This is a genomic window from Glaciibacter kafniensis (assembly GCF_039538945.1).
Taxonomy (GTDB): domain Bacteria; phylum Actinomycetota; class Actinomycetes; order Actinomycetales; family Microbacteriaceae; genus Cryobacterium; species Cryobacterium kafniensis.
In genome coordinates this window covers 113,768-171,070 of record NZ_BAABCN010000007.1, presented here as the reverse complement: position 1 = coordinate 171,070, position 57,303 = coordinate 113,768, and the positions used below count along the sequence as shown (strand labels likewise).

The window sequence follows — 57,303 nt, the reverse complement described above, 5'->3', positions numbered from 1 at the left end:
TCGTGGGAGCGACAAACTGGTGATCTTCAGCCACATGAATTCGTGGCCGGAGGAAGACCTGCGCACGTTCGCCGGCTACCTCAAGCGGCTGACGACGTAGTAGCGCACACGTAGCGCGGGCTCGCTCTGCTCGCGGCGGGTGCGGGCCTCTGCTCGCGAAAGGTCGCAGACCGCCCCTTCAGTTCAATCGAAGGGGCGGTCTGCGACCTTTCGCGTTCACTGAGCGAATGTTCGCTGTTGCCGTGTCGCGAGTTGTCAGAGATGGCCCCTTCAACTCGAGTGAAGGGGCCATCTCTGACAATTCGCGTGCGCCGAGCGGATGTCCGTGCCCGGGAGCGCGGGTCGAGCGCCGCCGCGCGGGTCGGATGCACGAGCGACGTCGTGCAGAATCACGCTGCGCGGGTCCGCCGCCGCTACGCTAGCCGGCGCCAACCCGCGGCCCGGCGTTCGACCCGCGCAGCAGCATCCGCCTCGGCCAAGAGCCCGAACAACGTCGCACCGAGCCATCGCGTCGGATGGCGCGACACGCGGGGCAGGCGCCGCCACGCGGGTCAAATGCACGAGCGACGTCGTGCAGAATCACGCTGCGCGGGTCCGCCGCCGCTACGCTAGCCGGCGCCAACCCGCGGCCCGGCGTTCGACCCGCGCAGCAGCATCCGCCTCGGCCAAGAGCCCGAACAACGTCGAACCGAGCCATCCCGATGGCGCGCCAGCGGGTCGAGCGCCGCCGCGCGGGTCAGGCGCCGCCACGCGGGTCGGATGCGCGAGCGACGTCGTGCAGAATCACGCTGCGCGGGTCCGCCGCCGCTACGCTAGCCGGCGCCAACCCGCGGCCCGGCGTTCGACCCGCGCAGCAGCATCCGCCTCGGCCAAGAGCCCGGCAACGTCGCACCGAGCCATCCCGATGGCGCGCCACGCGGGTCGAGCGCCGCCACGCGGGTCGGATGCGCGAGCGACGTCGTGCAGAATCACGCTGCGCGGGTCCGGTGCCGCTACGCCGGCCGGCGCCAACCCGCGGCCCGGCGTTCGACCCGCGCAGCGCAAGCTGCGGCATCGCGTCCGCACAGCGCAAGCTGCGGCATCGCGTCCGCGCAGGCCGCTACGGCGTCGCGGCCACAGCACTCTCGAGCGGCAACGTCACGGTGAAGCACGTGAAGCCAGGGCGGCTGTCCACGGCGATCTCACCGTGGTGAGCCGTGACCACCGCGCGAGCGATCGCCAAGCCGAGGCCGGTGCTACCGCCGGTCCCCCGAAACCGAGAACTGTCGCCACGAGCGAAACGCTCGAACAGTGTGGGTTGCAGGCTCTCCGGGATGCCGGGGCCGTCATCCGTTACCGTCACGACGGCCGTGCCGTCAACGGAGGTGAGCGCCGCAGTGACGGTGGTTCCGGCCGGGGTGTGCACGCGCGCGTTCGTGAGCAGGTTGGCGATGACCTGGTGCAGCCGGTGGGCATCGCCGACAGTCTCGACCGGCTCGTCGGGGAGGTCGAGCTCCCAGTCGTGGTCGTCGCCTGCTGCATGAGCGTCGCTGACCGCATCGACGAGCAGCATGGTCAGGTCGACCGGCGCCCGATCGAGCTCACGCCCCTCATCGAGACGGGCGAGCAGCAGCAAATCCTCGACGAGTGCGGTCATTCGCACCGATTCTGATTCGATGCGGCTGAGCGCGTGCACGGTGTCGGGCGGCAGGGTCTGCCCGCTGCGACGGGTGAGTTCGGAGTACCCGCGAATCGACGCGAGGGGTGTGCGCAACTCGTGGCTGGCATCCGCGACGAATTGACGCACCTTGGCCTCACTGGCCTGGCGGGTCTCCAACGCGAGATCGACGTGATCGAGCATGCGGTTGAGTGCCGAGCCGACGCGACCGACTTCGGTGCGCGGGTCGGTGTCGCTCTGAGGAACTCGCTCGACAAGCTGGACCTCACCGCGATCGAGCGGAAGCTCCGATACCCGCATGGCGGTTTCGGTGACTCTCTTCAGCGGGCGCAATGCGAGCTGCACGATCCAGGCGGCGAGCGCGGCAACGCCGAGCACCCCGGCGAGGGAGACGAGCGCGATCGTCAGCCCGAGGGTGGCCGCGGTGCCGTTGACATTCGCGAGAGGCAAGCCGATCAGAAAGGCGATTCCGGTGCGGGTTGTCGCGGTGACGACCCGGTAGCTGCCGACGTCACCGCCGAGGTCGATCGTGACCGGCTCAGCCTGACTGGCCCCATCGACAAGCTGCTGTACCTGCGGGGTGGTCAGTTCATGGATAGTGCCGGTTTCGTCGGTGTAACCCGCCGTGATGGTTGCTCCGTCGAAGACAAGCGCGAGGGTTCCGGGCGGCTGTGCCCGCCCGTTCAGGATGTCGGTGACCGAGGGCGTGTTGAGGGCGAGGATGCCGGGGCGGCCCGGCCCTCCCTCGAGAACCGAACGCGAGCGCTCGACGGCCGAATTCAATTGCCCGTCCAGCTGGTCTTCCAGGGAGGCGCGCAAAATCGTGACGCTGACCAGCCCGATGATGACACTGACGAGTGCCAGGAGGCCGACGACGGAGAGCACGAGTCGACGGCGCAGAGTCCACGGGGCACGGATGCGTGGGGCGTGGTCGCGGGGGGCGTCGCCGGCGCTCGGCGACGGAGCCGGTGGGGGCGGAGGAGGTCCAGCGGTCAGAGGAGGAACAGACGCCGACGGATGCGTATGGTCGGCGTCGTCAGGCAGGTCATCCGCCAGACCATCCGTCACGTCCTCGGTCAGGTCGGGCGTCACGCCATCTGTCACGTCATCCGTCACGTCATCCGTCACGTCATCCGTCACGTCATCCGTCACGTCATCCTCGGTCACGTCGAGGACATCGCTCGCGACGACGACGTCGACGTCGTCGTCGGACGGACCGACGTTTCGGAGGAGATTCTGCGACTCGCCGAGGTCAGCTGCCCCTTCGTCGCGGCGTGTCGCCGAATCTCCTCCTTTGCGTGATTGGCCGAGCGCCGAAACGCTGGGCCTCGACTCAGCGGGCCCCGGCGGATGGTCGTGGCTGGCGGCATCCGTCACCTCACTCACACCAAGATCGGGCTCACTCACACCAAGATCGGGCTCGGGTGAATCGGCAGAGCGTTTGGTCATTGCGCGGTCTTCAGCATGTACCCGGCCCCGCGCACGGTGTGGATCATCGGCGTACGACCGGCATCGATCTTCTTGCGGAGGTAGGAGATGTAGATCTCCACGACGGAGGAGCGCCCGCCGAAGTCATAGCTCCAGACCCGATCAAGAATTTGAGCCTTGCTGAGCACCCGACGCGGGTTGCGCATCAAGAAGCGCAGCAACTCGAACTCGGTCGCGGTGAGCTCGATCTGATCTCCGCTGCGAAACACCTCGTAGCTGTCTTCGTCGAGGGTGAGATCGCCGATCTGAATCAGCGGGTCGTTGGCCTCGGCGACCGACAAGGTCGACCGACGGATGAGCCCGCGCAGGCGTGCGACCACTTCTTCGAGACTGAACGGTTTGGTGACGTAGTCGTCGCCGCCAGCGGTCAGCCCGGCGATCCGGTCGTCGAGGGAGTCCTTGGCGGTCAGAAACAGAACCGGGGTCTCCGATCCGCTCGCACGCACCCGCTGCAGCACCTGCAGACCGTCGATGTCGGGCAGCATGATGTCGAGCACGATGGCATCCGGGCGAAACTCCCGAGCGATGGTGAGTGCCTTCTGCCCGTCGCCCGCGGTGCGCACGTCCCAACCCTCGTAACGGAGTGCCATCGCCAGCAGGTCGGCGAGGGTGGGTTCGTCGTCGACGACGAGCACGCGGATGGCGCTGCCGTCGGCCTTGCTCAGCCGTGGACCCTGGGCCGGTCGGTCAGTCGCTCGTGTGCTCATTGTGCAAGTATCAGCGTCTTGCCTATGAGAAAGCTATGAGTTGCCATGGTGCCGGCTGAGGTGTTTCTCGGTCGTGCAACGTCGACAAGAAATTCGGATGCCGGCATCCGGCACGTCCGACACGTCCGACACGTCCGACACGTCCGACACATCCGACACATCCGACACTTCCGACACATCCGACACGTCCGACACGTCCGACACATCCGGGCATCCTGCCCTCGCCCACTCACCCGCCAGCAATTTACATCGCCCATTCATAGGAACACCACAGTGCCGCCATAACTGCCATCCGTACTTTCGGCATCAGTGTCGAGCCCCCGCTCACACCGGAATCGGAGAACCATGTTCATCACCTACCTGCGGCGCGAACTTGCGGGCCGCCGCAAACAGACGGCGATCGTCGCCATCGGCATGGCCCTCGCCATTGCCCTCGTCATCATCGTCAATTCGGTCTCCGGCGGAGTCAAAGCCGCCCAAGCGACCGTTCTCGAATCGGTCTACGGCGTCGGAACCGACATCACCGTCAGCCAAACCCCGACCGCCCCGAGCGCCGACGGGTCGGGCAGCGGTGGACCGCAGCGCTTCGACTTCGGGGCTGCGGATGGCGCCACCACCGACGGCACGACGGCCGTCAGCCAATCCCGACTCGAAGTCGGTCGAGGCACAGCCACTCTCGACGCCACTGCGCTCGACACGGTGACCGGCATCGACAATGTGTCTGCCGCCGCGGCAACGTTGTCGCTGACCAACATCACCTTCAACGGGCAGCTGCCCGACCGCTCGACGCTCCAGGGCGCGGCTCCCGGAGCAGAAGGCGGCGTTCCCCCGACCGGCGGCCCCGATGGCGCCGGCGGCAGTTCCTTCAACGTCGACTCCTTCAGCGTGCTCGGATTGAACCCGGCCGCCGAAGCGGTCGGGCCGCTCTCCGCCGTGACACTCACCGACGGCCGGTCTCTGACGAGCTCAGACGTGGGAACCGACGTTGCGGTGCTCGATGCCAGCTACGCGACAACGGCATCCGTTGCCGTCGGCGACACCATCCAGATCGCCGGCACCGACTTCGCGGTCGTTGGGCTCGTGACCGCTGCCTCCTCCGACGCCGCGACGGCGGCAAATGTCTACATTCCGCTCGATGTCGCCCAGACTCTGGCTGCTCTCGACGGAAAGATCTCCGACATCTATGTGCAGGCTGCTTCATCGACTGACATCAACCAGATTCAGGCCGACATCGAGACCGCGCTGCCCGACACCACGGTGAAGACCCAGGCCGACCTCGCCTCGAGCGTCTCCGGCTCCCTGTCGAGCGCATCTGACCTGGTGTCGAACCTGGGCCTCTGGCTCTCACTGATCGTGCTCGCCGCTGCGTTCTTGATCGCCATTCTGTTCACCATCTCCGGCGTCACCCGTCGCACCCGTGAGTTCGGCACCCTCAAGGCGATCGGCTGGTCGAACGGCCGCATCGTGCGCCAGGTCGCCGGCGAATCGCTCGTGCAAGGTGTGATCGGCGGGGTACTCGGAATCGCGATCGGACTGATCGGTGTGCTCGTGATCAACCTCATCGCTCCGACTCTGACAGCCGGAACGGCGAGCGCCGCGGCGCAAGGCGGCCCGGGCGGTGCGCCGGGAGCTGCAGCAGCCGGTGGCGGCGGCGGTTTCGGCCAGGCCGCTCAGGCGGCGGCAACGTCTGACATTGTGCTCAGCGCCCCCATCACCCTCACCGTTGTGCTCGTGGCCGTTGGCCTGGCCGTGGTCGGCGGGCTTCTCGCTGGAGTGATCGGCGGATGGCGTGCGGCCCGCCTGCGCCCGGCCGAGGCGCTCCGCAGCGTGGCGTGAGCTGCCCACACGCACTGTCGACTGGCTCAATCGCCGCACGCGACTCACTCGACCACCGACTTACCTCTCTCTAGGAGAACACCATGTATGAACTGACGAACGTCACCAAAACCTACGACCAGGGCAAGCGCACCGTCACCGCACTCTCGAAGGTCACCCTGTCGATTCCTGCTGGCCAGATGGTCGCCATTCAGGGGCCGACCGGCGGCGGAAAATCCACCCTGTTGCAGATGCTCGGCGCACTCGACCGACCCAGCGAAGGAACGATCGAACTGGGCACCGCGAATCTGTCCAAGCTGGGCGATCACAAGCTGGGCCAGATCAGGGCCACTGAAATCGGGTTCATCTTTCAGGGATTCAATCTGATCCCGACGCTCAGCGCGCAAGAGAACGTTGAGACGGCCTTGGCGCCGCTGAACCTGCCGGGAGCCGAACGCACGCAGCGGGCGGCCGAGGCACTGGCATCCGTCGGTTTGGCCGAACGGGGCAGCCACCGACCGGCCGAACTCTCGGGTGGCCAGCAACAGCGTGTGGCGATCGCTCGCGCTCTGGTCAAGTCGCCGTCAGTTCTACTGGCCGACGAGCCGACCGGCGCTCTCGACGAAGAAACCCGCGATGACATCATGGATTTGCTCGAGGAGATGTGGCGGGAGCGCGGCCTGACGTTGGTGATCGTGACGCACGATACGGCGGTCGCCCGGCGGGCTGAACGACGCCTGCACCTCAAGCACGGCAAGGTCACCGAGGCGAAGTAGCAACTCCGTTGACAGCGGCCCCAGCCGGGTCAAGGCTGGGGCTGTCTGAGCTTCGAGGAGGACGTTATGCCTGTCATTGAAGAAAGCGTGTTCATCGCCTGCCCGCCACAAGAGGTCTTCGATTTTGTCGTCAAGCCCGAAAACCTTCCCATCTGGGACTCGTCGATCATCACCGCGGCGCAGGTCGGAGAAGAACCGATCGGGGTCGGCACCCGGGCCGACGGCACCAGCAAAATCATGGGCCGGCATTTTGATTGGACGGTCATCGTCAAGGACTACGACCCGCCCCTGCGCTACAGCAGCCACTCGGTCGGCGGAAGCATGGAGTTCACCGTGACGAATGTGCTCGAACCCGCGGAGGGCGGCACGACTTTGACGTACCGGATCGACGCGGCGACGGGTCTCGGTGGCGTGTTCGGTCGCCTGGCCGACCCATTCGTCGCCCGGGCTCAGGGGCGCACCGTACGCGCGAATCTGGAGACGCTGGCCGAGCTGCTGGCCGATCACCCCGACAGCTGAGCGGCTGCCGATCCGCCGCGAACCGGCCACTGATCCACCGCAACACCCCGGTCGATCCGTCGCGAACGCGCCGCATTCGTCGCGCCGCCCGCCTCAAGAGGGAGAGAATAGAGGGGTGACTGACATTTTGCTCCCCCTCTTCGATGAGGCGGAGCATCCGTCGAAACCGCTGCCTGGTGTTCCGCGACCCGCCGCTGTGCAGCCCGTAGCCGCACGGCCGACCTCCCACCTGCAACGCATCGTCGCCGATTCGACCGATCGCGTTGCTTGGCTGCGTGCGCGCAACCAGGGCATCACCGCGACGGATGTCGCCAAGCTGGCGACTCCGAAATCGGTGCAGAACGCGGCATACGACAAAATGCACGGCACCAGTTTTAGCGGCAACAGCTACACCGATCACGGTCGGGCGCGCGAGCCGGAGATTGCTGCCTGGGTGCGCAGTAACTACGGAATCGAACCGAGCACCGCGCTGTTTCGTGCCGCCGATCACCCGCGGCACCTGGCCACGCCCGATGGCGTCGTGCTCGCCCCGAATGGCGATCTTGAGCTGGCCGAGATCAAGACGACCAGCAAGCCGTGGCGCAGCATCCCGCGCTCGTACCTGCGGCAGGTGTGGTGGCAGCAGTACGTGTTGGGCGCCGAGCGCACCCTGCTCGTCTGGGAGCAGCACGACAACTTTGTTCCGATCAGTGCCGTGCCCGAGTGCCAGTGGATCGACCGCGACGAAGACCAGATCGCCATCCTCGTCGGCTTTGCCAATCAGCTGATCGATATCCTCGACCATCAGGCGAGGCAGAACCAGCAACGCTAGCTCCAAGGAGTCTGATGCGCGCACGTCTCGCGGCCCACCCCGATCAGTTGCACCTCTTGCTGATGATGGCGCTCACGTTCTCCACCGGAATCATCGACGCGGTCGGCTATCTCGGACTCGACCGGGTCTTCACCGGAAATATGACGGGCAACGTCGTGATCCTCGGTATGGCATTGCTCGGCGCCGATGGTCTCCCGATCGTCGGACCGGTTGTCGCTCTCGCCGGCTTCGTCGTCGGGGCGATCGTGGCCGGCCGCGTGCTGCGTGGGGTGCCGACGGGCTGGGCGAGCCGGTCGACGGCCCTCTTCATCGCTGTCGGAGTACTGGTGCTGGCAATCGCCGTCTGGCTCACCAGTGCCGGCGACGCCCTTCCGCAGTGGATGCAACTCACCGTGACCGGCGGGCTCGGATTCGCCATGGGCATCCAGGCGGCCACGGCACGACATATCGCGGTGAAGGATGTCACGACCGTCGTCGTCACCTCCACCCTTACCGGCCTCGCGGCGGATTCGCGACTCGGCAGCAACACCGGGCAGCCCTGGAGGCGCCGGCTCGGCGCGGTCGTTCTCATCTGTTCCGGCGCTGCCCTCGGCGCCGCATCCCTCAACGCCCACCTGTCGCTCGGCCTGTATCTCTCAGGCGGAATCACGCTGATCGCCGCGATTCTGGGGCACCTCGGCCACCAGGGCCGATCGACCGTCGACCCCGACGACGCCGACGACGCCCCCTACGCATCCTGAGCCTGCCCGAAAAGCTGACGTGACCGCACGTCAGACCACGACCGCCCGCGGTACTACCTCGGTGGCTGCAGCTTGCGTACCCGGCTGAGCGCGAAGAAGCCGGCCGCAACGGCGAGAATCACCACGGCGATCAGAATCACGTAGAAGATCACGCCCCGGTAGCCGCCCGGCTGGTCGGGGTTGAGAAACGGGTACGGGTACCAGTCAATGATGGCGCCGCGGATCATGGTGTAGATCGCCCAGACGATGGGAAAAACGACAACGACCCAGAGCCTTTTCCAGGGCAGGGCCGTGCGGCCGGCCGCGAACAGCCAATCGAGCAGCAGGTAGAGCGGCGCCCAGACGTGCAGGATCTCATTCGACCAGCCGAGGGTCGTGCCCTGATCGAGTGAGATGTCGCGCAGCAGCAGGTTGTAGACGATTCCGGTGGTCACCATATAGGTGGCGACCGAGGTGTGCGCCAGGTTGAACCAGGGCGGGTCGATGTCGACTCTGAAGCAATACACGGCGCCGAATAGCAGCACGATGACGGCGAGACAGTTGGAGAGGATCGTGAAGAAGCTGAAGAAGTTCCAGAGAAAGTCCGACGTGTCTGGCGGGTTGAAGCTCAGGCTGAAGGCCAGTTGGCCGACCACCGCCACGAGGATTCCCGCCGCCGCCACAACCCGAATCACACCATAGGTTCTTCTCATGGCGGTTCTCCCCTCTTCTGTGTGACACCGCGGATGCTGGGCACTGCCGGTGCTATCTGCAGCCTAGCGATGCCGGAGAATGGTGCGCATGGGAAATGCAAACGACCTGCCACCGACCATGCGAGCTCTCGTGATCGACCGCACCGGCGCGGCCGACGAATTGCATCTGGCGCAGGTGCCGGTTCCGATCGCCGTCGTCGACGAGGTGTTGGTGCGCGTTGTCGCAGCGGGCATCAACCCGATCGATGCGAAGACGCGGGCCGGTGGCGGAACATCCGCTGCGCTCTGCGGTTTTCCGGCTGTGCTCGGCCTCGACTTCAGCGGCATCGTCGTCAGCTCTCCCTACGAAGCATTCGGGTTGCGGCCCGGCGATGCGGTCTACGGCATGGCCCGGGTGCCGCGCACCGCCGGCAGCTACGCCGAACTGGTTGCGGTGACGAGCATGAGTGTCACCCGCAAGCCGGCCACGCTCAGCCACGAGGAGGCGGCCGCGATTCCGGTCGCCGCGATGACCGCCTGGGGAATGATCGAACTGGCCGAGATCGGGCCGGGCACGCGGGTTCTCATCCACGCGGGCAGCGGCGGCGTCGGCCACTTCGCTGTGCAATTCGCGCGGCACCTCGGCGCCCATGTCATTGCCACCGGGTCCGCGCGCAACCTCGACTTTCTGCGTCAGCTGGGTGCCGACGAGGTCATCGACTACGCCGCAACCCGGTTCGACGACGTATTGTCGGGGCTCGACGCCGTGATCGACCTGATCGGCAACGTTCACGAGAACACCGGAAGCCGGTCGCTCGGCGTGCTGCGACCCGGCGGCATCCTGGTCAATGCCCCGACCGGCAGCTGGCCGACGATGATGGCCGAAGCGGATGCGGCCGGCATGCGTGCCACCGGCTACAAAGTTGCCGCCGACGCGCGCGTGCTCGACCAGATCACCGCGCTGATCGACTCCGGAGTCGTGCGCCCGCACGTCGATCGGGTCTTCGACCTCGCCGATGGCGCCGAGGCCCACCGGGTGCTCGAGCAGGGGCATACCCGCGGCAAGATCGTGCTGCGCGTCACTGCTCGTTGATCGAGGAGCAGCCGACGCAGGAGGCCGCGTCTCTGAGGTATATGGGCCATTTCGTTGGTCGAGGAGCACGCGATGAAGGAGCGGCGCATCTATTAGGCATATGACCGTTTCGTTGATCGAGGAGCAGCCGACGAAGGAGGCCGCATCTCGAGATCTCGCGAGCCAATCCTTGAACTCGGGTTGAGTTCGAACATCGGCTCACGAGGTCTCGACCCGATCGCGGGCGGCCTCCTCGACCACCGAAATGGTCAAATTCGTTCACCACAATGCCGCGCAGCGGCCCAGAAGCTCGAGACCCCGCAAGCCGATCTCTTGACGTGGGTTGCGTTAGAACGTCGGCTCACGAGGTCTCGAGACGGCCGTGGGTGCCCCTCCTCGACCAACGAAGTGGTAGATCTCGCCAGCAGGTAGGGGCCAAAACTGTCAGGATCAGTTCGACCCACCCGGTCGGCGGCGGGTTTGGGTGTCGAACTGCCCGGATGACGGCGACTCGGTGAACAGTGTGGCGTTGGTGGGGGCCGCTGGGGTGCCGGTCACGTAGCCACGCACCGTGTAGCTGTAGGTCGTCGCTGGGAGGAGGCCGGTGTCCGTGAACGTGCGGGTGCCTGCGGCAACAGTTCTGATGGCGGTTGCGTTTCCATCGCGGTAGATCTTGTACCCGGCCAGGCCCGCGGCATCCGCTGGCGCCGTCCATTTGATTGCGATCTGGGTGTTCCCCGGGGAGGCGTTCGCCGTCGGGGTGCCCGGGATGATCGTGTTCGCAACTGTTTGCTTCAGCGAACGGGTTGCCGTTTTCGTCCAATTGCCGCGGGTCAGCGTGGCGGTGGCAGTCAGGTCGGCCGTCTGCCCAACGAGTGCGTAGCGCTGCGGCAACGAGAGCGTGCTCTGAACGCAATAGGTGGCTGAGGCGCCGGGCGCCAGCTGCGCACTTGTCGCCGTCGCTGATGTCCAGTTCGTTGTGGCGCCTGACGGGGTCGGGCAGGTGGAGCCGGCACTCGTCCAGGTTGTCACGCTCGCCGCTGCGGTACCAACCGCCCCCGTCGCCAACGTTTGCGCCGCATCCGCTGAGAAGGCGAGGCTGGGAGTCACGGAGATTGCCGAACTGTTCGTCACGGTAATGGGGTAGGTGACGGTGCGCGCAGTCGCGGCCGAGGTGTAGAGGTGCTCCGCGATTGCGGTGGGCACGATCGCAATGCTCAGCGCCCCGGACGTGACGATGCCAGCCGTGGTTTTCGGCGCAGTCGTCCAGTTCGCCTGCGCGGCACCGGTGCCGGCCAGTATGAGAAACACGGCGAGCCCGACGCCGACATTCAGACGGTGGCGGATGCCGCGGGGGCGGGGAGTCGAGGTGGTCATCAGTTGGTCTGCGTTCCGTTGATGGCGAAGGAGAGGCTTGTGCTCAGGCCCTGGCTCGTGGACGGCGCATTCGTCGGCAGCGTGACTGCAACGCAGAGCACCTGCGTTTTGGTCGGGCCAACGATGCCGAAGGTCCCGAGCGGCACGGCGCCGGCCTGTGCGAGCGTGCCCGTCCAGCCCGTGAAGCCTGCAACGCATCCGCCCGTCGCCGACACCACACCGATCGTGAGCGTGACTCCCGAGTCGAGGGTGGGTGCGCTTGAGCCACCCGCGCCGGCAGCCGTCACAATGAGCGGAACAACGCCGGTGTTGGTGATCGTCGCGGTGCCGTAGCTGGTCGTGCCGGGGTACAGCGTCGTCGTCGACAGTCCGGCGAGTGTCGCGTCTACCGTGAGCGAGGCGGTTCCCGCGGTGAGCGTCACCGGACCCGAAAGCTGTGCTGTGCTGTTGAGGTAGGCGTAGCTGCCGCCGGCTGCGACAGTGGCGAGGCAGACGGCCGCGAAAAGGGCGAGAGCCGTCGTGATCAGGGAGCGCGTCACTGAGCGCTTGGCCGGTTTGGCCGGCTTGGTGAACGTGGCCGGTTCGGCCGACGTGGCTGCTTCGCCGGGTGCGAGGCCGGCGTCTTCTGGGGAGTTCATTCGAGACATCACGCTTTCGTGTGTGGAGCGTCGGTGAGTGCTGCCATGCGGATGGTGCGGGTCACTACCCGGTGGTCGAGCCTGTCGAGATCTCGCGCCGCTCGATCTCGTCGAGCCACTCGGCAATGGAGAGTTGGTCACGGTGGCCGGGCGACTCAGCGTCGATGGTCTGCCCAGGGCGGTCGAGCTGCACCGCATCGTCGACCTGCACCGCAGCATCCGCCTGCTCAGCATCGTCGGCCACAGATACCTCGGTGCCACGCGACTTCTTCTGAACATTGCGGCGCACGCGACGCGCACGGTTTGCCGCGGCCAGGCCGCTCACGAACATGTAGCCGGCGTAGGCGAAGAGCAGCCCGGCGAGCACCGGAACGATCCAGACCTTGTTCGCCCCGTTGACGAGGTTATTGACCCAGCCGATCAGCGGAATTGAGTACCAGAGCTTGCCCTGAATCTGAACTTCTTGCACCGCGTCAGCATCGGCGACGCCGTTGTTGTCGCCCATGAAGACGAAGGTGCGCTCGCCCGAGGCGATCAGATTGATCCCGATGATGCGGTGGGTGATCACTCCGGGTTTGCCCGACTCGATCTGATAGGTCGCGATGTCACCGATGGCCAGGTCGTCGGGGTTGATCGGCTTCACAATGATGAGGGTGCCCGGCGGCAATCCGGGCTCCATCGAGCTGGTCAGCACGGTCATCGGCAACGCTCCCGCGAGCTTCGGGATGACGACGGTGGCGGCAGCAAGGGCCACGACGAGAAGGAGCAGAGCAGCGCTCAATGCGAGCCCGAGGTAACTCCACAGACCCTTTTCGGGTGCAGGCTTGGTCTCCGCCACAATCTCGGCCGTCTCGCCCACGGCCGAAGCCGAGGGGTGGTTGCCCTCGGCTTCATCCGTGAGCGCGACCGAGAACTCGTCGCTCGTTTTATCCATTACCGCTGCACCGCTCATGACACCTCGGTCACGACACGTCAGTCTTGCGACGACGTCGACCGATTAAGAAGAACAGAATGCCACCGCCGACGAGGCCGACGACAACGAGCGCGGGACTCGCAGCATCCGCACCCGTCTGGGCCAAAGGCTTGGCCGTTCCGGTTCCGCTGCCGGTGACCGTGCCACTGGGCGTGGTCGGAGTCGCGGTCGGAGTCGCGGTCGCGGTCGGCATCGTGGTCGGCGTCGGCGTCGGCTTCGGCTTCGGGTCGGGATCCGGCCCCACGATGACTCCGCTGTCGTCACAGGCCGACTCGGGGAACGGCCCGGCTGCCTTGTCGCGCATGGCAACCATTACGTTCAAGCTCACGCCGGCATCCTGCGCAATTCGATCGCTGACGTCGGCCATCGTCAACGTGACGACAGCCTTCAGAATGCCGCCGGCTGCCAACGGCTGCGAGTCAACCAAGACCTCGCACTTCGAGACCTTGTCCCCCGGCGTACTCAGAGTCGTGTCGTCAACCGAGTTCCAAGCCCCGATCGTCACGTTCGTCGCGAAGTCCGATGAGGAGAACAGGACGTCGCGTGCGCTGAGCCGCACCTCGGCCGACTTCGCCGTGGGGTTCTTGACCCACAGCGTTGCGCTCTGGGAGCCCTTCGGAATCAGCAGCCCGGCATCGGCGAACAAGTCAGTGCCCAGTGACTTCGACCAGTGCACTCCGTCGGCGCTGACCAAAATCTGATCGGATGCAGCCGAGGCGGGTGCCACGGCGCCGCCGAGGGCGAGCGCCGCGGCCGCGCCCAGGGCGAGAAACGTCGAGAGTGTGCGTGTCGTGACAGAACCTGACATCGGTCAGCCCACCAATCCGATTGTGAAGCTCTGAGTAGATGACGCGTTCGGGTTGTTGGTGCAGTTCTGCACCGTCATTTGTGTGATGCTGGTGCCGGTCGCGCTCGTGGGCTGGCTCAGGCACAGCCCGGGGTTGCCGGTGCCGACACTCTTGAACTGGTATCTGCTATTTGAGAGCGAGATGCGCGTCCACAATTGGCTATTTCCAGTGAGATTCGAGAGGGTGACACCGGGCGCGCTCGCCGTGCCGGCTGACCAGGCGAAGGTCTGTGCGTATCGGGCGATGACTCGGAAGTTGGTTCCCGAGGGCACGAACTGCCACTGCTGATTTGCAGCGCCCGTGATCTTACAGCCGTAGGCGATGACCTTGGTGCTATTCGACACGTTGATGCCTTGGTCACCGTCAACACACAGACTGCTGTTGTTCACCGTGTACCAAGTGACGGGCGCGGTCGTCGTGACGCTCGTAGCAGTGGATGCCGCTGAGACGTTGCCCGCAGCATCCCGAGCTTTCACCGTGTAGGTGTACGTCGTCGATGCGGTCAGCCCGGTGTCGGTGTAGGTAGTCGCCGGTGCCTCTATCGTCGTGACAAGCGCACCGTTCCGATAGATCTCATAGCCGGTTACCGCGACGTTGTCGGTTGACAGGACCCAGGTGAGTGTCGTTCCTGCGCTTGTCGTAGCCGAAGCCGCGAGCGCGGTCGGCACGCTCGGAGCCGTGGTGTCGAGGGCTCTCTGGGTCACCGTCACCGTGGTGCCCGACGATGTCCAACTTCCGACGCTCGATGACACAGCCAACGAGGCTGTCATCGAACCAACCGTGGTCGCCGAGATCTGACTCGGGTTCAGCGAGGTGCGAACACAGAAGGTTGCCGACGCCCCTGCGGCGAGATTGCCGGTCTGCGATGCCGCGGTCGTCCACGTCTTGGCTTCGACCCCCGGGTTCGACGCTGTACACGACGCGAACGTCGTGGGCCAGGAGATCACCGTGATCGTGGAGGCAAGATCGTTTGCGGATACCCCAGCGAGTGCAAGAGAAAACGGCGCGGGAATCGTGCCTCCGTTTGTCACGGTGACGGTCGAGGTCGTCGACTGCGTCGCTGTTCCTGTGGAGTTGAAGTCTTTGTTCAGTGAAGGCGCCACTGCCTGCGATACGGCGAGAGCACCTGTCGTCACCGACGCGGTGGTGCTCACCGACGGCGTGGTCCACGATGCACTGGCAGCGCTGGTTCCGGCGAGAGTCAGAAAGACGACCGTTGCGACCGAGACATTGAATCTCGTGAAACGGATGCGCGGCTTGGTTTTCAATGTCTGTGTCATTGTCTAGGCCTGTGTCCCGTCAAGCTTCACGTTGAATGGGGTCGACTGCCCTTGTCCGGCGGCAGTCGTCAGCGGCAAAGCAGCCGACACGCAGAGGAATACAGAGCTGCCAGCGGCGATCGTTCCGAGGCCGGTTGAACCGGGTGCCGCGATGGTTCCAACCGACCAGGCGGGAGCGGTCGGGGTCGTGGCACAATCCTGCGCAGATGTCACCACGCGCAGTGCGATCGTGAGCTGCTGGGCGAGGGGGGTGGTGCCGGTCACGGTTGCGGTGAGCGCGAGTGCCACGTTGCCCGTGTTGGCAACGACCACGGAGCCGTACACCGATTGCCCTGGGTATAGCTGGTTCGTCGACATCTGCACCACCGAGCCGAGCGTAAGCGTTGCGGTTCCGGCCGTGACGGTTCCTCCGGAGAGCGAGGCGTTCGCGTTCAAGTAGGCGTAGCTGCCGCCCGCGGCGGCCGTAGCCAGGCCGACGGCGGCGAGAAGTGAAAGGGCCGTGATGCTCATCGAGCGAATGGAGAACGCGGCGGTGAATCTCGAAGCAGTAGTGCGTGCACTGCCGGCCTTCTCAGGAGTTTCAACTGAACCGAGCATGAGGGGACACCGCCTTTCGCGACGTGAGGAGGAACGAATGGGAAAGAGAGAACAGAGCTGCGGCGTGCCCGCCGGGAGACGACGGGCACGCCGACGAGCTGGCTAGTTCTGGGTGACGGTGAAGCCCAGCCCGGAAAGGTCGACGACGCCGGCCTTGGCACCGTTCTCAACACCGGCTGCACCGTTCGGGAAGGTCAGAACTACGGTGACCGTCGCGGTCGAGGTGCCCTGCGCCACAGCAGTCGGGAACGCCGTGGTCGTGCCCTTGGTGACTGCGGTGACCACTGCACCTGTGGAGTTCAGGAAACCGGCGAGAGCCGAGTTCGCGGCCGACTGCGCCACGTTCGGGATTACGGGTGTGGCAGCCGTGATGGATGCGGGAGTAAGCGACACTGCGGCGGTCAGGTTCGCGCCGGTTGCGGTGACAACAACGTCCTGCGTGTAGGTCACGATGTCGCCGGGAACGACTGTGAACAAGGTGCTGCTGGCGAACGTCGCCGGGGTACCCCCGATCCCGTGCTTCACCGACCACGAGCCGGTCGCTGCCGGGACAGCAGTCAAGGTGCCGGCCGAGACGGTGCCGCCGGAGACAGTAGCCGTCTGGTTCCAGAGGGCGAAGGTACCGGCGCCACCCATGAGGAGTGCGATGCCGGCCGCGCCAGCGATTGAACCTTTGAGGAGCTTGTTCATGAGAATCCTTTCGAAGCATCGCGACGGATGCCGTTTGTGGCCTGCTGTTCGGGCAGAGGAAAAGTGCGTGAAGGTCGAACGGAGGCAAAAGTGAGCATGCTTCCAATCCGGCCTTCAGCACTCTATTGGCGGACAGACCGATTTGTCTGTCCCACTAATACCCCCAATCCGGGGTTCAGCTTTTCTGCGGCACGGAGAGCCATATCTGACGATTTCGCGCGTTTATGCGGATTTTCGCAACGAAAAGCGAAGTTTTCGTCCCCCCTTGTGCATGGGCAAGTTTTCATGGACAGACCGTTCTACCCTCTAACTGAGGTAAGCGGAGAACGTCAAAACGTGGCGCGGTCGGCTCCCCGGCGCCGGTGTCGAGCCCATCGAAGGGATGCCGGCGGGCACGACGAGGAGCCGTCCGAGCACGCGACGGAGCGACGACGAACTGCCGACGGAGGGACGACGGAGGGACGACGGAGCCTCATCGAAGCAACGCCGAAAAATAGTCTGAGCGCCGGCCAGAAGGACGTGCCGGGAGATGCAGGCGTCGCTAGAGCGGGCGCTCCATCACGTGATCGTTGTAGATCTGATCGCCGACCTGAAAGGTCTTGGCGCCGACGATGGCGAACCCGCTCTTCTCATAAAAACGGATGGCCCGAGAGTTCTGATTGTTGACCCCGAGCCAGGCACCCGACGCGCCTCGCGCTCGCGCGGCATCCAGAGTCGCCGTCATCAGGGTGGCCGCCAGGCCGACGCCGTGATGTTCGCCCAGCAGGTAGACCTTGCTCAGTTCCACCGTCGGCCGCAGGGTGAGAGCGGCCGTCACATCGGGGTCGGTCGGCTCGCCGAAGACGAGCATGGTGTAGCCCACGATATTGCCGTCACGCACCGCCACTCGGATGTCGCGAGCCGGGTCGGCGAGGTAGGTCGCGAAGCTTTTCGGCGAGAGGTGGGCGGCAATGAAGGCGGAGATCGACGCGGGCTTCGTGCCCGGCGGACAGGCCAGCACGAAAGTTGCCGCAGCAACCTCGGCGAGCTCGGCCACATCGGCCGGCTCTGCTCTACGGATGATCGCCACCATCGCGCCAGCATAGCGAGCGATTCCGGTGCCGAGGAAGCACCCGAACGCGTTCGCCCTGCGGGAGGGCCGACCCGATCGGGAACCGAAACGTGCAGCAGGGGGTACCGAAATTAGGAGTGGAGTGCGTGTCGGCGGGTGCCCGAGCGGTAAAGCCGGGGGCTACACGGTGCGACACACCTCCACTCCTAATTTCGGCACCAGGGGGAAAGCGGATGGAACGGGTGAAGCGGATGGAACGGGTGAAGCGGGTGAAGCGGATGGAACGGGCGAAGCGGGCGACTACAAGAACCGGGCGTACGCCCTCACCGTGAAGAACGCCGGAAACTCAGGCTCGAGAGCGGATGTCCGGAACACCGCGAGAGCGTCGTCGAACCGGTCGCCCGGTGTGCGCGGGAGGCCAGCGAAGACTTCGGCGACCACGGCCTCGACCCAGGCTGTGTCGATCCGACTCCCCTCGGCGGTGACCGAATTGTCGTGGATCCACTGCCAAATCTGCGAGCGGGAGATCTCCGCGGTGGCGGCATCCTCCATCAGGTTGTCGATCGCTGCCGCGCCGACTCCGCGCAGCCACGATTCGATATAGCGCAGCGCGATCACAACATTGTCGCGAACGCCCGCCTCGGTGATCTCGCCGCCGATGCTCGCGACGTCGAGAAGCTGTGCCGCGGTGACACGCACCCAATCGCGGGTGCGGCCCAGCTGGTGGGGATGTTCGCCGAGCACCCGGTCGAACTCGGCCTGCGCGGTCGGAATCAGGTCGGGGTGGGCAACCCAAGTACCGTCGTAGCCGTCGATTGCCTCGCGACGCTTGTCGGCGGCGACCTGCTCGAGTGCACGCTCGGTGACCGCGGGGTCACGCCGATTCGGGATGAAAGCGCTCATGCCTCCAATGGCATATGCTCCGCGCTGGTGGCAGGTGGCGACGAGCAGCTCTGCGTAGTCCCGCATGAATGGCACGGCCATGGTGATCTGCTTGCGGTCGGGAAAAACGAACCGTCGACCGCGCGCACGAAATGTCTTGATGATGCTGAAGATGTAATCCCAGCGTCCCGCGTTCAAGCCGGCGCAGTGCTCACGCAGTTCGTAGAGAATCTCCTGCATCTCAAAGGCGGCCTGGATTGTCTCGATCAACACCGTCGCTCGAATCGTGCCATGCGCAATCCCGACACGCTCTTGGGCGAACGTGAAGATCTCGTTCCAGAGTCGGGCTTCACGATGGCTCTCGAGCTTCGGCAGGTAGAAATATGGTCCAGTGCCGGAGTCGATCAACGCCTGCGCGTTGTGAAAGAAATACAACCCGAAGTCAATCAAGCTGCCGGATGCGGCCATCCGTCGGCCCGCCCGATCGACAAACTCGATGTTCTTCTCAACCAGATGCCAGCCGCGCGGGCGCATCACAATGGTCGGAGTCACACCGGTTTCGCCTCCGGTGACCCGGTAGCTCTTGCCGTCCGAGCTGTCGAAGCTCAGCTGCCCGCGCACGGCATCGAAAAGTGTGATTTGCCCCTCGATCACGTTCGCCCAGGTCGGGCTTGTCGCGTCTTCCTGGTCGGCCAGCCACACCTTCGCACCGGAGTTCAGCGCATTGATCGCCATCTTGCGATCGGTCGGTCCGGTGATCTCGACGCGGCGGTCTTCGAGACCTGGCCCGGCACCGGCCACGCGCCAGGCGCGGTCGCTGCGGATGTGCTCGGTTTCGCCGAGGAAATGGGGGTCGCGACCGTTCGCGGCGTCCACTCCCGTCTGAAGCCGGGCGGCCAACAGATCGTGCCGGGTGCCGGCGAACCGGTCGTGCAGCTCGGCCAGAAAATCGAGCGCCGCTGGAGTGAGAATATCGGCGTAGCGCTCCCCCAGCTCTCCGATGATCTCGAGGTACGGGCTTCCGCTGGTCGAGCGTGCCGAGGCGTTGCGGGCCGATCCCGTCGAACCAGTCGAGCCCGAAACAGTGTCGGTGGTCGAGCCGGGCGAGACCCGGCCCCTGGTCGTTGTCAGTGTGGTGTTCATGTCGTCATTCCTTCGAAAGTGGGCTAAAACTGCTCGGACTCGGTCGAACCGACGAGGGCGAGAGTGGCGCTGTTCGGGTTCAGCGCGGTGGCGATCCGGTCGAAGTAGCCGGTGCCGACCTCCCGCTGGTGGCGGGTCGCGGTGTAGCCAGAGCTCTCTGATGCGAACTCGGCCTCCTGCAGATCGACATATGCACTCATCTGGCGCTCCGCGTAGTCGGCGGCAAGCGTGAACATCGAGTGGTTGAGCGCGTGGAAACCGGCCAGGGTGATGAACTGGAACGTGTAGCCACAGGCCGCGAGTTCCCGTTGGAACGCGGCGATCTGCTCGTCGTTGAGGTGGGATTTCCAGTTGAACGACGGCGAGCAGTTGTAGGCGAGTTTCTTGCCTGGGAAGTCTTGGTGGATGCGGGCGGCGAAGCGCTGCGCCAACTCGAGGTCTGGCTCGGAACTCTCCACCCAGATCAGGTCGGCATAGGGGGCGTAGGCGAGTCCGCGGGCGATGACGGTGTCGATCCCGTTCGTCACCTCGTAGAAGCCCTCTGCCGTGCGGTCGCCGGTCAAGAATTCGGCGTCGCGCGGGTCGATGTCACTGGTGATGAGGGTCGCTGCGAGCGCATCGGTGCGGGCGATGACGAGGGTGGAAACCCCGGCGACATCCGCGGCGAGGCGTGCGGCGTTCAGGGTGCGAATGTGCTGGCCGGTCGGCACGAGCACCTTGCCGCCCATGTGACCGCACTTCTTCTCGCTGGCGAGCTGGTCTTCCCAGTGCACGCCGGCCGCACCCGCCTCGATCATCGAGTGCATCAGCTCGTAGGCGTTGAGCGCCCCGCCGAAGCCTGCCTCGGCATCCGCCACGATCGGGGCGAGCCAGTCGCGGGACGTGTCACCCTCCGACGACTCGATTTGGTCGGCGCGCAGCAACGCGTTATTGATGCGGCGCACGACGGCCGGAACCGAGTTGGCGGGGTAGAGCGACTGATCCGGATAGGTCTGCCCAGACAGGTTCGCGTCGGCGGCGACCTGCCAGCCAGAGAGGTAGATGGCTTTCAGCCCGGCGCGCACCTGCTGTACGGCCTGGTTGCCGGTGAGCGCGCCGAGCGCCGAGACCCACTCGGGGCTCTCGGGAGTGCCGTTCTCGTTGACGAGTTGCCACAGCTTCTCGGCGCCCCGGCGAGCCAGCGTGCGGTCCTCACGAACCGTGCCACGCAGCGCAATCACATCCTCAGCCGTGTAGTCGCGACGGATGCCCTCCCAACGCGGGTCTGCGGCCCACTCGAGCGCGAGCTCTTGCGCGGTCTGGGTCTGGTCGCCCGGTCGAGTTGACGCGGAGCGGTTCGTGTTCGGGGTGGTGCTCATCAGTGCCTCCAGGATGTGTGAGGCGGGGTCGCGGCGACCCGGCCTTCTTCGTCTGTGAGGCAACTCTGCGCCGCTCCGGCGACCCGGCGACCAGATTGGTCGACAGAAATAGCCGGGTTCTTCTCTCTGGCAGAAATGAGCACGGTCGCGCGCCGCCCGCAGGCGTCCCGAGGGGCGAACGCTCATCTCGCCGACAACGGCGCCGCCGCTGGGCCCGTCCATACCGCCAGCGCACCGATCCGTCAGAGCAGGGCAGAAACTTCGCACAATTTCTGTTTGCGAGACCCCGGCCACCGTGTGACCATGAAACATGGTCACCGCTGATCCAGCCACTCCCCCGACGCTCGCCGTCTCGCGTAACGCAGACACTGAAGCCGATACGACCGAGCTCGACGCGCTCACCCTCGGGCGGCGCATCCGACAGCTCCGCACCCAGCTCGGGATGACCCTCGAGCAACTCGCGACCGCCGTCGACCGGGCGCCCTCCCAGGTGTCGATGATCGAGAACGGCAACCGGGAGCCGCGGCTGTCGATGCTGCGCGTGATCGCGCTGGCGCTCGGCACCACGGTCGACGATCTGCTGAAAACGGATGCCCCGAGCGAGCGGGCCGCCCTCGAGATTGCTGTGGAGAAGGCGCAACGTGGGCCGGTCTTCACCGCGCTCGGTCTGCCGCGCATCCGCGTCGGCAAGAGCCAAAACGATGATGTGCTGCAGACAATCCTCACGCTGCACAACGAGATCGATCGGCTGAACCGGGAGCGGGCCGCCACGCCTGAAGAAGCCAGACGCGCCAACTCGGCGCTGCGCACCGAGATGCGTGACCATGACAACTACTTTCCCGAGCTGGAGCTGCTCGCCGCCGAGCTGCTCGGCGCGGTCGGTCACACCGGCGGCCCTGTCTCGCATCAGGTTGTCGCCGACATGGCCACCCACCTCGGTTACTCGCTGCACTACGTCAGCGACCTGCCGCACTCCACTCGCTCGGTCACCGATAAACGCAACAACCGCATCTACCTGCCGACAGAGCAGTCGGCGTCGCGAGACTCCCGCTCGCCGATTCTGCAAGCGTTCGCCAGCCACCTTCTCGGCCATGAAGAACCGCGAAACTATGCCGAATTTCTGCGCCAGCGGGTCGAGACCAACTATCTGACCGCCGCCATCCTGCTGCCGGAGAAGCCGGCGGTGAAACTGCTCTCCGAGGCCAAGAACCTGCGGCGCATCTCGATGGAAGACCTGCGCGACGCGTTCGCCGTCTCCTATGAGACGGCCGCTCACCGGTTCACGAACCTGGCGACGGCCCGGCTCGGCATTCCCGTGCACTTCATGAAGGTGCACGAATCTGGCACCATCATCAAGGCCTACGAGAACGACGCGGTCAGGTTTCCGAGTGATGCTCTCGGCGCCGTCGAGGGAACGACGGTCTGCCGCAGTTGGACGGCCCGCACGGTGTTCGACGTAGCCGACCGGTTCAGCCCCTGGTACCAGTACACCGACACCCCGGCCGGAACCTTCTGGTGCACGTCGCGCATTGAGAAGGCCAAGGAAGGCGACTATTCGGTGAGCGTCGGGGTGCCATTCGCGCATGTGAAATGGTTTCGCGGCCGGGAAACCACGAACCGCGCCGTGTCGCGCTGCCCCGATGATTCCTGTTGCCGGCGCGCCCCCGTCGACCTGGCCGAGCGCTGGGCCGGCGAATCCTGGCCGGCCGCCCGCACCCCGACCAGCCTGCTGGCCGCGCTGCCCACCGGAACCTTTCCGGGCGTCGATCCGACCGAGGTCTACCAGTTTCTGGAGGCGCACGCTCCGCACCTGTGACGCGTGCGTGCACCTCGTTGGTCGAGGGCGAGCGAGCGCAGCGAGCCCGTGTCTCGAGACCCCGCGAGCCGACCTTCAAACGCAACCCGAGTTCAAGGATTGGCTCGCGAGATCTCGAGACGCGTGCTCGCAAGCTCGCGCGCTCCTCGATCAACGAAACGGTCATATACCTCATAGACGCGGCCTCCTGCGTCGGCTGCTCCTCGATCAACGAGAAAGCCGCGCCCAGCGCGAGGTTGCGAGGTTCGACCGCCGAGGAGCCCCGGCCGCGAATATGTCGACGGAGTTACGATTTCGATACCTTTTCTGGCCAATCACCACGGTTTCACACGATTTGCGCTGTTTGAACGACGTTTCCCGACGTTTTGTCGCGACACGACTGCTCATCTGTTGGCACAATGGGCTGAAGCCCAACGAGCGGGCGCCGCCAACGGTCTCAACGCTGAGACAGAGAGACAGAGATTCCCCCGTGGAAAGCACAGTTTTCGAGAGGTCTCGCCCGAAGTCCTCCATCGTCGATCACGCCCTGAACGGCTCGAAGCTTGCCGCATTCTGGCTGGACGACATCGTCCCGGCCCAGCGCTACCCCACGCTCACTGCCGATCTCGACTGCGACCTCGCCGTCGTCGGCGGCGGCTACTGCGGCCTCTGGACGGCCATCATCGCCAAGCAGCGCAACCCCGCTTCTCGCGTGGTGCTGCTCGAAGCGAAGACCGTCGGCTGGGCGGCATCCGGTCGGAACGGCGGATTCGTCGAAGCCAGCCTCACCCACGGCGAGGAGAACGGACAGACTCGCTGGCCGAAGGAGATCGACCGGCTGAACGAGCTGGGCATGGAGAACCTCGACGCGATCGAGCAGGCCGTGGCCGACCTCGGCCTCGACTGCGACTTCGAACGCAATGGCGCGCTCTCCTTGGCCGTCGAGGAACACCAGGTCGACTGGTTGAAAGAGATGGCTGCCGCGGCTGCCAAAGCCGGCAACACCGACGAGGAGTTTCTCGACACCGATGCCGTGCGCAAGCAGGTCAACTCCCCCACCTATCTCGCCGCCGTGTGGAGCAAGCGCTCGTCGGCGCTGGTTCACCCCGCCAAGCTCGCCGCGGAACTCGCGCGCGCTGCCACCGAGCTCGGTGTCGAAATCTTCGAGCACTCCCCGGTCACCGACCTCGACACTTCAGGGTTGAGCCCCGCCCAGGGCACCGCGGTGCGCACGAGCAAGGCCCGCGTGCTGGCGAAGAAGACCGCCCTGGCGACCAACGTTTTTCCGTCGTTGCTCAAACGCAATCGCCTCTCGACGGTTCCCGTCTACGACTACGCACTGATGACCGAGCCGCTGGATGCCGCTCAGCTCGCGGACATCGGCTGGGAGAACCGCCAGGGGCTCGGCGATATGGCCAACCAGTTCCACTACTACCGGATGAGCAAGGACAACCGCATTCTGTTCGGTGGCTATGACGCGATCTACCACTACGGCCGCCGCGTGCGCGAGCAATATGAGGATCGCCCCGCCACCTACAACACCCTCGGCCACCACTTCTTCACCACTTTTCCGCAGCTGGAAGGTCTGAAGTTCAGCCACCGCTGGGCCGGCGCCATCGACACGTCCACCCGGTTCTGCGCCTTCTTCGGCACGGCACGCGGCGGACGCATCGCCTACGCCACGGGTTTCACCGGTCTCGGAGTTGCGGCAACGCACTTCGCCGCCGAGGTCATGCTCGACAAGCTCGAAGGAAAAGACACCGAACGCACCCGCCTGGCGATGGTGCGCGAAACCCCGCTTCCCTTTCCGCCAGAGCCCATCGCATCCGTCGGTGTGCAGGTCACCCGCTGGTCGCTCAACCGGGCCGACCACAACAAGGGCAAGCGCAACCTTATTTTGAAAACCCTGGATTCCGTCGGCCTCGGTTTCGATTCCTGACTCAAGGAGTGATATCTCAGTGAACTCAATCGTGGGCGTTGTGAACGATGAAAGCGGATCGGTGCGATTGCGCTCGGTCTCGAAGAGCTACGGGGATGCCCCCGCCGTCGTGGGGGTCGATCTCGACGTGCACTCCGGCGAGTTCATCTCCTTGCTCGGCCCCTCCGGCTGCGGCAAGACCACCTTGCTGCGCATGATCGCGGGCTTCGAGCACCCCGACTCCGGCGACATCATCGTTGCCGGCAACTCGATGCTCGATGTGCCGCCGCACAAGCGCCCGGTCAACACCGTGTTCCAGTCGTATGCGCTGTTTCCGCACATGACGGTGGCCGAGAACGTGGCATACGGGCTGCGTCAGAAGCGGGTGCCGAAGGCGGAGATCGCCGAACGCGTTTACGCTTCGCTCGCGCTCTCCCGCATGGAGACGTTCGCCGACCGCACTCCGCAGAAGCTCTCCGGTGGCCAGCAGCAGCGCGTGGCCCTGGCCCGCGCGCTGGTGAATCGCCCCAAGGTGCTGCTGCTCGACGAGCCGATGAGCGCTCTCGACCGCAAGCTGCGCGAGGAGATGCAGATCGAGTTGAAGCTGCTGCAGCGTCAGCTCGGCATCACCTTCATCTTCGTCACTCACGACCAGCAAGAAGCGCTCTCGATGAGCGACCGCATCGTGGTGATGCAGGGCGGAGCGATCCAGCAGCTCGGCAGCACCGAACACATCTACTCCGAGCCGGCCAACGCGTTCGTCGCCGGCTTCATCGGCAAGCAGAACTTTATCGACGCCATCGTCGTCGGCCCCGGCGTGCTGCGCAGCTCTGACGGCGAACTGATCACCAGCCGGATGCCCGCCGGCGTCGCCCCCGGCACCTCGGTGCGCGCCGCGGTGCGCGCCGAGTCGGTGCGCGTGACGAGTGAGCCGCCAGCCGCCGGCGTCCCTGCCGTTGCGGGCACGCTCGCCGGGATCTCGTTCCTCGGCGACGTCATGCAGTATGTCGTGATCACCCCGTCTGGCCAGGAGTTCATCGCTCGGGCGGCCCCGGGCCAGACCGAGCCACTCGCCACCGGCGCACCCGTCTGGTGTGCCTGGGATCTCGCCGACCTGCGGGTCTTCGAGCTGGAACCGGTGGCCTGAGTTGGTCGGCCCCGCACACGTGCACCCAGGCGTGCCCGCAAACATGCCCACCGTGCCCGCCGTTCGCGCCCTCGTTCCGCGCGCGAGCGTCGCCCGGATCAGCCGCCGTGCCGTGCTGTCTGGTTTCGTGGTGCTCACCGCGACCGGCGCCCTGACCGCGTGCAGCAGCAGCACCGGCTTCGCTCCCTCCGTGCTGCCCGACGGAAAGGTGGAGAATCACCTCAACGTCTACAGCTGGGGCGACTACAGCGACCCCGACAACATCGCGAAGTTCCAAAAAACCGGCACCACCGTGCAGCTCGACAGCTTCGGCTCCAACGAAGAGTTGATCGCCAAGCTCGGCGCGACCCGTGGCACCAGCGGCTACGACGTCGTCGTGCCCACCGGCAACTACATTCCGATGATGTCGGCCAACGGTCTGCTGCAAGAACTCGATCACTCGTTCTTGAAGAACTTCGAGAACATCGACCCGCTGTATCGCGACCAGTCCTGGGACCGCGGCAACAAGTACTCGGTCTGCAAGAACTGGGGAACCACCGGGTACGCCTACGACACCCGCGTGATCACCCGGCCCATGACATCCTGGGCTGACTTCTTGGATGCCGCGCAGAACGAGGCCAGCAAGAACGTAGCGGTGCTCGAAGACCCCTGGGAGGTGACGAGCATGTATTTTGCCGCGAACGGCATCGATCCGAACACCACGAAGAAGGCGGACCTCGACGCCGCCGAGGACTTTCTCGTGAACTCACTCGCCCCGCACATCAAGGCCTTCAACTCGACAGCGGTGACCAGCGGCATTCCCGAAGAGACCTTCGCGCTGATGCAGGCCTTCAACGGCGACGTGCGCCAAGGTCTGCTCGTCACCGACACCCCAGAGGCGTGGAAGTTCGTGTACCCCACCCCGACCGCGAACATCTGGATGGACACCTGGGCGATCGCGACCGGTGCCCAGAACATGGATGCCGCGTATGCGTTCATCGACTTCATGCTTGAGCCAGAGGTCTCATTTCGCGAGGTCGACTACATCGGCTACAACACGGGTGTGACCGGTGTCGAGAAGATGGCGGCGGAACGCGAGTTCGAACTTCCCGAACTCGTGTTCCCTCCGGCGGAGGTCGTCGAACGGCTCACTCCCGCCGTGGTCAACGAGGCCGCAGAACGCCTCGTCGCGATCGTGAACCGCATGATGGCAAAGGCAGGTTCCTGATGAAACAGCGCAAGAAATTCGACCGCGCGGCGGCCCTCGGATTCCCCACGTGGGCCTTCGTACTGTTCTTCTTCGTCATGCCGCTGCTGCTCGTGCTCTGGTACAGCTTCGGCTACAAACCCGACCTGTTCACCGCGCATTCGAACGACATCCTCTCCTTCGATCGCTACGCCGAAGCGCTCGACGCAACCTTCATCGGCACCTTCTGGAACACCCTCAAGATCGGCCTGATCGGCACGGCACTCTGCCTGATCATCGCCGTTCCGTTCGCATACTGGCTCGCCGTCAAGCTCAACCCGCGCTGGCGGCCGCTCGCGCTGGCCCTCGTGCTCGTGCCGTTCTGGACGAACTTTCTGGTGCGCACCCTCGGCTGGCAGATCGTGCTCTCCCCGCGCGGTTTTCTCTCGACCTTCTTGCAGGATGTCGGCCTCATCGACGGTCGCCTCGACATCCTGTACACGCAGACCGCCGTGCAACTCGGTGTCGTCTACAACTATCTGCCGCTGATGATCCTGCCGCTTTATGTGGCGATCGACCGGGCCGGCCGACCGCTGCGGGAGGCGAGCGCCGACCTCGGGGCGAACCGCATCCGCACGCTCTTTCAAGTCACCCTGCCGTTGGCCGCACCCGGCATCGCCGCCGGCAGCTTGCTCGTCTTCATCCCGCTGATGGGTGACTACATCACCGCGTCGGTGCTCGGTGGGGCCCAGGGCAACATGATCGGCCAGCTCGTCGCCAGCCAGTTCAACACGGCGCAAAACTGGGCACTCGGTTCGGCCATGGCCGTGCTGCTGATGCTCTTCATCGCGGCGGCCGTTGGCGTGTGCGCCCTCGTCGCCTTCGCCATCCGCTATTTCGTGCGACGATCACGTCGCGTCGTGTTCTCAGGAGGGGCGGCATGAGCCAGGCAACCGTTCGACGTCAACGCCGCGGCACACGCCGCGATCCAGTGCACATCGCACTCACCGTCTGGGGTGTGCTCGTCTTCGGCTTCCTGTTTCTGCCGATCATCGTGATGATCGTCTACTCCTTCAACACCGGCCGGCTGCTGGCTTCGTGGGAAGGCTTCGGCTTCGACGCCTACCTGTCGGCGATCGACAACCCGATCATCCGCGGCTCGGTGATGACCTCGATCGGTGCTGCGGTCGGGGCGGCGATCGTATCGACGATTCTCGGAACCCTCGGCGGCATCGCCCTGGCCCGCTCACGCGTCGGCTCGCTCAGCGTTCTGCTGGCGACGGGTCTGCTCGGCATCACCTTGTTCACACCCGAAATCGTCGACGCGGTGTCGATGTTGCCCTGGTTCGTGAGTCTCGGCACCGATGCCGGCATTGCTCCACTCAACAACGGTATGGTGCGCCTGGTGATTGCTCACGCGGTGCTCTCGATCGCCGTCGTCACGTTCATCGTGCGGGCGCGCATGCATGGTTTGGATGCCTCGCTCGAGGAGGCAGCGGCCGACCTGTATGCGACGCCGTTCCGTCGGTTCACGCAGATCACGCTGCCCGTCGCTGCGCCAGCGATCTGGGCCGGTGCGCTCATGTCGTTCACGCTCAGCCTCGACAACACCATCGTGTCGAGCTTCATCCAGGTGCCCGGCTCCACCCCGTGGCCGGTCTACATCTTCAGCGCGTTGCGGGTCGGGCTCCGGCCAGAGATCGCGGCAGTGTCGACAGCGATGTTCCTGCTGACGCTCTTCGCGCTCTTCGTGGTCGCCATGGTGCTGCGCCGCAGCGACCAGTCGCCAGAAGAGATCGCGAAGACGCTGGCTGCGGCCTAGGCTGTGGCGTCGGGACTGCGGCGTCGTGGCTGCGGCGTCGGGGCTGTGGCGTCGGGGCTGCGGCGTCGTGGCTGTCCCGCACCGCCGTGAGCGGCCCGCCGTCGTGAGCGGCCCTCGTGAGTGGCCCGCCGCATCCGTCTCGATGTCACCCCGACGTGTTCTCCTGCACCCCTCTCTAGAAATGGATGCCCATGCCTGACACCACGCTGCTCAACTCCTCGGTGAAAATCGCCGCGCTCGAGCTCCGCATCGAGCTCGAGGCGGTTGCCGCCGAGCAGCGGCTGGCTGGCCAGCCGCACACCGGTTCGGCCACGCTCGGAGAGTTCGGCGGCAGTGAGATCGGCGTCTGGGAGATGACCCCCGGCGCGATGAGCGACGTCGAGGCCGACGAGATCTTCGTCGTGCTCTTCGGGGCCGGCACCGTCGAGTTCGAGGAGACCGGTGAGACCGTTCTGCTCGCTCCCGGCGACGTGATGCGTCTGCGCGCGGGTCAGCGCACGGTCTGGACGATCACGCAGACGTTGCGCAAGGTCTACTTCGCCTGATCGGCCGGCGTTGCGTTCGCCGAACTGTGGCAGATGACGGTTTTTCGCGCGAAAAGTGGTCATCTGCCACAGTTCGGCGACGGAAGCCTAGCGACCAACGAGCGCAGCTTCTGCCGCCTCGTGCACACGGCCGCGCACGTCATCGATGATTCCCATGATCGCCAGTGAGTCATCGAGTGTGTGCAGCGGGGACTCGGTCAGTCCGTCAGCGACATGCTGGGCGATCGCAGTCGCCTGCCAGCAGAGCCCATCGCGCAAGCGCAACCCGGAGTCATCGGTCCACCGCTGCCGCTGCTCGTCGATGACGAGGTCGAAACCATCGGGCATCAGAAACGGGCTACGAATCTCGATTCGACCGAGGGTGCCGCTGATCGTCGCTTCGGCCGGGGTGTCGGCGAGCATGGTGGTGGAGAGCAGAGCCTGAGCGGAATCGGCCGCTGAATAGATCATGGCGACCTGAGCGTCGACACCGGATTGCGTAAGGTGGCCCCTGGCCACAATCTCGAGTGGGTGACCGAGCACGAAACGGGCGAACCAGACCGGGTAGATTCCGATGTCCCGCATCGCCCCGCCGCCGTCCTCCGGCCGAAAGACCGAGACCGTCTGATCGGTGCCGAAGTTCGCACCGAAGTCCGCGGTGACGAGGCTGACCTGGCCCAGCCGGCCGGTCTCCAACAGCTGCGCGATCACATCCGTTTGCGGCAGAAATCTGCTCCACATCGCCTCCATCGCAAACACCCCTGCGGCCCGCGCCGCATCGACGATGACCTGCGCATCGGCGCGATCGACCCCGATCGGCTTCTCCACCAGCACGTGTTTGCCGGCAGCGATCGCCAGCAGTGCGAGTGGTCGATGCTGGCTGTTCGGCGTCGCCACATAGACGATGTCCACCTCGGGATCGTCCACCAGCTCCTGGTAGGAACCGTAGCTGCGCGGGATACCGTGCGCCTCGGCGAAGCGCTCGGCGCGCTCGGCGGTGCGGGAACCCACGGCCGTCACCCGTTGGTCGGTGTGCGCATGGAGGGTGCTGACGAAGTCGGTGGCGATTCCGCCGGGTCCGACGACTCCCCAGCGCAGGGTGGGCCCACCGCGTAGCGGCACGACACGGGGTTCTGGAAAGGTCACGACAGTCTCATTCCCATATAGAGCGAGGTGGCCCCGACCCCCACTTGGCTGAAACCCAAGTGGTGGTAGAAGGCGATGGCGTTGTGGTTCTCGTCGCCGACATTCAAATGCACCCCGGAGACGCCGCGGTCGCGAAACTCGTGCATCACCGTGTCGATGAGGATGCGGCCGTACCCCTTCCCCTGCAATCGGGGGAGCAAATCGATATGCAGGTGCGCCGGATACTCGGCCACCACGGTCTCCGGCGCTCGAATGGGCGTGTGGATGTGGCGGATGAGGTCGTCGTCAGGGGCGGTCCCTCCGAGATCGGGATGGCGGCTGCGCAGAGCCGGCCACCAGTCGCGTTCCTCCCAGGCCTCGAATGCCAGTGTGTCGGCGGTGCCGAGCAGATAGCCGCCGACTCCCTCCTCATCGGTGACCACGAAGCAGAGGTCTGGTTGCCGCACGACGTACGGGCCGGCGTAAATATGACCGAGCAACTCGGGATGGTGGTGAAGCAGACTGCCATCGGGCGCGCGCGCGGCCGTCTCGAAGCAGATCTGATAGATGCTCTGGAGGTCAGCCGGTGTTGACCGGCGCACGTCATTCATGGCGCTTACGATAGCGCCTCCCGAAAAGTGGTCTACCGGTGTTCGACCAATTCCTCGAAGAGTGGTCTCGCTCGGGTCACAACAAGTGCCGCACTATGCCGCCGAATCAGGAGACTTTGCCGGAGGGGTGGGCCTCGAACGGGGGTCGTGCCGGCCATGAAGTGGTCTACTCGGTCTCTTGCCGCTCTCGCGCAGATGCGCTCTACTGTGTGCGTGGACATCACCGACGACTCGATCAGACGCACTCTGCGCGCCCAGCTCAGAGAGCTGGTCGCGACGGCCGCCGTGGGGGAACGCCTGCCGGGGGAACGCGACTTGAGCATCCGCTGGGGAGTGGCCAGGATGACGATTCGTCGCGCGGTCGACACCCTCGTCACCGAGGGATTGGTTGAGCGCCGTCACGGTTCAGGAACCTATGTCACGCCGCAACCATTTGTGCGCCTGCTCGGCCTGACCTCGTTTTCTCAAGATATGCGCGCCAGAGGGCTTGTCCCTGGCAGTCGTCTCCTCGCTTTCCGGGCCATCGAGGCGGATGCCGGAATCGCGGCGCAACTGCAGGTGGCCGTCGGCGTTCGGGTGCTGAGCTTCACCCGGTTGCGTTTGGCCAGCGGGGAGGCGATGGCCGTGGAATCCGTCTGGATTCCTGAAGCTCTCGTGCCGGGCCTCCGCGACACCGACCTTGACGGATCGCTCTACGAAGTCCTGGCCGACCGGTACGGCATCGTCACCGGCTCCGCCCAAGTCTCGATCGAACCGATGCTGCCCGACGAGCGAGTGCGGGGCCTGCTCACTGTCGCAGAACACCAAGCCTGCCTGCGCATCCGCATGGTCGATTCTGACACCCGCGGGCGCGTCATCATGGTCGCCAGTTGCTGCTACCGCGGCGACAAATATCAGTTGAAGGCCGACATCTCCGGCGGCGCATTCACCGTCGTGCGCACGAAGGCTGGTGCCCGATGAGGGTTCTCGGAGTCGACGGCGGTCAATCGGGAATTCGACTCGCACATTCGCACCACGCGCAGATCGTCGAGGTGGCGGGGGTCAGCCGGTTGGAGGGCGACGTCGTGCTGGCGGTGGCGGATGCCGTCATCCAGGGCTGGCAGCGCGCCGGATTCGATGCGGTCGACCGGGTCGTGCTTGGCCTGACGACCGCCCCGAGCGAACGTGGGGAGGCGGATCGCCTCAGCGCCCTCGTCGCCGAGGCGACAGGGGCCACTGAAGTCTGGGTGGCCGACGACGCCATCACCACCCACGCCGGCGCTCTGTCGGGCGGGCACGGTGTGTCCCTCATCGCGGGCACCGGAGTAGCCTGCCTGGCCGTGCCGGAGAGCGGAGCCCCACGGGTCATCGACGGCCACGGATTTCTTCTCGGCGATGCCGGTGGCGCGTTCTGGATGGGCAGCCGCGGACTGGCTGCTGTGCTGAAAGCAGCCGACGGGCGCGGAAGCGCTACCGGGTTGACCACGGTGGCGGCCGAGCAGTTCGGCGATGTCGCTACCCTGCACGTCCGGGTGCATGGCGCTGCGCGACCGGTGAACGCCATTGCCCAGTTCGCCCGCGCCGTGCAGGATGCCGCGGCGGCCGGCGACGACGTGGCCGGCGGAATTCTCGATGAAGCGGCCTCGGAACTGCTCTGCACGATCCGTGCAGGGGCGACCTGGACCGGGCCTTCCCCGACTCCGCTTGCCCTCGGCGGCGGACTGCTTGATCTACGCAGTCCGCTCCGACAACGCCTCGACGCGTTGCTCACGACCGAAAACGTGCTCCCGCGAAACGTCGATGAGTCAGCCCTCGATGGGGCGCTCCGTCTCGGGCTGACCGGCGCGACCGACCGCTATCCCGACCTGATCCATTTCTGGAAAGTAGGAACCTCGAAATGACCACCGCGCCCACTTCAGCGGGAGTGCGTTACCTGCAGCTTGCCCAAACCCTGATCAATCGACTGGGCGAGACGCAATGGCCGCAGATCAGTGCAGCGGCGAATCTCGTCGCCGACACCGTAGCCGCCGAGCACACGGTTCATGTGTTCGGCACCGGCCATTCCCACATGCTGGCCGAAGAACTCTTCTATCGGGCGGGCGGATTGGTGCGAGTCAGCCCCATTCTCTTCGAAGGGCTCATGTTGCACGCGAGCGCACCGCTCAGCACGTCGCTCGAGCGGCTGACCGGCCTCGCCGAAGCGTTGCTCATCGACCACCCCATTGCACCCGGTGATGTGCTCATCGTCGCATCGAATTCCGGCAGCAATGCCGTGACCTCCGAACTCGTGCAGCGCGTAAGACTCAGTGGAGTGCCGGTGATCGCGGTGACCAGCCTGCAACACTCCACCTCCGTCAAGGCGCGCTCGAATGATCACCCGCGCCTGCACGAACTGGCCGACATCGTGATCGACAACGGCGGATGCGTCGGCGATGCGTCGATGGCCATCCCTGACTTCGACGCCAGGGTGGCTCCGACCTCGACCGTCGTCGGGGCGGCGATCCTCAACGCCGTGGTGGCCGAAGCGGTGCAGCTCTTGGTCGAACGGGGTGTCACACCCGAGGTGTACTCCAGTAGCAACACTGCGGGAGGCGACGCCGCCAACTCACGGTTCATCAGCCGGGGGGCGGTACGGTGACAGCGCAAACCGAACCGGCCTTCGCCATCCGCGGGGTGATCGAGGGATTCTACGGTCGTCCGTGGAGCGACTCGCAGCGGCTGGAACTGATCGAGTTCGTCGCGGCCCGTGGAATGAACACATTCGTCTACGCGCCGAAGGGCGACCCACTGGTGCGGGAACGGTGGCGCGAGCCATATCTCGGCGATGAGCTGGTGCGACTGAAAGCCCTGGTCGACCAGTGCCGCACACACGGGGTCGACTTTGTCTACTGTCTCTCGCCCGGGCTCTCCATCGAATACTCAAGCGCCGCAGATCGCGCCGCGCTCTGCGCAAAATACGACACCGTTGCGGCGCTCGGCGTCGACCGGTTCGGACTCCTCCTCGACGACATCCCGAGCGAACTGCAGCACCCGGCAGACCAAGCCGCCTTCGTCGACCTGGTCGAGGCGCACCGCGCCCTGATCGGGAGCGTCTTCACGCATCTCGGCCATGCCGCCGGACTCATCGTGTGCCCCACCGTCTATTGGGGATACGGCGACGAGGACTACATCACACGGCTCGGCCACGGGATCGACCCCCGGATCGACCTGTTCTGGAGCGGCCGCGCAATCTGCTCGGCCACGCTTGACCTCGCCGACGCCGCGCTTTTCGCCCGTTCGGCCCTGCGCCCTGTCACCTATTGGGACAACTACCCCGTCAACGACGTGGCGATGGGGCACGAATTGCACATCGGCCCCTACCAAGGACGAGACCGGCACCTGTACCGATTCGCCACTGGCGTGATCGCGAATGGGATGGAACTGTTCGAGTCCTCGAAGATCGCCTTTGCCACCATCGCCGACTACCTGAGCGCTCCGGAGCACTACGACCCAGAAGAGAGCTGGAAGCGTGCGCTCCGGGATGTCGTCGGGGACGACGACTATGCGGCGTACTCGCTCTTTGCCGACACCGTGCGTTCGTCCTGTTTGAGCGCGGAGGACGCCCCCGCCCTCACCCGTGCCCTCAATGCGTTCGCGTATGACTACCGATTCGGTGACCCGCAGCATGCGGCAGCCGTGCTCTCCGACGTCGCCCGCCAGATGAGGGAGGCCGCCGATCATCTCCTCGACGGCCCCGTCAGCAATCGGGCTCTGATCGAGGAGGCCCGCCCGTGGGTCGAGTCCTTCCGGCTCGGGGCCGACGCCCTCGCCCGGATCGCCGAGCTCGCCGCCGACGCGCGACTCGAGAGCGACGGGCCCGTCGAGTTGATCGGGTACTTGACTGCTTTTCGCACGGCGAATCGTCGGGTGTTCGGTGATCTGCTCGACATGACGCTGGCAGACCTCACGACCGATCAGACCGATCAGACCGATAAGACCGATCAGTACGCACGCCCAGAATCCCTCGCACCACCGAAACTGTCGACAGCAAAGGAAGCATCATGACCAGATTTCGCAGATTGACGATTGGCACGCTCGCCCTGCTCAGTGCCGGAGCGCTCACGCTCACCGGATGTTCCGGAGGAGGGAAGGGTGGAAACGACGACAACGTCTTGCGCATCGCCATGGGGTCGCCCGGCGAAGCCCAGATCCGGGTGTGGGACGCCGTCGCAGAACAGTTCGAGAGCGACAACCCTGACTACACGGTTGAAATGAACTACCTCGACGACGACCTGTACCACACCATCGGTTTGCCGAACCTGCTCAACGGCCGCAAAGCACCGGACATCTACTTCGAATGGGCCGGCGCCCGGCTCCAGCAACGGTTCGATGACGGCTTTGCCGCCGATCTCACCGACGCCGTCACGACCGGACCGCTCAGCGAGCTGTTCGACCCGGCGGTCTTCGACTCGCTGACCATCGACGATCAGGTCGTCATGGTTCCGCATTCCGCGGATGTGACGAATGTGCTGTGGTACAACGAGGACCTCCTCGCCGGCGCCGGGGTCACCCCACCGGCCACCTGGGACGAGCTCCTCGCCGCCTGCGACACTCTGAATGCGCAGGGCATCACGCCGATCGCATCCGGCAACAAAGATCTCTGGGCGGCGGGCAACTGGCTTGCCCACGTCGTCTCGCGAGTCGTCGGCGAAGACGTCTACGACGCAACCCTCGCCGGGAAGGCCTCGTTCTCCACGCCGGAGTGGGAGGAAGCGTTCGGTTACGTCGCGCAGCTCGCCGACCACAAATGCCTCAACGAGAGCGCGAACGCCGTCGACGACAATGAAGGCGCCCAGCTCTTTTTCCAGGGCAAGGCCGCGATGCACCCGATCGGTTCCTGGCTGGTCAGCTGGGCGATCGACGAAGCGCCCGACCTCAACTTCGATTATGTGAACTGGCCGGCCATGCCCGGAGTCGGCAACCAGGACAGCGTGATCGGTGTCGTCACCGGCTACGTCGTCAACGCGAAGAGCACGAAACAGGATGCCGCAGCCGAGTTTCTGGCGCTGCTGAACAGCGACACGTACGTCGCGCAGTTCATCGAGGCCGAGCTCACCCCGATGACCCTGTCGGCCGCGGGTGGAGAAGGCATCGACTCCCGCACGGCGAGCCTGAGCGAGTTGTTGGCCACGGCGCCGGCCATCGTGCTGCCCCCAGACAACGGCTATGACCTGGAGATGGCGAACGCCTTCTACAGTGCGCTGGCCGAGGTGATGGGTGGCCAGAGTTCTCCGACCGACGCGCTCGCTGGGATTGACAAGAAGCTCGGCTGACAGCTTCCGGCCGTCTGCCACCCGAAGGCAGACGGCCGGTTGATCCCCGGAAAGGGACGACATGAAATCGAAGTGGGCGCTCGCGCCTTATCTGTTCCTCGCTCCGGCCCTGCTGGTGTTCGGGTTCGCCGTGCTGTTGCCCGTGGCGATGACCGTGGGTTACAGCTTCACGGAGTGGAACGGCTACGGAGAGATGATCTTCGTGGGGTTCGAAAACTACATCACTGCCATTGGGGACACGGTCTTTCGTGACTCCTTCGTGCATGTGCTCATCTACATCGTTGTCACCCTGGTGCTGGAGGTCGCCGTCGGTTTGGTGCTCGCCGGCCTGGTCAGCGGGGTCAAACGTGGTTCGCTCTGGTTCCGGGTTGCCATCTTCACACCGGTCATGCTTCCCATGGTCGTCGTCGCCGTGCTCTGGGCGTTCGTCTACAACGCCGATTTCGGCCTTCTCAACGCGGCGCTTGAGGCGTTCGGGCTCGCCGAACTGCAGCGGGTCTGGTTGGGCGACACGTCGACGGCGCTCCTCGCAATCAGCGTGGTTTCTGGCTGGGTCTATGCCGGGTTCTACATGACGATTTTCTATGCCGCATTCAGCCAGATCCCAACGGATGTTGTCGAGGCCGCGCGTCTGGACGGCGCAGGCGAGGCCCGGATTTTTCGCAGCGTCAAGGTGCCGATGATTCGCAGCGCCGTGATCGTGGCCGTGCTGCTCTGCGTCACCGGAGGGTTTCAGAGCTTCGACCTGTTCTATGTCATGACGAACGGTGGTCCGTATGGGGCAACGGAGATCCCGACCACCTACCTCGTGCGCACCGTGTTCAGCTTTGGGAATGTCGGCTACGGCTCAGCGATGGCCGTGCTCCTGACCGGCGTCATTGTCGCCATCGGCCTCGTCTTCGTGCGACTGAACGGCCGCAACGGAAAGAGAGACCGAGCATGAGCGCCACCCTGCGGGATATGAGCACCGAGGGGTCTCTGCTCCGCAGGATCCCTGCCATCCTCGTGACGCTCGGGCTCGTCGTCATCGCCGTCGTCTTCTTCTTTCCGATGGTGTGGATGGTGCTGTCGAGCTTCAAATCGAACGCGGAGATCTTCTCGTCCCCGTTCGCGTTGCCCACCGGCATTGACTTCTCCCGCTGGGTGGAGGCGTGGGATGTGGGGCATATCGGGCAGTACGCCCTCAACAGCGTGATCGTCACCGGCAGCTCAGTTTTTGCGATCCTGTTGCTGGGGGTGGGGGCCGCATTCGCCTTCAGCCGGTACCGATTCCCGGGACGCAGCCTGCTGATGGGGCTGCTCGCACTCGGGCTGTTGCTCCCACTGCAGTCCTACTTCATCGCCCAAGCGACGATGTTCACCGATTTGGCCATCACCGACACCCGCTGGGCACTGATCGTGCCGTACACGGCGATGGGCTTGCCGCTGGCGGTCTACCTGCTCAAGGTCTACCTGGATGCGCTTCCCGATGAGCTCTTTGAAGCGGCCCGCATCGATGGGGCAGGTGACCTGCGAATGTTCTGGTCGTTGGTCGTACCACTGCTCCGCCCCGGCCTTGCGACGGTGGCGATCTTCTCGGCGTTGTCGTGCTGGAACGAGTTTCTGTTGGCGCTGCTCTACATTCAGGACGACGCTCTGAAGACCATCCCCACCGGGCTGCTGGCCTTCTCCAGCCGGTATGTCACCGACTATGGGCTGCTGTTCTCCGCACTGTCGATCATCACCCTGCCCATGATTGTCATCTACATCGTCTTCAACAAGCAGATCGTGGAGGGGATCACGGCCGGCAGTCTCAAATAGCTGGGTGCGGATGCCGAGGCACGGCCGGGTCCTCGTCGTTCATCTCTTCGACCCGGCGGTCATCCACGAAAATCTGGTGTCAATGATGGAATCACACGGTGCACATTCTCTTGCCCTGATCGGTCAGGGGGCGATGGCCGAGGTGCACGCAGAGGCCTGGTCAGAGCTCGGACTGGGCTCCCAGATTCGCTACGTCTGCACGCCGCGACCCGGCGCCCCGCTGACGCACGCCCCGAACGCTCAGTTCGTCACCGATCTTGACGTTGTCTTGAACGACCCGGAGGTCGACATCCTGTCGGTGTGTTCTCCCACTGGCACGCACGCCGAGATCGCGATCCGTGCCCTGCAAGCGGGCAAAAACGTGTTGCTGGAGAAGCCGATCGCGCTGACCCTGGCCGACGCGGCGCGGGTTGCCTCGTGTGCGGCGGTGAGCCCCGGCACATTCATGGTCGCTCACGTGGTGCGGTTCTTCGACGGGTACGCATCCATGCGCACTCGGGCCGAAGCGGGAGGACTCGGCACCGTGCACTCGGTGCGGGCCGGTCGGTACTCGACTCCCCGGCAGGGGACATCCTGGATCACCGATGACTCAGCCTCCGGCGGGGCGCTCGTGGATTTCGCCATTCACGACTTCGATCAGCTGAATCTGTTTTTGGGCACCCCGCTTTCGGTCACGGCGCAGCCGGGAGATCTGCCCGGCTCGTGTGACACGACGGTGACCTACACTGCTGGCGGCCGCGGGATCGCCACCACATGCAATGTCATGCCGGTCGGCTACTCCTTCACGAGTGCGCTGGAGATCACCGGATCGCACGGCACAGAGACTTTCGATTATTCGGAGGAGTCAACGGATTCACCGTATGCCGCGCAGGCCGCCTATTTTCTTGCGTGCGTCGAGAGCGGCGCCAGCCCCGCACTCTGCCCAACCGAGTCCGCGGTGCTCGCCCTGCAGGTTTCGCTGGCCGCGCGCGAGTCATTCGCGACCGGCAGAACGGTTGAACTTCGAACCGAGTGAATGAGGTGAACTAGCGCAAGGAACCCCGCGCGAGCAACGCCGTGTGCAGCGCGCTCACGGTCTCGCCATCGTCGAGGTCCACGTCGAGCAGGTCTTCGATCAACGCAATCCGCTGGTAGAACACCGACCGCGAGAGGTGGCTGGCCGTCGCTGCCTTGGTGCGGTTTCCCGGATGCGCCGCGAAAGCGGTCAGCACCGCCAGCAGTCCGCTGCCGAACTCCAGGTCATGGTCGATCAACGGGCGCAGCATCTGTTCGCTGTGCGCTTGCAGCCTCGGATCACTGCCGAGCGCGGTGACGAGCCTGAGCAGCGGCCGGTTCTCGACGCGGTGCACTTCCACCCCGCGGCGGGGCGCCGAGGAGTTTCGTCGCAGCAGCTCAGCCGCCTCTTCCAGTGAGGCGAGCAGGCTTGCCGCATCGTGCGCCTCGCCGCCGACCGCGATCGCGATGTCGGGGGTGACGGGCGCGGCAGGGGTGGCGGCGCCGGACGGACTGGAGAGGCTGAGCGCTTGGCCGACAGCCTGCGCGAATGCCGACGCCGCCGCGTCCGGAAACCGGGCCTCGGCCGGAAGCGACAACGCCACCATGAGCTGAGCCGACCGACCAGTCGGATTCGCGCTCGGGTAGGCGGCCGCAATCGCATCGGCACCGATGGCCGTGGCAGCGGCGAGTGCCGCCGCCACCGCTGCACCGTCGGGCGCGACAGCCAACACGAGGCCGAGCAGCATCCGGTCGCGCACCTTCAGCCCGGCCGCTTCGAGCCGCAGAGTCACCCCGAGTTCGGTCAGATAGCGGCCGCCGAGCAAGCCGGCGAGCAGCTGTTCATGGCCGCGCCTGGTCCACTCGTCGGCGTCGCGGTCGGCCAACCGGCCGAGCGCGAGAGCGACGGCAGCCTGCTCCATCACCTGCAATCGACCGGCCGGATGCGGCTCGCCCGGCAACGCGACGAGGTACCCCCAGCGCACCCCGCGCGCCTCAACGGGAACGATGTCCCACCCGGCGGATGCACCGGTGTCGGTCGCAGCGGAGACGGTCGCAGCAGTGCCGGTCGCGCCGGTACCGGCGGTTGCACCGGTGGTCGCGCAGGCACCAGCCGCTTCCCTCCGCGCACTGCGCGAGCGGAGCTCCCACCCGGCGAGGATGTCGTCGCCAGCCGCCAGAGTTTCGACGGCGACCACCTGATGATTGATGTTCTCGAGCACGACCGGGGCGTCTAGCACTCGGCTGAGCTGAGCCACGATGTAGTCGGCGGGGCTGCCGCGCAGACTCAAGCCGATGAACAGGTCGTGCAGGGCATCGCGCGCCCGCAACGCCTCCGTCTGGTCGGAGATGATGCGGCTGTGCACCGCCTCGGTGATCGCAACGAACTTGACCTCTTTGTGCAGCACCACGAGCGGAAAGCCGAGGCGGATGCAGGCCTCCCGCACCGCCAGCGGCGCACGATCGATGCCCTGGGTCAACTCGAGCACGAGACCGGCGGCACCCACGCGCACGAGGTCCTCGATGAACTGGGTGAGAAGCGAATCGTCGGCCGACCAACCGGCGCCCGTCGAGAGCAGCAACTCGCCACCGTCAAGCAGCTTGGCCACGCCGAGACTGTCGCTGACGTGCACCCAGCGCACGCGCACGCCGAGCGACTCCTCACCGGCCAGCAGCTCGGGGAGCGCCGCGGAAAGCACGGGCAGATGGAGAATATCGCGCACGGTCGGCAGACCTGCGCGCTGCGCGCCACCGGCGTCCGGACGATCTGTCTGATCGCGACCGATTACGGGACGGTCTGGCATCGATTTCACCTCGGTTAGTCTGCAAGCATTGCAGAGTAAGGATACGCGCCCAATCGGGCAGAGTGTCCGGCAGCCGGCTCAGCCTCCGCGTTTCAGGCGGAAATGCTGACGATATCCAGATCAAAGGAGACTCCATGGCACTCGTGCGCCATTTCATCAACGGCCAGGAGGTCGGAGAGCCGACCCGCACCGGCGTCATTTACAACCCGGCAACCGGGCAGGCCCAGCATGATCTGGTTCTCGGTTCCGTCGCCGATGTCGAGTCGGCCATCGCCGCCGCCAAGGCTGCGCTGCCGGCCTGGCGCCGCACGAGCCTGGTCAAGCGCTCCGACGTCTTCTTTCGCCTGCGCCACCTGCTCAAGGAGCGCACCCCTGAGCTCGCCGCCATCGTCACCAGCGAGCACGGCAAGGTGCTCTCGGATGCCGCAGGCGAGATCTCGCGCGGCCTCGAGAACGTGGAATTCGCATCCGGTCTCACCCACCTGCTCAAGGGCGAGCACTCCGAGCAGGTCTCGACCGGGGTCGATGTGCACTCGGTCAAGCAGCCCGTCGGCGTCGTCGGCTGCATCACGCCGTTCAACTTTCCGGTCATGGTTCCGCTCTGGATGGTCGCCTCCGCGATCGCCTGCGGCAATACGGTCGTGCTGAAGCCCAGCGAAAAAGACCCGTCCGCCGCCATCTTCCTGGCCAAGCTTTTTCAGGAAGCCGGCCTGCCCGACGGCGTGCTCAACGTCGTTCACGGTGACAAGGTCGCCGTCGACACCATCATCGACTCCCCCGACGTCGCCGCCGTCAGCTTCGTCGGCTCCACCCCGATCGCCAAGGCAATCTACCTGCGTGCCGCACAGAACGGCAAGCGCGTCCAGGCACTCGGCGGCGCCAAGAACCACATGGTTGTCATGCCGGATGCTGACATCCCTGGTGCAGCGGATGCCGCGATCTCCGCCGCCTACGGCTCGGCGGGCGAACGGTGCATGGCAGTGAGCGTGCTCGTTGCTGTCGGCGACGTCGCCGACGAGCTCGTCGAAGCCGTGCGCTCCCGCATGGGTGGCCTCGTCATCGGCGACGGCACCGATTCGGCCAGCGAGATGGGCCCGCTGATCACCCGCGAGCACCGCGACAAGGTGGCCTCCTACGTGACCAACGCTCCGGCCGAGGGCGCCACCGTGGTCGTCGACGGCACCCTGCAGAAATTCGACAATGACGGCTTCTTCGTCGGCGTCAGCCTGATCGACAATGTCACCACCGATATGAAGGTCTACACCGACGAGATCTTCGGCCCGGTGCTGGCCGTCGTGCGCGTCGCCAACTACGACGAGGCCGTCGAGCTGATCAACTCGAACCAGTTCGGCAACGGCGTGGCCATCTTCACCCGCGACGGTGCGACAGCCCGGCAGTTCGAGTTCGACATCGAGGTCGGCATGGTCGGCGTCAACGTGCCGATCCCGGTTCCGGCCGGCGTCTATTCATTCGGCGGCTGGAAGGACTCGCTGTTCGGCGACGCCCACATCTACGGCCCGGAGAGCGTGCAGTTCTACACGCGCAGCAAGGTCATCACGACCCGCTGGCCGAAGCCGTCTGAATCGCAGATCAACCTCGGCTTCCCGAGCAACCACTAGGGCACAGGAGCAACCACGATGACGATCGAAATCACCACCACCGGTGTCACTACCGAGGCCGACGACCTGGCCACCGAGGCCGAAGTACGGGCCAACGACCGCGGCCACGTCTTCCACTCCTGGAGCGCACAAGCTCAGATCAACCCGCTGCCCGTCGCCTCGGGTGCCGGCTCCACCTTCTGGGATTACGAGGGAAACGCCTACCTCGACTTCAGCTCACAGCTGGTGAACCTGAACCTCGGCCACCAGCATCCTGATCTCGTTGCGGCCATCCAGAACCAGGCCGGGCGCCTGGCCACCATCCAGCCGGCCATGGCCAACGATGTGCGCGGCGAACTCGCCCGCCGCATCAGCGAGGTGGCCCCCGGCACGCTCAACAAGGTGTTCTTCACCAACGGCGGGGCGGATGCGAATGAGTACGCCGTGCGCATGGCCCGCCGGGTCACCGGCAAGCGCAAGGTGCTCTCGATGTACCGCAGCTACCACGGCTCGACGGCCACCGCCATCTCGTTGACCGGCGACCCGCGTCGCTGGGCCAACGAGCCGAGTGACGGTTCGGTCGCGCACTTCTTCGGGCCCTACCTCTACCGGTCGGCGTTCCACGCCACGACTGAGGCCGAGGAGTCTGCCCGTGCACTCGAGCACCTCGAGCAGGTCATCGTGCTCGAAGGAGCACAGACCATCGCAGCGATCATCATCGAGACGATCGTCGGTACCAACGGCGTGCTGGTGCCGCCGGCCGGCTACCTGCCCGGGGTGCGCGCACTCTGCGACAAGTACAACATCGTCTACATCGCCGACGAGGTCATGGTCGGTTTCGGCCGCATCGGCGAGTGGTTCGCGGTCAACGCCTTCGACGTGACTCCCGACCTGATCACCTTCGCGAAGGGCGTCAACTCCGGTTACGTTCCGCTCGGCGGCGTCGTCATCTCCGACGCGATCTCGGCGTTCTTCGACGACGTGCCGTTCCCCGGCGGGCTCACCTACAGCGGGCACCCGCTGGCGTGCGCACCCGGCGTCGCGACCTTCGACGTGTTCGAACGCGACAACATCCTGGAGCGCGTGAAAGACCTCGGTTCGCGCATCATCGAGCCGACCGTGCGCGGCTGGTTGGAAACGCACCCGTCTCTCGGCGATGTGCGCGGAACCGGACTGTTCTGGGCCCTCGAGCTCGTGAGCAACCCGGAGACGCGCGAACCGCTCGTGCCGTTCAACGCCTCTGGCGCCGCTGCGGCACCGATGAACGCCGTCGCCGCGGCCTGCAAGGCTGCCGGTCTCTGGCCGTTCGTGCACTTCAACCGTCTGCACATTGCGCCGCCGCTGGTCATCACCGAGGAGGAGCTGGTGCGCGGCCTCGCCATCATCGACGCGGCACTCACCGTGGCCGACGGCTACGTGGTCTAAGGCGGAAAACCATTTCGTTGATCGAGGAGCAGCCGACGAAGGAGGCCGCGTCTCGAGATCCGGCGAGCCAATCCTTGGACTTGGGTCACGTCTGACGGTCGACTCCCGAGGTCTCTGACCGTTCTTGTCGACGCCGGAACGCCGTTGCGCGGGTCGAAAACAGTGACGCCCGTGCAGTTTACTGGGCGTGGCGGTTTTCAACCCGCGTGGTGCAATTGGGCCCGGCGTCCGACCCGCGTGGCGGCATCCGACCCGCGTGGCGGATGTACGGAGAGACCTGAGCGGGCGGACTGCGCATTGCGCGCGTTGGGCGCCGCTGCGCGCGTTGGCGCCGACCCGCGTGACGGCACCGGACCCGCGCAACGAATGCGGCCTGTCTGGCGGAGGTCCGCTGCCTCAAGCGCTACACCGCACAGTCACTTTTTAGAAATCAACTCCCACGCGGCTTGACATCACCCAGAGAAGCGTCGAGACGGCCGCGGGCGGCCTCCTCGACCAACGAAATTGTGAGGTGCGTGCGATGCCGGCGAGCGAGGGATGGTGCCCCGATTTTCGTAATGAACTTCAGGCTCATATGACTCTGAAGTTCATTACGGAAAATGGGCCACCCGCGCCCGGGGCCGCACGTGCACGTGCGCTACGCGAATGCACCTCGGCGTTCATCTGTGCATGAACCCGCGCCCGCAAACTCCCAGCAATTGCAACACGTTAAGCGCTTGACTTCCCGCATGATGCTCCGCAGAATGGGTAAACCGCTCAACGATGAAGTGGTGATCAAACCAACCACAAAGGGGCCCCATAAAAAGGGGCTACCTGTGAAGGGGCGCACAGTGTCGAGTTCTCCCGTGTTAGCAGTTGCCGGCGATCTGCTGGAAGATGTGATCGTTTGGGGCAACGGTGAGCTCAAGCACGCCACCGACAACCCCGCCCGCATCTTTCGCACCAGAGGCGGCAGTGCCGCCAACGTGGCAGCCATCGCCGCAGCCCTGATGCCGGTGCGTTTCATCGGCAAGGTCGGCACCGACGCGGCGGGCGACAGCCTCGGCGCCAGCCTCAGTGAACTCGGCGTCGACGTGCGCCTGCAGCACGGCGGCTCGACCGGCACCGTCGTCATCCTCGTCGATCCGAGCGGCGAGCGCACCATGTTTCCCGACCGCGCCGCCGCAGCCGAGATGGATGCGATCGATCCGGCCTGGCTCGACGGTGTCACCTGGCTGCATCTTCCGTTGTACGGCTTCGAAACCCCGCAGACACGCAGCGCCCTGCTCGCGCTGACGGCTGCCGCCCACGAACGTGGAATCAGCGTCAGCATCGATGTGTCGTCGGTGTCGTTGCTTGAACACCTCGGCGTCGACGAAGCCCCTCGCTTGATCGCCGAGATCAACCCGGCAGTGGTCTTCGCCAACGCCGATGAAGCAGCGCATCTCGACATCGCCGCGTGGCCGCACGTTGCCGGCCGCACGCTGATCCTGAAACGTGGCGCACACGCGGTGCTCGTGCAGAACGACACCGAGCAGTTCGAAGTGGCGGTGACCCCCGTGACCGATGTGAAAGACAGCACTGGTGCCGGCGACAGCTTCGCCGCCGGCTATTTGTCGCAGGCCATCCTGGGCGCCCCGATTCGCAGCTGCGTCGAGACCGGTGCCGCCGTCGCCGCACAAGTGCTGAAGAGCCCCGGCGCGACGTTGCAGGTGACCCCCGCCGAAGCACGCTGACTTTCTCGCCGCCAGAACGTGTAATCTGATGGCCATCGCAACTGCACAGGATGTCGCCCGCCGCGTGGGGTGCTCGACCACCGCGATCTCCCTCGTCGTGAACGGGCGAGATGCCGGCCGAGTCAGCCCCGAACTGCGTGCGCGCATTCTCGACGCGGTCGACGCACTGAACTACGCGCCGAATGCCCAGGCGCAGGGTCTCGCGTCGTCGCATCCGAACCAGGTGTCGCTGCTCTGCCCCGACATCCGCAACCCGTTCTTCAGCGAACTCTTTCACGGCCTGACCGACGCGCTCGCGCCCGATTTCAGCGTCAACATCGTCGTCGGCACCGAGAATTTCGACTACGGCCCTGCCGCGGTGCGTCAGGTGCAGGCGAACAAGATCAGCGGCCTGATTCTCGCGAGCCCGTCGGCGCGGGTGTTGGAGTCGTTGCGGCCAGCCGGCCCGACGGTTCTGATCGACTCGCTCGCCGTTCTGCCCGGGGTGCCGACAGTGAATCCCGATGTGAGAGGCGCCGCCACCGACCTCGCCGAGCACCTGCTCCGGCTCGGGCACCGCCAGGTGGTCTACCTCGACGTCGACCGGGCCAAGGAGACGTTTCACCTGCGCCGCACGGTCATCAACGCCGCCCTCACCACGGGCGGCGGAACGATGACGGTCGACCGGGTCAGAGTGGCCGATATCGCGACGGCGACTGACTACGCCGAAGCTCACGCCCGTGGCTGGGTGGCGACCGGCGTCACCGCCATCGTCTGTGCCGACGACCTGATCGCCTACGGCGTGCTCCTCGGTGCCGCCGCGGCCGGAGTGAACGTTCCCGCCCAACTCAGCGTGAGCGGATTCAACGATCTCCAGTTTTCTGCACTCACCAACCCCGCCCTCACCACTGTCGATTTCAATGCGCGGGCACTCGGCACGGCCGCCGGGCGCACCCTGCGTGAGCGCGTGGAGACCGGGCAGGCCGACAACGTGATCTGGCGCTCGCGTCTGGTCGTTCGCGCATCCACCGGTGTCGCCCTCACTCATGCCGCTCTCGCAACTCCTGGCACCCTCCATGTCTAACGGGCCGAAGGATGCCGCGATGCGTCAGGTGCACGTCACGGTACGGCAGCTCGAAGTGTTCATCGTGATGGCTCGCGAACTGCATTTCGCCCATGCGGCCAAGGCCCTTCACCTATCGCAACCGACGGTCAGCGCGGAGATTCGCAAGCTGGAAGAGGCGCTCGGGGTCGAGCTCTTCGAGCGATCGACCCGCACCACGCTGCTGAGCGCTGCCGGGGCGGCGCTGCTCGCGGATGCCGCTCATATCCACGCGCAGCTCGTCACCTTCGAGGAGACGGCACGGCTCTACTCCCGCATATCAGATCGAACCGTCACGGTTGTCGCGTCGCCGAGTGTTGTCGACCGGCTCCTTCCGGCAGTGATCAGCAAGGCCGAGAAGATCTTGCCCGACCTCGTGATCGACGAGATCGCTGCAGACACCGGAACCGTCACATCCGTTCTCTTCGAACTCGACGCCGATATCGGGCTCGGCCGTTTTCTCGAACCGCTCCCCGGATTTCAGGTTGAAACGTTGGCCGAGGAGGAGGTGTTCGCGGTGCTCAGCCGCGGCAACCCCCACGCCGCAGACCCGACGGTGAACCTCTCGGCCCTGGCCGGGCTGCCGCTCTTGCTCTGGCCGCGGGAACGCAGTCCGCGCTACTACGATGCGATTCTCGCCCTCTGCCACGACCGGGGACTCACCCCGACCGTGCTCGAGGCGCCGGCCCGCATCGTGGGCTCCCGCTCCTACCTGATCGGCGAGAATCGGGCGTTCACCCTGATTCCGGGTTCGGCCAGGGCACACCTCTCCGACGATCTGCGTGCGGTGCCGCTCTCTGCTCCTGCGCTGTTGCCCATCGAGATGCTGTTTCGCCCGAACGACCCGCGCCCTTTCGTCGGCGAGCTGATCGACGTGATCCGGGCGCGCGCCGCGCGCCTTCTCGCCCATCCCGGGGTTGCCGGTTAGAGGAACTTACTGCACGGCCGGGCGACGCAAAGCCAGGTTGCCGAGTGCCAGCAGCACGAGCGTTGCCGCGGTTGCGACCGTCACAAAGAAGCCCAGCTGCGAGCCGGAGGCCTCGGCCACCGCACCGCCGATGGCGGTGAAGATGGCCTGGCCGACGACCAGGGCACCGGCCATCATGGTCATCACCGTCGTCGATCGGCCGGCCGGTGCGCCCTCGGCGGCCAGGCTGAACAGCGACACGAGCACGGCGCCCACCCCGCAGCCGGCGACGATGAGCATGACGGCCATGAGCGAAAGCGTGGTGAGGAACGGCAGACAGAGCGCAGCACCGAGAACCACCGTTCCGAACACGACCCAGCGGCTGCGCAGGCTGAACCGTGACGGCAGCACGGCCATCACGACGGCGAAGATCACTGAGCCGACGCTGAGGCCGCCGTAGAGAATTCCGGTGAGTGATTCAGCGCCGCTCGCCGCCATGAACGCCGTCAACGACGTCAACGTCGTTCCGAAGAACGCCCCGACGGTGAACATTCCGGCGACGAGCAGAAACAGGCGAGGGGTGAAGGGGGATGCCGGTGGCGTCGCGTGCAGTTCGTCTTCCCACGTCGCATCCGCTTGCACCGCCGTCGGGTGGAAGGCGAACAGGGTGACGAAGATCAGGGTGATCGTGCCGGCGGCGAGCAGCGGGGCCCAGGCGCCGAGCGTGCTGGCGAGGAGGCCGACGAGCACCGGGCCGAGCACGAAAGCGGACTCGTCGGCCACCGACTCGTAGCTCATGATCATCTTTGTGAGCGTCGTGCGCTGACGAGGATCGGCCTTGGCCGCCGCGAGAGCGACGAGCCGGGAGCGCGACATGGGCGCGGCCTGCGGGGCGCTCGCTCCGATGACCAGGCCGCCGATGAGCAGCGGGGCCAGGGGAACCTCGGCGTAGGCGAGCAGCACGAATCCGGCCAAAGCCGCCGTGTTGACGGCGGCGCAGACGACAAGCACCCAGCGCTGGCCGATGCGATCGGCGAGGCGCCCGACGATGGGTGCGGCGAGGGCGGTGCCGATGCCCGCAACCGCGGAGACCAGCCCGGCTTCGGCGATCGAACCGCGGGTGCTCATCACGAGCATGAGCACTCCGACGATGGCCATGGCCGACGGAAGCCGGCTGAAGAAGGCGATCGGAAAGTAGGCCCGACCGGCCAAGCCGATGAAGGACGAGAGGGGCGATGCGACCGGAGCGGGCTGGGCACCAACGATCGGGATGCTGCTCGTGGGCGACGACTGGCTCTGCTGGGTACTGATGGCTTCCTCCTGAGGGCACGAAGGCCCACTTCGACGCTACCCAGGGCGCCTGGCCGCTCGTGGGCGGATTACCCTTCTTTCTCCGATGAATGCGGCAGATCGGTCGATGAATGCACTGCGGCTTGCCGCTCACCCGGTTGAGAGGCACGCGACGCCGTCGCACCCAGCTGACGGATGAGCGCAACCAGTTCGCCGACCGCCGGCCGCGGGTCTCCCGCTCGCCAGACGAGCGACAACGGCAGTTGCTCGGGTGAGTCGAGCGGAAGCGCGACGATTCCGGCCGGGAGTTGGGCCGCCGACGATGCCGGCACGAGGCCGAACGCCCGGCCATCGGCGATCAGATAGGAGCGGGTGCCGATGACCCGCGGCCGGCTGACAACGACGAGCGGGTCGAGGCCACCGGCAGCGCAGATATCCATCAGCCGGTCGTAGTAGGCGGGGTTGCGCTCCCGCGGCCAGAGCAGCAGCGGCAAATCGGCCAAATCGCCCAGGTGGATCGACGCGTCGACGGCCAGCGGATGACTCTCGCTCAGCGCGACCATCAGGGGCTCCCGAAAGACCACCTCTGAACGGAACCGGTCGGAGATCGACACGTAGCGGCCGAGCCCGAGATCGGCGGCCCCGGATTCCAGGTTCGCCGCCACCTCGCCCGTCTCCACTCCCACGTCTTCGATCTGAAGCCACGGAATCGCGGCTTCGGCACCCTGCAGAATGAGCGGGATGAAGTAGTCCATCGCGCTCGGAGTGCCGACCATCGTGAGCGTCGCGGCCCGCCCCTTCGAGAACCGCACGGCGAACTGTTCGAAGTGACGCGCGGCATCCGCGAGGTCGAGAGCCGGGCCGCGCAGTGCCTCGCCCGCGGCCGTCAGGCTGATCTGCCGCTTCGAGCGGTCGAACAGCTCGAAGCCGAGTGCGCGCTCCAGGCGGGCAATTTCTTGGCTGACCACCGGTTGTGAGACGAAGAGCGCTTCGGCGGCCCGCCCGAAGTGGAGGGTGCGGGCGACCGCGGTGAAAAACTGCACTTGACGCAGCGTGAGACTCATAAACGAATCTTATCAATTGGAGCGAATGTTTCGATTGTTGCGTGAAACGCATCGACCTAGAGTGGGAGAACCTAGACAGATTGAGAGCATTTTCATGACGCAGTCATTCCGCGTGTCCGACGAGGTTCGCCAGGCAGTTGCCGAAGGCAAGCCGGTTCTCGCCCTCGAGTCGACGATCTTCACCCACGGACTGCCGCGCCCGCGCAACCTCGAGGTGGCACTCGAAGCCGAAGCCCGTCTGCGTGAGCTCGGCGTCGTGCCGGCCACCATCGGCATCATCGACGGCGTGCCGACCGTTGGCCTCAGCGCCGACGAGATCGAGACGCTCTCCAACGCCGACCACGTCATCAAGGTGTCAGTGCGCGACCTCGCCGTCGCGATGGGCAAGAAGCTTCACGGTGGAACCACCGTCGCTGCGACCGCCTACCTGGCCCACCGGGCCGGAATCCGCGTGTTCTCCACCGGCGGCCTCGGCGGCGTGCACCGCGGCGCAGAGACCACCTTCGACGAGTCGGCCGACCTGCCGATCCTCGCCACCCTGCCCCTCGTCGTCGTGAGCGCCGGCGTGAAGTCGATCCTCGACATCCCCCTCACCCTTGAGCGTTTCGAAACCCTCAACCTGGCTGTCGTCGGCTATAAGACCACCGACTTCCCTGGCTTCTACGTCACCGACTCCGGCTACGACATCGAGTACTCCGTCGACAGCCCCGACGAGGTCGCCGCGATGGTCGAAGCCCGCGACTCCCTCGAGATCAGCTCGACGTTGCTCGTCGCCAACCCCATTGCGAAGGACAAGCAGCTTGACCCCGCCGTGCTCGAAGCCGTTCTCGAGAAGGCCTGGGCCGCATCCGCCGACGCCGGGATCATCGGGCACGACACCACGCCGTTCCTGCTCGACTTCATCCAGCGCGAGACGAAGGGCGAGAGCCTGAACGTGAACGTCAACGTGTACCGCGGCAACGTGGAACTCGGCGCCGAGATCGCGAAGGCACTGTCGGCCCGCGCGAGCTAACTGCTCTCCCGTTTCATTTCGAAGGCCCCGGCGCAGTGTGCCGGGGCCTTCGTCGTGTCGGGGCCCTCGTCGTGTCAGGCTGCAGATTCTGTCGATAATGTTCAGCCCTGGCGGCATTCATCGCTCCAGGGAGTCTGCGAGTGCCCACAGCTGAACTTTATCGACGCCCGGGCAGACGGATGCGGCTGGGTCAGCTCACGCAGGCCGGCGACCCGGCCGCGCTGGAGTCAGCTCAGATCGCAAAGCGCGCTGGGTGGGCTCAGATTGCGGCTCGCGCAGCGGCCACGAACGCACGAATCAGCGCCGCGTCTTTCTGCCCCCGCACGGCTTCGACGCCGCTCGACACGTCGACGCCGCCGGGTCGTGCGGCGCGGATCACCTCGGCCACGTTGTTCGGATTGAGTCCGCCAGCCAACAACCAGCCGTCCTGCGGCGGGTGCGCCTGCAGCTCGGTCGTGTCGAACACCTCGCCAGCGCCCGGCATCGGGGCGTCGATCAGCAGGCGATGAGCGCGGATGCCCACCGGGTCGCGTTCGACCTCCCGCAGATACTCGTCAATCGAGAGTGCGCGGATCGTGCCGAAACCGGCCTCCCGCACCCGCTCGAAGTCGGCCAGGGTTTCGCCGCCGTGCAGCTGCACCGTGTTCACTCCGGCCTCCGTCGCCATCCGCAGCACCTCGTCGATCGGCTGCTTGCGAAAGACGCCGACGGTGAGGACGGTCTCGGGAACTCCCCGAATCAGCTCTCGAGCGACCGACGGGTCGATCGTGCGGGGGCTCCCCGGCGCGAAAACGAAACCGACGGCATCCGCGCCGGCGTCGAGCGCGGCTTCGACGGTGACGGGCTCGCTCAGCCCGCAGATCTTCACGAACACGGTGTCTCCATCCGAGAATTATCTCTTACGAAACCGTGCCAAACGCCACCGGGCTGTGCAGCCCGACCGGCTCCGGCTGGCTCGGGTGCGGCTCGTCACCGAGATCTGCCTGCAATCGCCACAGCTGCACCGTGAGGTCTTCGCGCACGGTGAGATATTCCGCCGAGTGGTACACGTTGACCAGCTCATCGGGGTCGAGCAGCATGTCATAGAGTTCCCACTCCGGCGGGTACACATGCGGGGAACTACCCGGCAGCCCCATCCCATCGTTGTAGAAGTAGATCAACTTGTAGCGCTCCGTGCGAATGCCGTAGTGGGCCAGCGCGTGGTGATGTTGATCGTCGTTCTCGTAGTAGCGGTAGTACACCCCGTCGCGGGTCGGCGCATCGGGCGCATCCGTCAGCTGCGGCCAAAAACTGAGGCCTTGCATCCGCTCGTGCGGGTCGATGCCGGCAGCCTCGAGAATGGTCTGAGCGAAGTCGACATTCGTCACCATCTGCTGCACAGGGGCGCCGGGCTCGATGGCGGCCGGATAGCTCATCACCAGCGGCATCCTGATCGACTCCTCATACATGAACCGTTTGTCGAACCAGCCGTGGTCGCCGAGAAAGAATCCCTGATCTGACGTGTACATCAGCAGGGTGTCGTCGAAGTCGCCCCGCTCGCGCAGCCAATCGATGACCCGGCCGACGTTGTCGTCGACGGATGCGACACAGGCCAGATAGTCCTCCATGTAGCGCTGGTACTTCCAGAGCGCCAGCTCCTCTGGGGTGAGGTCGATCGGTGGCGCCACCTTCAGGTCAGCCAGGGTGAGGTAGTCGGCGATGCGCATGGTGGCATGCTTCGCCGCGCTCGACCGGGTGGCGTAGTCGTCGTCGAACGTGTCGGGCACGGGAATCGGATCGGAGTACATGCCCTGGTGCTTCGCGTCGGGCTCCCAGGAACGGTGCGGGGCCTTGTGGTGGATGAGCAGACACCACGGGGCATCGCCCTCCAACGAATCGACCCAGTCGAGCGAGAGATCGGTGATGATGTCGGTCGCATAGCCGGGCTGGATATGCACGCCGTCAGCCGTGAGAATCTGCGGGTCGAAGTACTCGCCCTGGCCGCGCAGCACGGCCCAGTAGTCGAAACTCTGCGGGTCGTGCGCGTCGCCCTCCCCCATGTGCCACTTGCCGACAATTCCGGTGCGGTAGCCGGCCTCCTTCAGCAACGACACGAACGTCGGCTGGCTGGAGTCGAGGGGCGTGTCGAGGGTGGTGACCTGGTTTCGGTGACTGTGCGTGCCGGTGAGAATGGATGCCCGGCTCGGCGAGCAGAGGGAGTTCGTGCAATAGCAGTGGTCGATTCGTCGCCCGGCCTCGGCAATCTCGTCGATCCGGGGTGTCTGGTTGACCACCGATCCGTAGGCACCAATGGCGTGAGCCGCGTGATCGTCGGTGAGGATCAGCACGATGTTCGGGCGTTTCTGGGGAGTCTTCATCGTTTTCTCGTCTGTTTCGGGAAAAGCCCCGGCGCGCTCTCGAAGCGACGCCGGGGCATCCGTTTGTTCGGCCGTGGCCGAGCGGTGGGCTTGTTACTTCGTGCCGGCCTTCAGAAAGAGATCGCCGGTGAAGTAGGTCGACGGGTCGGCAGGATCTGTGACTTTGCCTGCACCGACGAAGTACTTGTTCATACCGGTGAGCCAGCTCTCGATGGTGCCGTCTTCGATCATCGCGTCCAGCTCAGCCGACGTGAAGTAGGTCACGTTGCTCGCCTCGGCCTTGACGACCGACTCGTCGAGCTTCATCATCTTCGCGGTCAGTTCGACAACCTCATCGAGGTGCTCGGCTCGGTAGTCGATGGCTTCACGAACCACCTGCAGCACCTTGACGGTGGTCTCCGGGTTCTTCTCGACGAAGTCGTTGGCGCCGACGAAACCGGAGGCGAAGGCCACCGAGTCGCTGAAGTCCTCATTGGATGCGAGCACGTTGAGGTCGGGGACCTGTGTCTCGATCGTGCTGATCAGCGGATACCACAGCCCGGCGGCGTCAATCTGGCCTGAGGAGAATGCGGCGACGGTGGTTGCCGGGTCCATCGCGACCTTCTCGACATCCGCCAGTGTCATTCCCACGGATTCCAGCGCGAGGTTCAGGATCATGTCGCCAGAGGTGCCCTCGGGAACACCGATCTTCTTTCCTTTGAGCTCTTTCAACGAGGTGATCCCCGGCTGGGCGATCACGCGGTCGCTCGCGCCGATCGAGTTGACGGAGATGACCTTCGCCTGGCCGGATGCCGGCAGCCACATGGCGCCGGGGCCGACGTAGCCGAAGTCGAGGTCGCCCGTGCCGAGCGCCTGAACCTGCAGTGGGCCGTTGGTGAAGACGGGAGTCTCTGCGTCGAGTCCGTACTTCTCCCAGAGGCCGAGCTTGGCGGCAACGGCGTGCACGCTGGCACCGTTGAAGTCGGCGATGTAACCGAAGGTGACTTTCTCCAGCGCCGGCGCGGCCGTCTCGGCTCCTGCACCGCTGTCTGGGGTGGAAGCACAACCGGTCAGAACAAGGGCGGCGGCCGCGAACACTGCGACCATTCCCCGCTTGAGAGTGATGTTTTTCATGATTTCCTTGGGTTCAGGCCGTCGCTGTTGACGGCATCAGGGAGGTCTGCTGGCCAGTGGTCTGGTGGTAGACCGAATGCCAGACGCGATTGCGCAAGGCAGTGAACTCGGGGCTGAGGCGCATGTCCTCCGTGCGTGGATACGGCAGGTCGACGTCGATGACGTCGTAGACCCGGCCGGGGCGCGCGGCCATGACCACGACCCGGTTGGCCAGAAACACCGCTTCGTCGACGTCGTGGGTGATGAAGACCACGGTGCGCTTCTCCTGGCTCCACGTCTCGAGCAGTTGCTCTTGCAACCGCACTCTGGTGAGGGCATCGAGCGCGCCGAAGGGCTCGTCCATCAGCAGGATCGACGGGTTGACGGCATACGCCCGCGCGATCGCGCAGCGCTGCTTCATGCCTCCGGAGAGCATTTTCGGCAGGGCATCGGCGAACTGGGTGAGACCGACGAGGTTGATGAAGTGCTCGGCCCGTTCACGGCGTTCGGCGCGCGGCACCCGTGCCGTCTTGAGTCCGAATTCCACGTTCTTGCGCACTGTCAGCCACGGAAACAGCGCATACTGCTGAAAGATGACACCGCGCTCTGGCCCGGGCCCAGCGACGGCGATCCCGTCGACGAGGGCGTGCCCGCTGCTGACGTCTTCCAGGCCGGCGAGCACGTTCATCAGCGTCGACTTGCCGCATCCCGAGGGTCCGACGATGGTGACGAACTCGTTGTCGGCCACGTCGAGCGACACGTTGTCGAGGGCGATGAAGTCCTCATTGCCGAGGGGGAAGGTCTTCGTGACGCCGCGTACCGAGATTTTTGCGGCGTCGCTCACGCGGGTGGGTGTGCTTGTGCTGGTCATCGACGTTCCTGCCATCCGGTGAGCTCGGTTTCGGCGAACAGCAGGATGCGGTCCATGATGAGGCCGAGAATTCCGATTGAGATCAGTCCGACGAAGATCGTCGGCAGATCGTAGTAGAGCTGGGCCGCCTGCATCCGATAGCCCAGGCCGACCTGGGCGGCGATGAGCTCTGCAGCGACGACCGTTGCCCACGAGGCGCCCAGGCCGACGCGCATCCCGACCAGAATGAACGGGGTGGATGCCGGCACGACGACCCGCAGAAAGATCGCGCCGTCTTTGGCTCCGAGCACCCGCGCCGCATTGATCAGGGTGCGGTCCACGTTCACGACCCCCTGATAGGTGGAGATCACGCAGGAGAGGAACGCAGCGAGAAAGATCACGAAGATCTTCGGCTGCTCGCCGATTCCCATCAGCACGAGTACGAGGGGAATGATCGCCAGCGGCGGAATGGTGCGGAAGAACTGAATCCACGGCTCCATCAGGCCGCGGGCCGTCGCGTACCACCCCATCAGAAAACCAGCGGGGATGGCGGCCAGGGTGCCGAGCGCGAAGCCGGCAAGCACGCGCCCGAGGCTGGCCCCGGCATCGGCGACGAGAGTGCCGTCAAGTAGAAGCTGCACGGCACGCTCGAGTACCTGCGGCGGGGTGGGCAGGCGCAAGCCGGAGAGCGAGAGCAGCCACCAGATGGCGATTCCGGCCACCACCGACGTGATGTTGAGCGCGAGCATTCTGCCCGGCCGCTTCGAGCGGCGCGCGGCCTTCTCTGCGACGGTGCGAGGGCCCTCGTTGGTGCTCGGGCTCCCGATCGCGCGAGCAGAGTTCAGCGCAGTGGACACGCTCATGCGGTGCTCCGGTCCATTCGGTGTTCGCGCACGGGGTGGGGGCCGGTCATGTGGTGCTCCTTTGCAGCGGTGAAGGCAGGTCGCGAGCGACGCCGTCGTCTGGGTAGCGTTGAAGTAGGGCAGATCGGCGGAGAACCGCCGCGATCGCGCCACGCGCGCCGTCGTCGTCTCCGAGGGAGGCCGCACGAATAACGGGTGCGGCCTGAGGAATGGGGATGAGTTCGTAGCCGATGGCCGATCGCGCCTGGTCCACGATCATCGGCGCTGCTTGAACGAGCGGTCCACCGATCACGATTTCGGCCGGGTCGAGCACGACGGCGAGCCCGCCGAGCACGCGGCCGACCGCGTCGCCGACGTCGCGCAGCACGGCACCGACGATCGGGTCTCCGCTGGCCACGGATGCGCGCAGCGCGGCGAGGTCGGCCACCGGGGCTCCCCGTCGGGCGCAGGCAGCGAGCACGGCGGGAACGGAGGCCACCGTCTCCAGGCATCCGCGTTTTCCGCACCGGCACTCTGCGCCGTCGACGATGACCGTGATGTGTCCGATCTCGCCGGCGTATCCCGAGGCCCCGGTCGACAGAACCCCGCCTTGCACCAGTCCCCCGCCGATGCCGTGGGAGAGTCGCAGGTAGATGAGGTCGCTGGAGGCGCTCTGGCCACCCCAGATTGCCTCAGCCAGACCGGCGAGGCGCGCATTGTTGTCGAGCATGATCGGAACATCGAAACGCTGGGCGAAGTGTTCGCGAAGTTCGCGCGCCCCATCGACCGCCGAGGTGTCCCGCTTGTCTCGGCCGAGCGCCAGCCGCGAACCCTGCGGTGAGAACGGTCCGGGAAAACCGATACCGATGCCCTGGAGCGCGCCGTAGTGCACCCCGGTCTCAACGGTGAGGCGTTCCAGAAGCGCGAATGCGATCTGTGCGCGTTCGCGCCATGCGGAGTCCAGGTCATAGCGGGCGTCGC

52 protein-coding genes (2 of these 52 only partly in view) are annotated in these 57,303 nt (G+C 65.5%); 28 read left to right on the top strand and 24 right to left on the bottom strand.

Annotation, left to right across the window (positions count from 1 at the left end):
- Positions 1–100, top strand: partial view of a MarR family winged helix-turn-helix transcriptional regulator gene (locus tag ABD791_RS12450; RefSeq protein ID WP_345067028.1) — the end only. Its footprint begins 422 nt before the window's first position; the window shows 100 of its 522 coding nt (coding positions 423–522); its start codon lies off the left edge, out of view; its stop codon occupies positions 98–100.
- 999 nt (positions 101–1,099) lie between these two features.
- On the opposite strand, the gene ABD791_RS12445 is transcribed toward ABD791_RS12450, so the two are convergent.
- Both ABD791_RS12445 and ABD791_RS12440 read right to left on the bottom strand, forming a co-directional pair.
- The gene (locus ABD791_RS12445) at positions 1,100–3,106 is read right to left on the bottom strand and encodes a sensor histidine kinase (protein WP_345067026.1); all 2,007 of its coding nucleotides are present in this window, start codon (positions 3,104–3,106) and stop codon (positions 1,100–1,102) included.
- Positions 3,103–3,852: a response regulator transcription factor gene (locus ABD791_RS12440; RefSeq protein ID WP_345067023.1), complete on the bottom strand. Its 750-nt coding sequence runs from the start codon at positions 3,850–3,852 to the stop codon at positions 3,103–3,105. The genes ABD791_RS12445 and ABD791_RS12440 overlap by 4 nt, the downstream gene beginning before the upstream one ends.
- A 345-nt stretch (positions 3,853–4,197) precedes the next feature.
- On the opposite strand from ABD791_RS12440, the gene ABD791_RS12435 reads away from it, so the two are divergent.
- From ABD791_RS12435 to ABD791_RS12415, 5 genes are all read left to right on the top strand, one after another.
- The gene (locus ABD791_RS12435; RefSeq protein ID WP_345067020.1) at positions 4,198–5,688 is read left to right on the top strand and encodes an ABC transporter permease; all 1,491 of its coding nucleotides are present in this window, start codon (positions 4,198–4,200) and stop codon (positions 5,686–5,688) included.
- Between the two features lie 83 nt (positions 5,689–5,771).
- Entirely contained in the window at positions 5,772–6,443 is a 672-nt protein-coding gene (locus ABD791_RS12430) for an ABC transporter ATP-binding protein (RefSeq protein WP_345067017.1), read from the top strand.
- 66 nt (positions 6,444–6,509) lie between these two features.
- Positions 6,510–6,962 carry an SRPBCC family protein gene (locus ABD791_RS12425; protein WP_345067014.1) on the top strand — a complete coding sequence of 151 codons (453 nt, stop codon included), beginning with the start codon at positions 6,510–6,512 and terminating at the stop codon, positions 6,960–6,962.
- A 196-nt stretch (positions 6,963–7,158) separates the two neighbouring features.
- Positions 7,159–7,773, top strand: a complete 615-nt coding sequence (locus tag ABD791_RS12420; RefSeq protein WP_345067476.1) for a YqaJ viral recombinase family protein — start codon at positions 7,159–7,161, stop codon at positions 7,771–7,773.
- Between the two features lie 14 nt (positions 7,774–7,787).
- Positions 7,788–8,513: a YoaK family protein gene (locus tag ABD791_RS12415; RefSeq protein WP_345067012.1), complete on the top strand. Its 726-nt coding sequence runs from the start codon at positions 7,788–7,790 to the stop codon at positions 8,511–8,513.
- A gap of 53 nt (positions 8,514–8,566) precedes the next feature.
- Here ABD791_RS12415 and ABD791_RS12410 read toward each other — a convergent pair whose 3' ends face one another.
- Positions 8,567–9,205, bottom strand: a complete 639-nt coding sequence (locus ABD791_RS12410) for a Pr6Pr family membrane protein (protein WP_345067009.1) — start codon at positions 9,203–9,205, stop codon at positions 8,567–8,569.
- Positions 9,206–9,293: 88 nt separating this feature from the next.
- Between ABD791_RS12410 and ABD791_RS12405 the strand changes: the two genes are divergently transcribed.
- A complete protein-coding gene (locus ABD791_RS12405) occupies positions 9,294–10,277 on the top strand; it encodes an NADP-dependent oxidoreductase (protein WP_345067006.1) in 984 nt (327 codons plus the stop codon).
- Positions 10,278–10,706: 429 nt separating this feature from the next.
- Here the strand turns inward: ABD791_RS12405 and ABD791_RS12400 are convergent, their stop codons facing one another.
- From ABD791_RS12400 to aceA, 10 genes are all read right to left on the bottom strand, one after another.
- Positions 10,707–11,633, bottom strand: coding sequence for a fibronectin type III domain-containing protein (locus tag ABD791_RS12400; RefSeq protein WP_345067004.1), 927 nt, complete (start codon positions 11,631–11,633; stop codon positions 10,707–10,709).
- The gene (locus ABD791_RS12395; protein ID WP_345067001.1) at positions 11,633–12,271 is read right to left on the bottom strand and encodes a hypothetical protein; all 639 of its coding nucleotides are present in this window, start codon (positions 12,269–12,271) and stop codon (positions 11,633–11,635) included. Before ABD791_RS12395 ends, ABD791_RS12400 begins: the two co-directional genes overlap by 1 nt.
- Positions 12,272–12,335: 64 nt before the next feature.
- Complete coding sequence (locus ABD791_RS12390) at positions 12,336–13,205, bottom strand: signal peptidase I (protein ID WP_345066999.1); 870 nt, start codon at positions 13,203–13,205, stop codon at positions 12,336–12,338.
- Positions 13,206–13,233: 28 nt separating this feature from the next.
- Positions 13,234–14,052, bottom strand: coding sequence for an LPXTG cell wall anchor domain-containing protein (locus ABD791_RS12385; protein WP_345066996.1), 819 nt, complete (start codon positions 14,050–14,052; stop codon positions 13,234–13,236).
- 3 nt (positions 14,053–14,055) lie between these two features.
- A complete protein-coding gene (locus ABD791_RS12380) occupies positions 14,056–15,372 on the bottom strand; it encodes a fibronectin type III domain-containing protein (protein ID WP_345066993.1) in 1,317 nt (438 codons plus the stop codon).
- A gap of 3 nt (positions 15,373–15,375) precedes the next feature.
- Positions 15,376–15,882 carry a hypothetical protein gene (locus ABD791_RS12375; RefSeq protein ID WP_345066988.1) on the bottom strand — a complete coding sequence of 169 codons (507 nt, stop codon included), beginning with the start codon at positions 15,880–15,882 and terminating at the stop codon, positions 15,376–15,378.
- Positions 15,883–16,071: 189 nt separating this feature from the next.
- A complete protein-coding gene (locus ABD791_RS12370) occupies positions 16,072–16,659 on the bottom strand; it encodes an alternate-type signal peptide domain-containing protein (RefSeq protein WP_345066986.1) in 588 nt (195 codons plus the stop codon).
- A gap of 541 nt (positions 16,660–17,200) precedes the next feature.
- On the bottom strand, positions 17,201–17,731 hold the full coding sequence (locus ABD791_RS12365) for a GNAT family N-acetyltransferase (protein WP_345066983.1): 531 nt from the start codon (positions 17,729–17,731) through the stop codon (positions 17,201–17,203).
- Positions 17,732–18,010: 279 nt separating this feature from the next.
- Positions 18,011–19,735, bottom strand: coding sequence for a malate synthase A (gene aceB, locus ABD791_RS12360; RefSeq protein WP_345066980.1), 1,725 nt, complete (start codon positions 19,733–19,735; stop codon positions 18,011–18,013).
- Between the two features lie 23 nt (positions 19,736–19,758).
- On the bottom strand, positions 19,759–21,093 hold the full coding sequence (gene aceA / locus ABD791_RS12355) for an isocitrate lyase (protein WP_345066977.1): 1,335 nt from the start codon (positions 21,091–21,093) through the stop codon (positions 19,759–19,761).
- Between the two features lie 310 nt (positions 21,094–21,403).
- Between aceA and ABD791_RS12350 the strand changes: the two genes are divergently transcribed.
- The 7 genes from ABD791_RS12350 to ABD791_RS12320 all read left to right on the top strand — a co-directional run bounded on the left by ABD791_RS12350 (position 21,404) and on the right by ABD791_RS12320 (position 29,485).
- The gene (locus ABD791_RS12350; RefSeq protein ID WP_345066974.1) at positions 21,404–22,909 is read left to right on the top strand and encodes a helix-turn-helix domain-containing protein; all 1,506 of its coding nucleotides are present in this window, start codon (positions 21,404–21,406) and stop codon (positions 22,907–22,909) included.
- Between the two features lie 469 nt (positions 22,910–23,378).
- On the top strand, positions 23,379–24,827 hold the full coding sequence (locus tag ABD791_RS12345; RefSeq protein ID WP_345066971.1) for an NAD(P)/FAD-dependent oxidoreductase: 1,449 nt from the start codon (positions 23,379–23,381) through the stop codon (positions 24,825–24,827).
- Positions 24,828–24,846: 19 nt separating this feature from the next.
- Positions 24,847–25,953, top strand: a complete 1,107-nt coding sequence (locus ABD791_RS12340; RefSeq protein WP_345066968.1) for an ABC transporter ATP-binding protein — start codon at positions 24,847–24,849, stop codon at positions 25,951–25,953.
- 43 nt (positions 25,954–25,996) lie between these two features.
- Entirely contained in the window at positions 25,997–27,160 is a 1,164-nt protein-coding gene (locus ABD791_RS12335; protein ID WP_345066965.1) for a polyamine ABC transporter substrate-binding protein, read from the top strand.
- A complete protein-coding gene (locus ABD791_RS12330; protein WP_345066962.1) occupies positions 27,160–28,062 on the top strand; it encodes an ABC transporter permease in 903 nt (300 codons plus the stop codon). The genes ABD791_RS12335 and ABD791_RS12330 overlap by 1 nt, the downstream gene beginning before the upstream one ends.
- Complete coding sequence (locus ABD791_RS12325) at positions 28,059–28,940, top strand: ABC transporter permease (RefSeq protein ID WP_345066959.1); 882 nt, start codon at positions 28,059–28,061, stop codon at positions 28,938–28,940. Before ABD791_RS12330 ends, ABD791_RS12325 begins: the two co-directional genes overlap by 4 nt.
- Positions 28,941–29,131: 191 nt before the next feature.
- Positions 29,132–29,485, top strand: a complete 354-nt coding sequence (locus tag ABD791_RS12320; protein ID WP_345066956.1) for a cupin domain-containing protein — start codon at positions 29,132–29,134, stop codon at positions 29,483–29,485.
- Between the two features lie 87 nt (positions 29,486–29,572).
- Here ABD791_RS12320 and ABD791_RS12315 read toward each other — a convergent pair whose 3' ends face one another.
- Both ABD791_RS12315 and ABD791_RS12310 read right to left on the bottom strand, forming a co-directional pair.
- Positions 29,573–30,610: a Gfo/Idh/MocA family protein gene (locus tag ABD791_RS12315; protein WP_345066953.1), complete on the bottom strand. Its 1,038-nt coding sequence runs from the start codon at positions 30,608–30,610 to the stop codon at positions 29,573–29,575.
- Positions 30,607–31,200, bottom strand: coding sequence for a GNAT family N-acetyltransferase (locus ABD791_RS12310; RefSeq protein WP_345066950.1), 594 nt, complete (start codon positions 31,198–31,200; stop codon positions 30,607–30,609). Before ABD791_RS12310 ends, ABD791_RS12315 begins: the two co-directional genes overlap by 4 nt.
- Before the next feature lie 213 nt (positions 31,201–31,413).
- Here ABD791_RS12310 and ABD791_RS12305 point away from each other — a divergent pair, with 213 nt between their 5' ends.
- The 8 genes from ABD791_RS12305 (at position 31,414) to ABD791_RS12270 (ending at position 39,306) form a co-directional block, all read left to right on the top strand.
- Positions 31,414–32,160 (top strand): GntR family transcriptional regulator, encoded by a 747-nt coding sequence (locus ABD791_RS12305; protein WP_345066948.1) that lies wholly within the window; start codon positions 31,414–31,416, stop codon positions 32,158–32,160.
- Entirely contained in the window at positions 32,157–33,080 is a 924-nt protein-coding gene (locus ABD791_RS12300; protein ID WP_345066945.1) for a BadF/BadG/BcrA/BcrD ATPase family protein, read from the top strand. The genes ABD791_RS12305 and ABD791_RS12300 overlap by 4 nt, the downstream gene beginning before the upstream one ends.
- Complete coding sequence (locus ABD791_RS12295) at positions 33,077–33,817, top strand: sugar isomerase domain-containing protein (RefSeq protein WP_345066943.1); 741 nt, start codon at positions 33,077–33,079, stop codon at positions 33,815–33,817. The genes ABD791_RS12300 and ABD791_RS12295 overlap by 4 nt, the downstream gene beginning before the upstream one ends.
- Entirely contained in the window at positions 33,814–35,223 is a 1,410-nt protein-coding gene (locus tag ABD791_RS12290; protein ID WP_345066940.1) for a protein O-GlcNAcase, read from the top strand. The genes ABD791_RS12295 and ABD791_RS12290 overlap by 4 nt, the downstream gene beginning before the upstream one ends.
- Entirely contained in the window at positions 35,220–36,491 is a 1,272-nt protein-coding gene (locus tag ABD791_RS12285) for an ABC transporter substrate-binding protein (RefSeq protein ID WP_345066937.1), read from the top strand. Before ABD791_RS12290 ends, ABD791_RS12285 begins: the two co-directional genes overlap by 4 nt.
- A 61-nt stretch (positions 36,492–36,552) precedes the next feature.
- Positions 36,553–37,434, top strand: a complete 882-nt coding sequence (locus tag ABD791_RS12280; protein WP_345066934.1) for a carbohydrate ABC transporter permease — start codon at positions 36,553–36,555, stop codon at positions 37,432–37,434.
- A complete protein-coding gene (locus tag ABD791_RS12275) occupies positions 37,431–38,291 on the top strand; it encodes a carbohydrate ABC transporter permease (RefSeq protein ID WP_345066931.1) in 861 nt (286 codons plus the stop codon). Before ABD791_RS12280 ends, ABD791_RS12275 begins: the two co-directional genes overlap by 4 nt.
- Before the next feature lie 82 nt (positions 38,292–38,373).
- Positions 38,374–39,306: a Gfo/Idh/MocA family protein gene (locus ABD791_RS12270; protein ID WP_345066928.1), complete on the top strand. Its 933-nt coding sequence runs from the start codon at positions 38,374–38,376 to the stop codon at positions 39,304–39,306.
- Between the two features lie 10 nt (positions 39,307–39,316).
- Here the strand turns inward: ABD791_RS12270 and ABD791_RS12265 are convergent, their stop codons facing one another.
- A complete protein-coding gene (locus ABD791_RS12265) occupies positions 39,317–41,089 on the bottom strand; it encodes a PucR family transcriptional regulator (RefSeq protein ID WP_345066925.1) in 1,773 nt (590 codons plus the stop codon).
- Between the two features lie 134 nt (positions 41,090–41,223).
- Between ABD791_RS12265 and ABD791_RS12260 the strand changes: the two genes are divergently transcribed.
- The 5 genes from ABD791_RS12260 to ABD791_RS12240 all read left to right on the top strand — a co-directional run bounded on the left by ABD791_RS12260 (position 41,224) and on the right by ABD791_RS12240 (position 47,836).
- The gene (locus ABD791_RS12260) at positions 41,224–42,708 is read left to right on the top strand and encodes a CoA-acylating methylmalonate-semialdehyde dehydrogenase (protein WP_345066922.1); all 1,485 of its coding nucleotides are present in this window, start codon (positions 41,224–41,226) and stop codon (positions 42,706–42,708) included.
- 18 nt (positions 42,709–42,726) lie between these two features.
- Complete coding sequence (locus tag ABD791_RS12255) at positions 42,727–44,112, top strand: aspartate aminotransferase family protein (protein WP_345066919.1); 1,386 nt, start codon at positions 42,727–42,729, stop codon at positions 44,110–44,112.
- Positions 44,113–44,957: 845 nt separating this feature from the next.
- Positions 44,958–45,827 carry a carbohydrate kinase family protein gene (locus ABD791_RS12250; RefSeq protein ID WP_345066917.1) on the top strand — a complete coding sequence of 290 codons (870 nt, stop codon included), beginning with the start codon at positions 44,958–44,960 and terminating at the stop codon, positions 45,825–45,827.
- A gap of 28 nt (positions 45,828–45,855) precedes the next feature.
- Positions 45,856–46,890, top strand: coding sequence for a LacI family DNA-binding transcriptional regulator (locus tag ABD791_RS12245; protein ID WP_345066914.1), 1,035 nt, complete (start codon positions 45,856–45,858; stop codon positions 46,888–46,890).
- Positions 46,883–47,836 carry a LysR family transcriptional regulator gene (locus ABD791_RS12240; RefSeq protein ID WP_345066912.1) on the top strand — a complete coding sequence of 318 codons (954 nt, stop codon included), beginning with the start codon at positions 46,883–46,885 and terminating at the stop codon, positions 47,834–47,836. Before ABD791_RS12245 ends, ABD791_RS12240 begins: the two co-directional genes overlap by 8 nt.
- A 6-nt stretch (positions 47,837–47,842) precedes the next feature.
- Here ABD791_RS12240 and ABD791_RS12235 read toward each other — a convergent pair whose 3' ends face one another.
- Both ABD791_RS12235 and ABD791_RS12230 read right to left on the bottom strand, forming a co-directional pair.
- Positions 47,843–49,027, bottom strand: a complete 1,185-nt coding sequence (locus tag ABD791_RS12235) for an MFS transporter (protein ID WP_345066909.1) — start codon at positions 49,025–49,027, stop codon at positions 47,843–47,845.
- Between the two features lie 167 nt (positions 49,028–49,194).
- The gene (locus tag ABD791_RS12230) at positions 49,195–50,169 is read right to left on the bottom strand and encodes a LysR family transcriptional regulator (RefSeq protein ID WP_345066907.1); all 975 of its coding nucleotides are present in this window, start codon (positions 50,167–50,169) and stop codon (positions 49,195–49,197) included.
- Between the two features lie 94 nt (positions 50,170–50,263).
- Here ABD791_RS12230 and ABD791_RS12225 point away from each other — a divergent pair, with 94 nt between their 5' ends.
- The gene (locus ABD791_RS12225) at positions 50,264–51,181 is read left to right on the top strand and encodes a pseudouridine-5'-phosphate glycosidase (protein WP_345066905.1); all 918 of its coding nucleotides are present in this window, start codon (positions 50,264–50,266) and stop codon (positions 51,179–51,181) included.
- A 259-nt stretch (positions 51,182–51,440) separates the two neighbouring features.
- On the opposite strand, the gene ABD791_RS12220 is transcribed toward ABD791_RS12225, so the two are convergent.
- From ABD791_RS12220 to ABD791_RS12195, 6 genes are all read right to left on the bottom strand, one after another.
- Positions 51,441–52,055 (bottom strand): phosphoribosylanthranilate isomerase, encoded by a 615-nt coding sequence (locus ABD791_RS12220; protein ID WP_345066902.1) that lies wholly within the window; start codon positions 52,053–52,055, stop codon positions 51,441–51,443.
- A gap of 25 nt (positions 52,056–52,080) precedes the next feature.
- Positions 52,081–53,538 (bottom strand): sulfatase family protein, encoded by a 1,458-nt coding sequence (locus tag ABD791_RS12215; RefSeq protein WP_345066899.1) that lies wholly within the window; start codon positions 53,536–53,538, stop codon positions 52,081–52,083.
- 93 nt (positions 53,539–53,631) lie between these two features.
- On the bottom strand, positions 53,632–54,651 hold the full coding sequence (locus ABD791_RS12210) for an aliphatic sulfonate ABC transporter substrate-binding protein (RefSeq protein WP_345066896.1): 1,020 nt from the start codon (positions 54,649–54,651) through the stop codon (positions 53,632–53,634).
- Between the two features lie 13 nt (positions 54,652–54,664).
- Positions 54,665–55,501: an ABC transporter ATP-binding protein gene (locus ABD791_RS12205; RefSeq protein WP_345066893.1), complete on the bottom strand. Its 837-nt coding sequence runs from the start codon at positions 55,499–55,501 to the stop codon at positions 54,665–54,667.
- Positions 55,498–56,343, bottom strand: a complete 846-nt coding sequence (locus ABD791_RS12200; RefSeq protein WP_345066890.1) for an ABC transporter permease — start codon at positions 56,341–56,343, stop codon at positions 55,498–55,500. Before ABD791_RS12200 ends, ABD791_RS12205 begins: the two co-directional genes overlap by 4 nt.
- A 46-nt stretch (positions 56,344–56,389) precedes the next feature.
- Positions 56,390–57,303, bottom strand: partial view of an ROK family protein gene (locus ABD791_RS12195; protein WP_345066888.1) — the 3' portion only. The gene runs 334 nt beyond the window's last position; the window shows 914 of its 1,248 coding nt (coding positions 335–1,248); its start codon lies beyond the right edge, outside the window; its stop codon occupies positions 56,390–56,392.

What these genes read in the sequence shown, in the direction of transcription:
- ABD791_RS12400 (WP_345067004.1), bottom strand. Translation starts at nt 11,633, where the DNA reads ATGACCACCTCGACTCCCCGCCCCCGCGGCATCCGCCACCGTCTGAAT.
- ABD791_RS12275 (WP_345066931.1), top strand. Translation starts at nt 37,431, where the DNA reads ATGAGCGCCACCCTGCGGGATATGAGCACCGAGGGGTCTCTGCTCCGC.
- ABD791_RS12245 (WP_345066914.1), top strand. Translation starts at nt 45,856, where the DNA reads ATGGCCATCGCAACTGCACAGGATGTCGCCCGCCGCGTGGGGTGCTCG.
- ABD791_RS12310 (WP_345066950.1), bottom strand. Translation starts at nt 31,200, where the DNA reads ATGAATGACGTGCGCCGGTCAACACCGGCTGACCTCCAGAGCATCTAT.
- ABD791_RS12320 (WP_345066956.1), top strand. Translation starts at nt 29,132, where the DNA reads ATGCCTGACACCACGCTGCTCAACTCCTCGGTGAAAATCGCCGCGCTC.
- ABD791_RS12435 (WP_345067020.1), top strand. Translation starts at nt 4,198, where the DNA reads ATGTTCATCACCTACCTGCGGCGCGAACTTGCGGGCCGCCGCAAACAG.
- ABD791_RS12335 (WP_345066965.1), top strand. Translation starts at nt 25,997, where the DNA reads ATGCCCACCGTGCCCGCCGTTCGCGCCCTCGTTCCGCGCGCGAGCGTC.
- ABD791_RS12300 (WP_345066945.1), top strand. Translation starts at nt 32,157, where the DNA reads ATGAGGGTTCTCGGAGTCGACGGCGGTCAATCGGGAATTCGACTCGCA.
- ABD791_RS12225 (WP_345066905.1), top strand. Translation starts at nt 50,264, where the DNA reads ATGACGCAGTCATTCCGCGTGTCCGACGAGGTTCGCCAGGCAGTTGCC.
- ABD791_RS12280 (WP_345066934.1), top strand. Translation starts at nt 36,553, where the DNA reads ATGAAATCGAAGTGGGCGCTCGCGCCTTATCTGTTCCTCGCTCCGGCC.
- ABD791_RS12260 (WP_345066922.1), top strand. Translation starts at nt 41,224, where the DNA reads ATGGCACTCGTGCGCCATTTCATCAACGGCCAGGAGGTCGGAGAGCCG.
- ABD791_RS12440 (WP_345067023.1), bottom strand. Translation starts at nt 3,852, where the DNA reads ATGAGCACACGAGCGACTGACCGACCGGCCCAGGGTCCACGGCTGAGC.
- ABD791_RS12415 (WP_345067012.1), top strand. Translation starts at nt 7,788, where the DNA reads ATGCGCGCACGTCTCGCGGCCCACCCCGATCAGTTGCACCTCTTGCTG.
- ABD791_RS12205 (WP_345066893.1), bottom strand. Translation starts at nt 55,501, where the DNA reads ATGACCAGCACAAGCACACCCACCCGCGTGAGCGACGCCGCAAAAATC.
- ABD791_RS12380 (WP_345066993.1), bottom strand. Translation starts at nt 15,372, where the DNA reads ATGACACAGACATTGAAAACCAAGCCGCGCATCCGTTTCACGAGATTC.
- ABD791_RS12240 (WP_345066912.1), top strand. Translation starts at nt 46,883, where the DNA reads ATGTCTAACGGGCCGAAGGATGCCGCGATGCGTCAGGTGCACGTCACG.
- ABD791_RS12395 (WP_345067001.1), bottom strand. Translation starts at nt 12,271, where the DNA reads ATGAACTCCCCAGAAGACGCCGGCCTCGCACCCGGCGAAGCAGCCACG.
- ABD791_RS12210 (WP_345066896.1), bottom strand. Translation starts at nt 54,651, where the DNA reads ATGAAAAACATCACTCTCAAGCGGGGAATGGTCGCAGTGTTCGCGGCC.
- ABD791_RS12230 (WP_345066907.1), bottom strand. Translation starts at nt 50,169, where the DNA reads ATGAGTCTCACGCTGCGTCAAGTGCAGTTTTTCACCGCGGTCGCCCGC.
- ABD791_RS12445 (WP_345067026.1), bottom strand. Translation starts at nt 3,106, where the DNA reads ATGACCAAACGCTCTGCCGATTCACCCGAGCCCGATCTTGGTGTGAGT.
- ABD791_RS12375 (WP_345066988.1), bottom strand. Translation starts at nt 15,882, where the DNA reads ATGAGCATCACGGCCCTTTCACTTCTCGCCGCCGTCGGCCTGGCTACG.
- ABD791_RS12365 (WP_345066983.1), bottom strand. Translation starts at nt 17,731, where the DNA reads ATGGTGGCGATCATCCGTAGAGCAGAGCCGGCCGATGTGGCCGAGCTC.
- ABD791_RS12255 (WP_345066919.1), top strand. Translation starts at nt 42,727, where the DNA reads ATGACGATCGAAATCACCACCACCGGTGTCACTACCGAGGCCGACGAC.
- ABD791_RS12430 (WP_345067017.1), top strand. Translation starts at nt 5,772, where the DNA reads ATGTATGAACTGACGAACGTCACCAAAACCTACGACCAGGGCAAGCGC.
- ABD791_RS12370 (WP_345066986.1), bottom strand. Translation starts at nt 16,659, where the DNA reads ATGAACAAGCTCCTCAAAGGTTCAATCGCTGGCGCGGCCGGCATCGCA.
- aceA (WP_345066977.1), bottom strand. Translation starts at nt 21,093, where the DNA reads ATGAGCACCACCCCGAACACGAACCGCTCCGCGTCAACTCGACCGGGC.
- ABD791_RS12265 (WP_345066925.1), bottom strand. Translation starts at nt 41,089, where the DNA reads ATGCCAGACCGTCCCGTAATCGGTCGCGATCAGACAGATCGTCCGGAC.
- ABD791_RS12285 (WP_345066937.1), top strand. Translation starts at nt 35,220, where the DNA reads ATGACCAGATTTCGCAGATTGACGATTGGCACGCTCGCCCTGCTCAGT.
- ABD791_RS12425 (WP_345067014.1), top strand. Translation starts at nt 6,510, where the DNA reads ATGCCTGTCATTGAAGAAAGCGTGTTCATCGCCTGCCCGCCACAAGAG.
- ABD791_RS12215 (WP_345066899.1), bottom strand. Translation starts at nt 53,538, where the DNA reads ATGAAGACTCCCCAGAAACGCCCGAACATCGTGCTGATCCTCACCGAC.
- aceB (WP_345066980.1), bottom strand. Translation starts at nt 19,735, where the DNA reads ATGAACACCACACTGACAACGACCAGGGGCCGGGTCTCGCCCGGCTCG.
- ABD791_RS12295 (WP_345066943.1), top strand. Translation starts at nt 33,077, where the DNA reads ATGACCACCGCGCCCACTTCAGCGGGAGTGCGTTACCTGCAGCTTGCC.
- ABD791_RS12405 (WP_345067006.1), top strand. Translation starts at nt 9,294, where the DNA reads ATGGGAAATGCAAACGACCTGCCACCGACCATGCGAGCTCTCGTGATC.
- ABD791_RS12385 (WP_345066996.1), bottom strand. Translation starts at nt 14,052, where the DNA reads ATGTCAGGTTCTGTCACGACACGCACACTCTCGACGTTTCTCGCCCTG.
- ABD791_RS12270 (WP_345066928.1), top strand. Translation starts at nt 38,374, where the DNA reads ATGATGGAATCACACGGTGCACATTCTCTTGCCCTGATCGGTCAGGGG.
- ABD791_RS12390 (WP_345066999.1), bottom strand. Translation starts at nt 13,205, where the DNA reads ATGGATAAAACGAGCGACGAGTTCTCGGTCGCGCTCACGGATGAAGCC.
- ABD791_RS12410 (WP_345067009.1), bottom strand. Translation starts at nt 9,205, where the DNA reads ATGAGAAGAACCTATGGTGTGATTCGGGTTGTGGCGGCGGCGGGAATC.
- ABD791_RS12325 (WP_345066959.1), top strand. Translation starts at nt 28,059, where the DNA reads ATGAGCCAGGCAACCGTTCGACGTCAACGCCGCGGCACACGCCGCGAT.
- ABD791_RS12200 (WP_345066890.1), bottom strand. Translation starts at nt 56,343, where the DNA reads ATGAGCGTGTCCACTGCGCTGAACTCTGCTCGCGCGATCGGGAGCCCG.
- ABD791_RS12350 (WP_345066974.1), top strand. Translation starts at nt 21,404, where the DNA reads ATGGTCACCGCTGATCCAGCCACTCCCCCGACGCTCGCCGTCTCGCGT.
- ABD791_RS12330 (WP_345066962.1), top strand. Translation starts at nt 27,160, where the DNA reads ATGAAACAGCGCAAGAAATTCGACCGCGCGGCGGCCCTCGGATTCCCC.